The following is a 56,273-nucleotide window of genomic DNA, read 5'->3' as shown; positions in this document are numbered from 1 at the left end:
CCGCTGATGCTGCGCATCGCCGACGCGATCCGCAAAGTCAAGGGCCAGGTGCGCGTCACCGGGCACAGCGACAACCGCCCGATTGCCACGCTGCGCTTCCCGTCCAACTGGGCCTTGTCCGAAGCGCGGGCCAAGTCGGTGCTGGAGATCCTCGCGGCCAAGACCGGCCAGGGCGATCGCTTCAGTGCCGAGGGCAGAAGCGACACCGAGCCGGTGGCGACCAACGCCACCGCCGAAGGCCGAGCCCGCAATCGTCGGGTTGAAATCACCGTACTCGCGGAGGGCGTCGAGTGAAGGCGTTTTTCAGTTTCATGATTCGCTGGGTGATCCCGTTGCTGGGCCTGATCGCCCTGAGCTTGATCATCTGGTTTGTCGGGCCCCTGCTCGACGTGCTGGTGCCCGAAGGGCGGCGCTGGGCGCTGATCGTCCTGCTGTTTGCGGCCTGGCTCGCCTACCGTGTGTTCCGCATCCTCCAGGCCCGTCGCCAGGCCGCCGAAGTGATGCGCAGCCTGGCCGCGCAAACCCCGGCCGACCCCAACAGCGTCGCCACCGCCGAAGAACTCACCAGCCTGCGCCAGCGCATGGACGAAGCCCTGGCCCTGCTGAAAAAAGCCAAGCTCGGCGGGGATGAGCGGCGCAACCTCTACGAGCTGCCGTGGTACGTGATCATCGGCCCGCCGGGTTCGGGCAAGACCACCGCGCTGGTCAATTCCGGGCTGCATTTCCCGCTGGCTGCCCAATTGGGCGCCGGGGCGGTGCGGGGCGTCGGCGGCACGCGCAACTGCGACTGGTGGTTTACCGACCAGGCCGTATTGCTCGATACCGCCGGCCGCTACACCACCCAGGACAGCAACTCCCCGGTGGACAAAGCCGCCTGGCTGGGCTTCCTCGACCTGTTGAAAAAGCAGCGCTCGCGCCGCCCGATCGATGGCGCCTTTATCGCCATCAGCCTGTCGGACCTGCTGCTGGGCAGCGAAGCCGAACGCGCTGCCCACGCGGCGGCGATTCGCCTGCGTATCCAGGAGCTGTACACCCAGCTGGGCGTGCGTTTCCCGATCTACCTGATGCTGACCAAGCTCGACCTGGTGCCGGGCTTCATGGAGTTCTTCGACAACCTGAGCAAGGAAGAACGCGCCCAGGTGTGGGGCATGACCTTTGCCCTGGACGACGGCAAGCACAGCGACAGCCCCCTGGCGCACCTGCAAAGCGAATTCGCCGGCCTCGAACAGCGCCTCAACGAACGCCTGGTCGAACGCCTGCAACAGGAACGCGACCCGGCGCGGCGCGACCTGATCTACGGCTTCCCGCAGCAGTTCGGTGCATTGAAAGATTGCCTGCAAAGCTTCCTCGAAGGCGTGTTCAAACCCAACGCCTTTGAAGAGCGCGTCTTGCTGCGCGGCGTGTATTTCACCAGCGGCACCCAGGAAGGCAGCCCGATCGATCGCTTGATCGGCACCATGGCCCAGAGCATGAACCTGGACCGCCAGCACCTGGCACGCCAGAGCGGCAGCGGGCGCAGTTATTTCATCGAGAAACTGTTCAGCGCGGTCGCCTTTGCCGAGCGCGGGCTGGTGGGCGTCAACCCGCAGGTCGAGCGGCGGCGCAAATGGATCGCACGCGGCGTGCTCGCGGCCACCGTGGCGCTGGTGATCGTGGTCAGCAGCCTGTGGTGGGTCAGTTATCGCGCCAACCAGGCGTATATCGCCCAGGTCGACCAGAAGGTCGCGCCCCTGGGCCAGGCCGTACAGAACCTCAGCCCGGCACAGCGCGAAGTGCTCGCCGTGTTGCCGTTGCTCAACGCGGTGAAACACCTCGCCGGGGATTCGCCAAGTTGGTCCGAGGGCCTGGGCCTGTATCAGGGCGATATGCTCGAAGCCGAATCCGCCAGCGTCTATCGCAAGCTGTTGATCGCCGTCTTCGCGCCGCGCCTGGTGACGCGCATCGAGGAGCAACTGCACGGCGGCGGTAACTCCGACTTCCTCTACGAAGGCCTCAAGGCTTACCTGATGCTCGCCGACACCGAGCATTACGACGCGGACTTCATCAAGGCCTGGATCGCCCTCGACTGGGACCGCAACCTGCCACGCGACCTACCCGCCGATCAGCGCCAGGCGCTGGCCGAACACTTGCAGGCGTTGTTCGAACGTCACCCGCCGAGCGCACGCCTCGATGCGCGCTTGATCGACGACCTGCGTCGGCAGTTGCAACAACTGCCGGTGGCCCAGCGCGTGTATGACCGGGTCAAACGCCAGAAACTGCCCGACGGCATTCCGGACTTCCGCCTCAACGAAGCCGCCGGCCGCGACGCCGCATTGGTGTTCAGCCGCAAAAGCGGCAAGCCGTTGGGTGAGCCGCTGAGTGGTTTCTTCACCGCCAAGGGCTATCGCCAGGCGTTCCTGCTGAGCAGCCTGAACCAGACCGGCACCCTGGCCGAAGAGCAATGGGTGCTCGGCCATGAGCAGGCCGACCAGCAGAACGTGGTCAGCCTGGCCGCCGACGTGCGCCGCCTGTACTTCCAGGACTACCAGCGCCAGTGGGATGCGTTGCTTGCCGACATCGACTTTGTGCCGATCACCAGCGTGGCCCAGGCGGCGGACGTGCTGCGGGTGATTTCCGGGCCGACCTCGCCGCTGAAAAAACTGCTGGTGGCGGTGGCCAGGGAAACCGACTTGCAGGCAGAGGAACGCCAGTTGGCGGCCAAGGGCGTGCCGGTCGAAGGCGGCGTGGACAAGCTCAAGGAACGCCTGGGCAACCTGCTCGGCCAGGCGCAACCGAACGCGGATGCGCCGGCTGCTGCGGACGACCCGGTGACCGCGCACTTCGCCGAGCTCAACAGTATCGTCAGCAAGAACGAAGGCGAGCCGGCGGCCATCGACGGCCTGCTGGCGGATATGAACGCGCTGTACGTGCAAGTCAGCGCCATGGTCGGCGCCAGCGGCGATGCCTTGCTCGGTGAGGCCAAGAACCAGGCGGCAGCGGCGGCCACGCGGGTCAGCCTGAACGCCGAGCGCCAGCCGCCGCTGGTGCAGGGCATGGTCAAGTCGGTGGTCAACTCGACCACCAACAGCATGATGGGCGGCGTGCGCAACCAGCTGAACGCGGCCTGGGTCAGCGAAGTGGTGAACGTGTATCGCCAGTCCCTGGCCGGGCGTTATCCGATGTCGCCGGGCAGCGCGCGTGACGCCACCCTGGATGATTTCGGCCAGTTCTTCGGCGTGGGCGGGGTGATGGATAACTACTTCCGCAAATACCTGCAGCCCTACGTCGATACCTCCGCACAGACCTGGCGCTGGCAGCCGGGCGCGGCGCAGAAACTCGGGATTGCGCCGGGTGTGCTGCAAACCTTCCAGCGCGCGGCGACGATCCGCGATGCGTTCTTTCGCTCAGGCGGTACTCAGCCGATCGTGCGTTTCGAGCTCAAGCCGGTGGCGATGGACGCCAGCATCACCCAGTTCCTGCTCGACCTCGACGGCCAGCAATTGAGCTACGACCACGGCCCGAGCCGCCCGGTGGCGATGCAATGGCCGAACCCCGGCAGCATTGGCGTGGTGCGTATTTCGATCATGCCGCCGTCGCCCAGCGGTCGTTCCGGCGTGACCCTGGACGGCCCGTGGGCCTGGTTCCGCCTGCTGGAACAATCGGACCTCACGCCCGGCAATGCGCCGGACCGCTTCAACCTGCGCCTGCGGGTCGACGGTGCGAGCATCGCCTACGAATTGCGTGCCAACAGCGCCTTCAACCCGTTCAAGAGCCGCGTGCTCAGTGGCTTCAGCCTGCCGGAGCGGTTATGACGACGTTGGGCTTCTACGGCAAGTTGGCCAGTCGCGGCGATTTTGTCAGCCGCGCCTTGCCGCAGAGTTTTATCGGCCCGTGGGACAGCTGGCTGGCGGCGGGCCTGCTCGCCAGTCAACACAGCCTCGGCGCCGGTTGGCTCAACGTGTATCTGGTCAGCCCGCTGTGGCGCTTTGTGCTGGCGCCCGGCGTGTGCGGGCCGAACGCGGCGGCGGGCGTGGTGATGCCGAGCATCGACCGGGTCGGGCGGTATTTTCCGCTGGCCGTGGTCGCGTTGCTCGATCACGACACCAATCCGGCGTCCCTGGTGGGCGGCCCGGACCGCTGGTTTGAAGAGGCCGAAGAGCTGTTGCTCGGCACCCTGGATGCCGGTGCCACCTTCGAGAATTTCAACGCCGGCCTCGACAGCCTGGGCTTGCCGGCGACGGAACCGCGCGCGGTGGACAGCCGTTTCGCCGGGCTGCAGCGGGTAGCCGCCACGGAACCCCATGCGCGCATGACCGCACTCGCCGAACAGGCCTGCGAAGGCGCCAGCCTGTGGTGGGGGCGTGGTTCGCAGACGATTTCCCCTGGTTTATTGCGGTGTCAGGGCCTGCCCGCCACCAGCGATTTTGCGCAGTTTTTGCTCGGACAAGAAGGTGTGATGTAGATGGGGTCGACGTACAAATCCGCGAGCAAAAGCCATGTGGGCATGGTTCGCCAGGTCAATGAAGACGCGTGCCTGGACCTGCCCGAGAATCGCCTGTGGGTGGTGGCCGACGGCATGGGCGGGCACGCCGCGGGGGATTACGTCAGCAGCCTGATCGTCGACAGCCTGCGCAGTGTGCCGCTGGGACGTTCCCTCGAGGAATACTCGGCGGCCTTGCGCAACGACCTGATCCGCATCAACGCGGCCGTGCGTGAAGAAACCGCCAACCGTGGCGTGACCATGATGGGCAGCACCGTGGTGGTGTTCGCCGCACGCGGCTTGCGCGGCGTGTGCCTGTGGGCCGGCGACAGTCGCCTGTATCGCCTGCGCGACGGCGTGCTCGACGGCATTTCGCGCGACCACAGCTACGTGCAAGACCTGCAAGACAGCGGCCTGCTCAGCGAGGCCGATGCCCGTGTGCATCCGCGCGCCAACATCGTCACCCGCGCCATCGGTGTGGAAGCCCAACTGGAACTGGCGGTGGTCGACCTGCTGATCGCCCCCGGCGACAGTTACCTGCTGTGCAGCGATGGCCTGAACAAGACCGTCGAGGACCACGAGATCCGCGAGGTGCTCAGCCATGACGCCCCGGATGAAATCGTGCGCAGCCTGGTCCACCTGGGGCTGAACCGCGGCGCACCGGACAACATCACCGCCATCGTCGTGAAGGTATCGGCATGAACATCGTGATCCCGGGCTACGACATCGAAGGCGAGATCGGCGAAGGCGCCATGGCCAGCGTGTACCTGGCGACCCAGCGCTCGCTGGAGCGCAAGGTCGCGCTCAAGGTGATGGCGGCGGCGCTGGCGGCGGACCCGAGTTTCTGCGAGCGCTTCCTGCGCGAAGGCAAGACCCTGGCGCGGCTGTCGCACCCGCACACGGTGACCATCCATGACATCGGCAATGTCGGCGAGCTGTATTACATGGCCATGGAGTACCTGCCCAACGGCACGCTCAAGGAGCGCATCGCCGCCGGCCTCACTCCGGAGCAGGGCCTCACGCTGATCCGCCAGATCGCTTCGGCGCTGGGTTATGCCCATGCGCAGGGGTTGGTCCACCGCGACGTCAAGCCGGCGAACATTCTGTTCCGCGCCGACGGCACCGCCGTGCTGTCGGACTTCGGCATCGCCAAATCCCTGGACGACCGCACCCAGTTCACCCAGGCCGGTTTCGCCGTGGGCACGCCGAGCTACATGAGCCCGGAACAGGCGCGTGGCCAGGAAATCGATGGCCGCGCAGACCTGTATGCGCTGGGCGTGGTGCTCTATGAAATCCTCGTCGGCAAGCTGCCTTATAACGGCACCGACGCGCTCTCCACGGCCTTGGCCCACCTGACCGAGCCGCTGCCGGAACTGCCGCTGCATCACGGGCGTTATCAGGACGTGCTGCGCAAACTGTTGGCCAAGGACCCGAATGAGCGCTTCCCGGATGCGGCGGCGTTGCTGCTGGCGCTGGATCAACTGCCGACCGAGTCGCCGGACGCCACGCAGGTGCGGCCGTTGCCGATTCCGCTGAGTTTCGATCTGGCCGGCATTACTCCGCAATCCATCGAGATCCCGACCGACAAGCCGCAACCGGCGCGCCAGCCGGTGGTGCCGCCAACCCCACGGCACACGGTGTCCGAGCAGCGCCGCGGGCCGGTGTTGGCGTTGGCCGCCGTGGCGGTGGCGGTTGCCTTGGCCATAGGTGGCGCGGGTTACTGGTGGTTGAGCGGCAGTGATCAGCCCGCCAAGCCACCGGCTGCGACAGTGCCCAAGGTGACACCATCAGTGACGCCACCGGTGGCGGTCGCCGAAGTGGACGGCGGTCAACGGCCCTTGCTGATGGCGGGCAAGAAAACCCTGTTCCAGCGCGTGCTCAGCAAACCCGGCGCGAAACTCGCCAGCGCTGCCGGCAGCGCGCCAGACAAAGCCCTGCCGGCGTTTTCCGTGCTCTATGTGTATCAGCGCAAGGACGTCGACGGCAGCCCATGGCTACGCGTCGGCGCCGCCACCGATGGGCGCAGCGACGGTTGGTTGCCGGCCGCCCAGGTCAGCGACTGGAAGCAAAGCCTGGTGCTCAAGTTCACCGAACGCTCCGGCCGGGCGCCGGTGATGTTCCTGCGCCAATCCGGCGAAGTGGAAAAGCTGCTGGCCGACCCCGCCGCTGCCAAAGGCGTGCTGGCCAAGGCGCAGAACAACCGCGACGACAACGGTCAGGTGCTGGCCCTGGAGCCGGCCGCCAGCGCGGTGCCGCAGAACCAGTTCTACCTGCTGCCGATCTTCGATTCCAAAGAGAGCTTCGACGACAACGGCCAGCCGGTGCAGTTGCTCAACGTCGCGTCCATCGACCCTGGCAGCAGCGCGGTCACCAAGCCCGCGACCCCGCTGATCAACGCCAATGCCGATGCCTTCCGCACGGCGGTAGTGCTGGTGGTCGACACCACCGTGTCGATGCAGCCGTATATCGACCAGATCCGCGATGTGGTCCACGAGCTGCAAACCCGTATCGCCGAACGCGGCGAGTTGGACAGCGTCAGCTTCGGCCTGGTGGGTTTTCGCAACAGCATCAAGAAAACCCCGGGCCTGGAATACGTGGCCAAGACCCTGATCACCCTCGACCAGGGCCGCGACCCGCAGCGCTTCCTCGACCTGGCGCGCGGGGTCAAGGCGTCGACCGTGTCCAGTCACTCTTTCAACGAGGACGCGTTTGCCGGGGTGATGCAGGCCGTGGAGGGCATGGACTGGTCCGGCTACGGCGGCCGTATCATCCTGCTGGTCACCGACGCTGGCGCGCTGCGCAAGAACGACCCGTTCGCCGCCACCCAGATGAACGAAGCCGAAGTGCGCCAGGCGGCGCTGGGCAAGCAGATCAAGATCTACGCCCTGCACCTGCGCACCGACGCCGGCAAGAAAACCCACGCCGGCGCCGAAAGCCAGTACCGCGTCCTCACTGCCGACGCCAACCCGCAGATCGGCGACCTGTATACGAAGGTGCCGGGTGGCGATGTACGCAAGCTGGGCGAGCGCGTCGATGAGATCGGCACGGTGTTCGCCAACCTGGTGCATCAGGTACGCAATGACACGCCGCAGCCGCTGCCCTTGCTGAGCGCCGCGCCAAGCCTGGCGGATAAATCCGCCGCCATCGGCTACGCCATGCACATGGACTTCCTCGGGCGCAAAGCCGCGAGCCAGGCGCCGCAACTGGTCAGCGCCTGGACCGCCGACCGCGACCTGACCAACCCGGCGCTGCCGGCGTTCCAGGTGTGCGTGATGTTGACCAAATTGCAGCTCAACGACCTGCAGCAGTCGCTGAAACTGATCGTCGACGCCGCCCGCAAAACCCAGACCTCGCCCAAAGACTTCTTCCAGGAAATCGCCAGCGCCTCGGCCTATATGAGCCGCGACCCGCAGGCCCTGCGCAAGGGTGGCAACCTGGCCGATGGCGGCATTCTCGGCGAATACCTGGAAGGCCTGCCGTACCGCAGCAAGTCGCTGAACATGACCCAGGATCTATGGCTGTCGTTGAGCGTGGCCGAGCAGGAGGACTTTATCGACGAGCTGGATTCGAAGATCCGCCTCTATGAAACCTTCCACAATGACCTGGCCAACTGGGTCCGTTTCGGCGCTGCCGAGCCGGGCGATGCGTTGTACCGCGTCCCGTTGTCGACGCTGCCGTAATGCTGAACCTGAACGCGGTACACAAGAGCCGGGGCGTCGGCGCCCAGCGCTATAGCCTGGTGATTCCGGCGTTGCACCTGCGCGCGGGGGAGCAAGTGGCGATTGTCGGGCCGAGCGGGTGCGGCAAAAGCACCTTGCTCGACCTGCTGGCCCTGGTGCTCGCGCCGGATCAGGTGGACCGCTTCGAATTCAATCAGACCGATATCGGCGGGTTGTGGCGCGCCGATCGGCAGACCGCCCTGGCCGAGCTGCGCAGCCGGCACCTCGGTTATGTCCTGCAAACCGGCGGCTTGCTGGGCTTTCTCGATGTGCGCAGCAATATCGCCTTGTCCCGGCAACTGCTGGGGTTGAAGGACGATGGCAGCGTGGCGCGCCTGGCCGAGCAATTGGAAATCAGCGATCAACTGGCCAAGAAGCCGGCGGCGCTGTCGGTCGGCCAACGCCAGCGCGTGAGCTGCGCCCGCGCCCTGGCCCATGCGCCGCAATTGGTCTTGGCCGATGAGCCGACCGCGTCCCTCGACCCGCTTAACGCCGAACGGGTGATGCAAGCGCTGTTGGCCCGCGCTCGCGAACACCGCGCCGCTTGCGTGATCGCCACCCATGACGAACCCCTGGCTCGCGCCAGCGGCTTGCAGGTGCGCCGTATCGCTTGTCGTCGCGACACTGATGGCGGCATCACCGCCACCCTCGGGGAGGTGTGCTGATGCGCCTAGGTCTGGTGGCTTCCCTGGCTTGGCAGGATTACCGCAACGATGCGTGGCTGTCGGCCTGCGCGGTGCTGGCGCTGGTCGCCGTCGTCGCGCCGTTGCTGGTGTTGTTCGGCCTGAAGTTCGGGCTGGTCAGCAGTCTGACCGAACGCCTGGAGAACGACCCGGCCACCCGTGAAATTATTCCGTTGGGCGGTGGTCGATTCAGCCGCGCCTTTGTCGAGCAGTTGGGTCAGCGCGGCGATGTGGCGTTCGCCATCCCGCGCACGCGGCAGATCGCGGCGACCGCGCAGGTGGGCACATTGACCCTGGAAATGCTGCCGACTGCGCCGGGCGATCCACTGCTCGACGGTTTGCCGATGCCCCAGGGCCTGGCGCAGATCGTGCTGAGCCACACCGCCGCCGAGAAGCTCGCGGCGCGGCCCGGGGATTGGCTGGAGACCGGCTTTGCGCGCCAGGTCGCGGGGCGCGTCGAAACCCGGCGCACGCGTTTGCAGGTGCTCGCGGTACTGCCGCTGGAAGCCTTCGCCCGCGACGGCCTGTTTGCTGAATTGAGCCTGCTGGAAGCGGTGGAAGACTACCGCGACGGCCGTGCCGTGCCAGCGCTGGGTTGGGGCGGCGACGCGGTCGGCGCGGGCGAGCAGCGGGTGTACCCGGCGTTTCGCCTGTATGCGCGCAACCTCACCGATGTGGAGCCGCTGCGGGTGTTTTTCGCCGGGCAGAATCTGTTGGTGGCGACCCAGGCATTGAGCATCGCCCAGGTGCAGTCGTTGAGCCGCAACCTGTCGATCGTGTTCTGGATCATCGCCGGGTTGGCCTTGGCGGGGGCGTTCGCGGCGATCTTCGCCGGGGCGCTGGCCGCCGTGGCGCGCAAGCGCAGGGAGTTGTCGGTGTTGCGCCTGTTGGGCTTTTCCACCGCCGCGCTGTTGCTGTTTGTGGTGCTGCAGGCGCTCTACAGCGCCGGCTTGGCCGCTGTGTTCAGTGCGGGTCTGTATGGCCTGGCCGAGGCGGGCTTGAATCAATTATTCGTGCAGGTGCCGGGCGAACACGCCAGCCACCTGCTGGCGCGTCATTACGGCCTGGCCCTGGTGGCTGTGCTCGGCGTCAGCGCCGTGGCGGCAGCGTGTGGCGGTTGGCGCGTGGCGCGTATCCAGGCTTCTGAAGGAATCCGAGATGTATAAGTTACTGGGCGCCGCCTTGGCGCTGAGCCTCGCCTCGCTGGCGTGGGCCGATGAGGCAAGCGATAAGCTCGACAACCCCAAACCGTTGCCGGACGACGTCAGCCTGCCGCTGCCGTGCGAAGGCAACATGGTGTTCCGTTACGTCTATGTGCTGGCCCAAGGCACGTTGGACGACCGCGAGATCAGCCTCGGCTACCCCTTTGCCGAAGGCGAGGCGGGCTATCAGCAGTCGTTCATTTCCGGCTATCGCCGCGACTTCATCAACGGCCAGTTCAGCCTCAAGGACCTGCCGAAAGACTGGAACAACGTCATCACGCCCTTGATGCCGAAGACCGACGCCAAGACCCCGCTCAAGCCGATGCTCTACTTCATCGGCAAGTACGAAGTGACCGCGCGCCAATACGCTCTGGTGATGTCCCAGGCGCAATCGCTGGCCAGTGGCGAACCGGCGCCCGCGTGCGATGCGCCCAGCGGCATGGCCGGGCGTTTGCCCAAGGTCAAGCTGTCGCGCTTTGAAGCCGAACGCTTCTCGGCGGTGTACAGCGCCTGGCTGATGAAATACCACCGCGAGTTGCTGCCGGTGAGCGGGCGTGGCGCTTCGGCGGACGACGGCGGCCTGGGTTTTGTGCGCCTGCCCACCGAAGTGGAATGGGAGTTCGCCGCACGCGGGGCCCAGGCCGTGAGCCGCCAGGACTTGGAAGGGCGCCTGTTCCCGCGGCGCATCGAAGGCAGCGAAAGCGACGGCCCGCTGGCCGATTGGGCGGTGTTCAACCAAGTCGCCGGCGGCACCGGCCAGGCCGCGCGGCTGATGCCCATCGGCACCAAATTGCCCAACCCGATCGGCCTGTTCGATGTGATCGGCAACGCGGCGGAAATGGTCCAGGAATCCTTCCAGCTGGTACACGCCGGGCGTCGCCAGGGCGCCTATGGCGGCTTTGTGGTCAAGGGCGGCAATTACCTGGAGGGCGAAGGCACGCTGTTCACCGGCATGCGCCGCGAGTACCCGTTGTTCGCCACCGACGGCACCGAGCAAAGCAACGAGACCACCGGTTTTCGCGTGGCGATCGGCGCGCTGTCGGCACCGCGTTCGCGCTACAAGGAGCTGTTCGCGCAGTGGCAGAAAGAAGGCCGCCTGGCCTCGCTGACCGATGCCATCGATGACGCCCAGGACCCGACCAAGCGCCTGGACAGCATCATCGCCGCCAGCGTCGACCCACGCCTGCAAGCCGAGCTGGGGCTGGTCAACGAAGAGCTCAAGCGCAACGTCTCGCTGATCGCCCAGCAACGCGAAGAAGCGGCGGGCAACCTGATTCAGTCGGCGGCGTTGGTGGCCGAGACCATCAATAACTACAACATCCGCCTGACCAATCTGCAGAAGAGCCGCCAGCAGGCCGTGGACGCCAAGGACGAGGCCAGCGCGCAGCTGTTTGCCGCAGCCATTGCCAACGGGCGCAGCGCCCTCGACGGCGCAGTGGCGATCTATATCGACAACCTGGCCACCGGCACGCGTTACACCGATGCGGTGATCCAGGCGCAGTTTCAACGGATCAAGGAAGAGTTGGATCGCAAGCCAGTGCTCGGCAAAAGCCTGGTGACGCGCGCGACACTGTTCGTTCGCCATGTCGGCAACTACCGCAAGCAACAGCGGGCCGACCCGGCAACGATCTTGAAGGAATTGCTCGCAGCCAGTGGTCAGCGGTCTTGATCGTTGGCTATAGAGCGAGCTTGGAAGGGACTCAGGCGGCGGTGGGCCGTGCTGGGCAAGTCAAACTTAAAAGAGAACACACCTATGCTTTTTTCCCGTAAGGCGGTTTCCAAGCGTCACTTGCTGCTGATCGCAGCCGGTTTCAGCACCGTGTTGACTGGTTGCGCCACGTCGCCGACGTCCAAGGTCGCGTCGAGCACCAAGGTCGAGTATTACCCGAACTGCTACGAGCCGGTGCAGCACCTGCGCGCGACCGATTCGGACATGACCAAGTCGGTCGTCACCGGCGCGGCCATCGGCGCTGCCGGCGGTGCATTGCTCGGCGCCTTGACCGGCGACTCCGAGAAGCGCGGCCGTAACGCCGCAATCGGTGCCGCGGGCGGCGCCCTGGCTGGCGGCGCGGCGGGTTACTACACCGAGCGTCAGAAGCAGATCGCCGATGACAACCAGCGTATTGGCTCCTACGCAGCCGACGTCAATAAAAGCGCCTCCGACATCGACCGCAGCACCGCCTACGCCAAGGCCTCCCAGCAGTGCTACCAGAGCGCGTTCACCAAGCTGGTGGCCGACCGTAAAGCCAAGACCGTCAACGACACCGAAGGCCGCAAGCGCCTGGCGGAAATCGTCTCCGGCCTGAAGGAATCCAATGACCTGATCGTCGCGGTCAACGGCAAGGCCAGCGAAGACCTGAACAACTACACCCAGGCTTACGAGAAAGACCTGCAACAGGTGGGCGTGCAGCGCAACGACGTAGTCACCGTGGCGACAGCGGATGCCACTCCGGCGGTCGTACCGGCCAAGAAAGGTAAGTTGACCAGCAAAGTCGTGACCAAGCGTCCGCCGCTGCCTGTGGTGCCGAAAGAAGCGGTCGCCACCGAAAGAACCTTCCAGACTGCCCAGACCAAGCAAGATGAAAGCAAGAAGGTCGCCAGCGCCGGTAAAGCACAGATCGAAGGCACTTGCCGCGATCCGAACCTGGCCGACTGGGCGCCGGTGCCGTGCCCTAACGTATAAGCAAGTTGTTGCTATAAGCGGTAAACGCCAACCGATCTCCGGCTAAAGCGCGAGATCGGTGGCGTTCTTTCGGCAATTCGTTACACTGCTGCGGCCACTCAATAATTACACCGAGGCCGTGTGCATGAAATTTCGTCTTCTCCTCTGGGTACTGGGCCTGATGATGGGCAAAGCCAGCCGCACCAACCCTGCGTTCCAGCAGCAGTTGGGTGACAAAGACCTGGCGTTCCAGTTGCAGACCCTCGACGGCAAGGTTGCCCGTCACTTCATCGTCAAAGACCAGCGCATCACCAGCCGCTCGGGTGTCCACCCTGCGCCGGCCTTCGCCATTGCCTTTAAAGACGCCGCCTATGGCTTCGCCACGATGCAGGCGAAGAACAAGCAACTGGCGTTCATGACGGGGATTCAGGACAAGTCGATCCAGATCAAGGGCAACCCGGCGCTGGTGATCTGGTTCCAGGGCTTGACCAAGTATTTGAAGCCGAAGAAAAAGCAGTAGACCGAGGTGGATTCATCGGGGGCAAGCCCCCTCCCACACTTGACCGTGTTCGCAGATCAAAATGTGGGAGGGGGCTTGCCCCCGATAGCGATCTAACAAGCTACCGATTCAGCCCTGGCTGAACTGCGAGGCCAATTCGCGCAACAGCACCTCGGCATCCAGCACCTTGGCCACGACTTCTTCAGCCTTGTCACGGCTCAAGCCCAAACGTTCAAGCAGCTCGTCGGGGATGGTTTCGTGCGGCCCGGAGCCGATGCCCCGGCTGCGCAGCAGGCGCACGGCCAGGCATACCAGGTTGGGGTACTCGGCGTATTGGCCGTCGTAGGTTGGGTGACAAAGACCTGGCGTTCCAGTTGCAGACTCTCGACGGCAAGGTTGCCCGTCACTTCATCGTCAAAGACCAGCGCATCACCAGCCGCTCGGGTGTCCACCCTGCGCCGGCCTTCGCCATTGCCTTTAAAGACGCCGCCTATGGCTTCGCCACGATGCAGGCGAAGAGCAAGCAACTGGCGTTCATGACGGGGATTCAGGACAAGTCGATCCAGATCAAGGGCAACCCGGCGCTGGTGATCTGGTTCCAGGGCTTGACCAAGTATTTGAAGCCGAAGAAAAAGAAGTAGACCGAGGTGGATTCATCGGGGGCAAGCCCCCTCCTACACTTGACCGTGTTCGCAGATCAAAATGTGGGAGGGGGCTTGCCCCCGATAGCGATCTAACAAGCTACCGATTCAGCCCTGGCTGAACTGCGAGGCCAATTCGCGCAACAGCACCTCGGCATCCAGCACCTTGGCCACGACTTCTTCAGCCTTGTCACGGCTCAAGCCCAGGCGCTCAAGCAGCTCGTCGGGGATGGTTTCGTGCGGCCCGGAGCCGATGCCCCGGCTGCGCAGCAGGCGCACGGCCAGGCACACCAGGTTGGGGTACTCGGCGTATTGGCCGTCGTAGGACGGGTCGTGCTGGAAGCGCAGGGCGGTGGACAGTTCGTCCGGCATGTCCCAGTAGCGCATCAGCCAGGCGCCGATCTGTTCGCGGCTGATACCCAGCAAATGCTGCTCCACATAGCTGTGGCACAGGTGCGGGTTGACCTCCAGGTGTCGGCAGATCAGCGAGAAGTGCGGCGGAAACACGTGGGCCAGCAGCAGGTATCCGAAGTTGTGCAGCAGACCGGCCAGGTAGGTCAGGCCGGCTTCCGGGCGTTGCGCGCGCGGCATGGCGCGGGTCAGGCCTTCGATGACGGCGGCGGTGTAGATCGACTGGTGCCAGTACGGCGTGGCCTGGTGCGGGTGGTCCTTGGGCAGGCTCAGGGTTTTGCCCAGGGCCAGGCCCAGCGCCAGGTTGATCACCAGGTCGAAGCCCAGCACCCGCACGATGGCGTCTTCCACCGAGCGGATCTTGCCCGGCGAGGCGTAATAGGGCGAGGCGGCCCAGCTGACCACCTGGGCGGCCAGCGCCGGGTCGGTTTCGACCACGCCGGTGATGTCGTCGATGGTGGCGTTGGGGTCGACGCGCAGTTTGATGATTTTCTGCGCAGTGTCGGCCAGCGGCGGAATCTCGATGGTCGCTTCCAGGCGTTGCTGGATGCGCCGGGCCGTGAACGCCTGCATGGCCTGGGTGATTTCCTCGCGGTCATCATGGGGCCGGTCGAGGTTGGGCCGGATGTTACTCAGCGGCTCGCCGAATTGAGCGGCGCTGGCCTTGGTCAGCATGGTTTTGAAGTCGACGCTGGCGATCTCCAGCAGCAAACCGGCTTCGCCCGAGTGAACCAGCAGGCTCGACTCATCGAGCAGGCTGCCTTCATACAGGCAAGGTGAGCTGGTCAGCGCCGGCAGGCCGGGCAGCAGGCTGAGGTCGTGCTTGCCCAGCATGCGTTCGATACGTTCCGGCGACACCGATGTCAGGCGGCGGCCGGTGAGTTCGGTCAGGCGGTTGAGGTCGAGCAACTGGTTCTGCGGGAACAGCACCATGAGCGCGCCCACCGCATCTTCCAGCAGCACCGCCTGGATCTTTCGCGCAGGGTTCAGGCCCGGATGTTCGGCGACTTCCGTGTAGCTGATGGAGAGTTTCGCGAGCAGCGCCCGAATAACCGGCGGGGCGGTCAGTGGTGCGGCGGCGTGGGCAACTTCTGACATGGCCTGATCCAAATTCGTACAGTCTTTGGAGTATAACCAGCTTGATACAAATGTTGGTCGGATAAGTGAAACAGGCGTCACACTTGGCCGTATTGCTGCCCATGCCTGAGCCAGCGATCCAGCAGCGGGCTGACGTGATCCGGCCAACGCTCGAGCAGGGCCTGGGCCGCATCGCGCACTGCCGGCAGCAGGTCGGCGTCGCGCATCAGGTCGGCGACCTTGAATTGCAGCAGGCCGGTCTGGCGGGTGCCGAGCATCTCGCCGGGGCCGCGCAGTTCGAGGTCTTTTTCGGCGATGACAAAACCGTCGTTGGTTTCACGCATGATGCCCAGGCGTTGACGGCCGATCTGCGACAGCGGCGGATGATACAGCAGCACGCAGTGGCTGGCCGCGCTGCCCCGGCCGACGCGGCCACGTAGCTGGTGCAGTTGCGCCAGGCCCAGGCGCTCGGGGTTTTCGATGATCATCAGGCTGGCGTTGGGCACGTCCACCCCGACCTCGATCACCGTGGTGGCCACCAGCAGTTGCAGGTCGCCGGCCTTGAATTGCGCCATCACCGCGGCTTTTTCCGCCGGTTTCATGCGCCCGTGGATCAGCCCGACCTTGAGTTCGCCCAAGGCGCTGGTGAGGTCTTCGTAAGTGGTTTCGGCGGCCTGGCAGGTCAGCTCTTCGGACTCTTCGATCAGCGTGCATACCCAATACGCCTGGCGGCCTTCGGCGCAGGCGCCGCGCACGCGCTCGATGACTTCCACGCGCCGGGAGTCGGTGACCAGCACGGTATTGACCGGGGTGCGGCCGGGCGGCAGTTCGTCGAGGATCGAGGTGTCGAGGTCGGCGTAGGCGCTCATGGCCAGGGTGCGTGGGATCGGCGTGGCGGTCATGATCAATTGGTGCGGGCTCATGCGCCCGCCCGCGCCTTTCTGGCGTAGGGCCAGGCGCTGTTGCACGCCGAAGCGATGCTGTTCGTCGATGATCACCAGCGCAAGGTTCTTGAACTGCACTTCGTCCTGGAACAGCGCATGGGTGCCGACCACCATCGGTGCGCCGCTGGCGATCTGCTCCAGCGCGGTTGTGCGGTTTTTGCCTTTGAGTTTGCCCGCCAGCCACGCCACTTCCAGGCCCAGCGGTTCGAGCCAGCGCTTGAAGGTGATGAAGTGCTGCTCCGCGAGAATCTCAGTGGGCGCCATCAACGCCACCTGGTAACCGGCTTCGAGTGCCTGCAGGGCGGCGAGGGCGGCGACCACGGTCTTGCCCGCGCCGACGTCGCCCTGGATCAGGCGCAGCATGGGTTCGGGCTGGCTGAGGTCGTAGGCGATTTCATTGCCCACGCGCTGTTGGGCACCGGTCGGCGCAAAGCCGAGGTTCGCCAAGTACTGCGCGGGCAGGCGCGTGGCCTTGGGCATCGCCGGGGCGCGCAGGGAGCGCATGCTCTCGCGCAGGCGTTGCTGGGACAGTTGGTGGGTCAGCAGTTCTTCGAAGGCCAGGCGGTGCTGCGCCCAGTGATGACCGAGGGCCAGTTCGTCCACGTCCGCGTCGGCCGGTGGGTGATGCAGGTAGCGGATCGCATCGTCCAGCGGCGCCAGTTGATAGTCGCGGGCCAGCTCCACGGGCAGCCAGTCGGGCAGGCTTTTCGGGCCGAGCATCGTCAGGGTCTGCTGGCACAGTTGGCGCAGGCGTTGTTGGGTGAGGCCTTCGGTCAGCGGGTAGATCGGCGTCAGGGTGGTGTCGACCGGCGGCGGCTCGTCGCCCGTAATGGCGCGGTATTCCGGATGGTAGATCTCCAGGCCCGAGGCGCCGGGGCGTGCTTCGCCGTAACAGCGCACGCGGGTGCCGCGCTTGAGGCCTTCCTTCTGCGCGTTGCTGAAATGGTAGAAGCGCAGGCTCAGGCCGCCGGTGCCATCCTGCAGGCGCACCACCAGGCTGCGGCGCTTGCCCATCACCACGTCGGCGCCGCTGACGGTGCCTTCGATCACCGCGTCCTGCCCAGGGCGCAAATGACCGATGGGCACCACGCGGGTGCGGTCCTGATAGCGCAGAGGCAGGTGGAACAGCACGTCCTGAAGGTTCTCCAGGCCGACCTTGGCCAACTTCTCAGCCATGGCTTCGCCGACACCCTTGAGTGCCGTCACCGACACCTGCGACAGCTCAGTCATACAGTGGCTCAGCTCGCAGCAGGCGGTTTGGCCACCGAACACAGGCGGATCGAGTCGGCCAGGATCTCAATGGCTTTGGGCCGCGGGAAGCTGGCGCGCCAGGCGATCGCCACGGTGCGGAACGGCACCGGCGGCGTGAGCGGGCGCACGGCGATCACGCCCGGGGCGTAGTGATGGCTGTCCACCGCCGACAGCGGCAGGATCGAAATGCCCAGGCCGGAGGCGACCATGTGGCGAATGGTTTCCAGGGAGCTGGATTCCACGGTGGTGTGTTTGGCGCCGTCGTGGCCCTTGGTCAGGGTCGGGCAGGCTTCCAGCACCTGGTCGCGGAAGCAATGGCCTTCACCGAGCAGCAGCAGGCTCTTGTCGTTGAGCAGGCCGGCGTCGATGCTGTCTTTCTGCGTCCACGGGTGCGAGGCCGGCATCAGCACGTAGAACGGCTCGTCGTAGAGCGGCAGGGTCAGCACGTCGGCCTCGTTGAACGGCAGGGCGATGATGATCGCGTCCAACTCGCCGTTGCGCAGTTTGTCGCGCAGCACGTGGGTGAAGTTTTCTTCGATATACAGCGGCATCTGCGGCGCGACGCGGTGCAGTTGCGGAATCAGGTGCGGGAACAGGTACGGGCCGACGGTGTAGATGGCGCCGACTTTCAGCGGCGCGGTCAGCTGGTTTTTGCCGGCCTGGGCCAGTTCGCGAATGCTTTGGGCTTGCTCCAGGACCTTTTGGGCCTGGGCAACGATGCCTTCACCGACCGGGGTCAGGCGCACGGCGCTTTTGCTGCGCTCGAAAATCAGCACACCGAGTTCGTCTTCAAGCTTTTTCACGCCCACCGACAGCGTCGGCTGGCTGACGTGGCAACGCTCGGCCGCGTGGCCGAAGTGTTGTTCTTGGGCGAGGGTCACGATGTAGCGTAATTCTGTAAGAGTCATAGCGGGCGTCCATGAGGTTGCGAGCCAAGCATACCGGCTGCAATCGATAGACACACGTTATCAGAACTTTGATAAGGATTGAGCGGGGAATGTGCGAGATTTTGCTGAAGCGATAAAACCCGATGTGGGAAGGGGCTTGCTCCCGATAGCGATGGGTCAGTCGAGGACGTGTCGACTGATGTACCGTCATCGGGAGCAAGCCCCCTCTCACATAGCCCTGCGCGTGCCTTTAGCGGCGACGCTTCTCGATGTTGTAAACGAACGGCGCGACGATCTCGATGCTGCCGCTTTTCACCATGTCGGCCGGTGGCTTGGGCAATGGCTGGGCGCGACGGATCATGTCCAGGGTGGCGCGGTCCAGGTCGGCGTTGCCGGAGCGGCCCACCAACTCGTAGGACAGCACATTGCCTTCGGCATCGACCACGAAGCGCAAGCGATTCATGCCTTCCTTGCCACTGTTCTGCGCGCTTTGCGGGTACTTTTTGTACTTCTGCAAGTGCGCCAGCAGGGCGCCTTCCCAGGAGGCTTTGGCGGCGACCTGTTGCGGCGACGGGCCCGGTGCGGGCTGCGCTGATTTCTCCGCCGGTGTATTGGTCGGCGGCGTGTCGCTTGGTGGCGTCTCGGAAGGTTTCTCCTTGGGCGGCTCGGGCTTTTTCTCCTCCGGTTTGGGCGGCTGGGGTTTCGGCTTGGGCTTGACCGGCTTGGGCACCTGGATCGTCGGCTTGGGCGCTTCGGCCAGTTTCGGCAGCGGCAGCTCTTCCACCGGGGCGGGCGGCTGCGGCGGCGTGACCACCTTGGGCGGTGCCGGCGGCGGCGGGGCGGGCATCGGCGCCAGGTCGATGACCATGGCCGCCGGTGGCAGCTGGACCGTGCGCGGCGCCGACCAGTGGAGCGCGATGGCAATCGCGATGGCATGCACGCCCAGCACGACGGCGAGGCTGGTGCCATAACGCGTCAGTTTGTGGCGCGTCGTGATCATTTTTTGGCTGCCGTCTCAAGTCCGACCAGGCCGACCTTGAGGTAGCCGGCTGCCCGCAGGGCATCCATCACGCTCATCAGGTCGCCGTAGTCCACGCCTTTGTCGGCCTGGAAGAAGATCGTCGTGTCTTTCTTGCCTTGGGTCTTGGCGTCGAGCGCCGGCCCCAGGGTTTCGGCTTTGACTTCTTCTTCGCCCAGGAACAGGCGCTGGTCCGCCTTGACGCTGAGGAAAATCGGCTTCTCCGGCCGCGGCGCGGGTTTGGCGCTGGACGCGGGCAGGTCGACCTTGATATCCACGGTGGCCAAGGGGGCCGCCACCATGAAGATGATCAGCAGCACCAGCATCACGTCGATAAACGGCGTGACGTTGATTTCGTGGTTCTCGACGAGTTCGTCGTCGCCTTGATTCAAATGCAGGCCCATGGCCGATTACCCCACTTTCACCATGTGCGGTTGCGAGCTGCGCTCGGAAGGCAGGTGATCGAGGTCGCGGCTGACCAGCAGCAGGACTTCTGCCGACGCGTCCGATACCTGGGCCTTGTAGCCGGCAATCGAACGGGCGAAGACGTTGTAGATCACCACCGCGGGAATCGCGGCAACCAGGCCCAGGGCGGTCGCCAGCAAGGCTTCGGCGATGCCGGGAGCGACGACGGCGAGGTTGGTGGTCTGGGTTTTGGCGATGCCGATGAAGCTGTTCATGATGCCCCACACGGTGCCGAACAGACCGACGAACGGCGCGGTGGAACCGATGGTCGCCAGCACGCCGGTGCCGTTGCTCATGTTACGACCGCAGGCTGCCACCAGGCGCTCGAGACGGAACGCCACGCGCTCCTTGATGCCCTCTTTTTCGCGGGTGTTGGCCGACAGGCGCATTTCTTCCAGCGCGTCGTGTACCAGCGTATTGGCCAGGGTGCCCTTCTTGGTCGCCGTTTCGCTGGCTTCCTTGAGGGTGGTGGCCTTTTTCAGGTGGACGATCTCGCTGCGCAGGCGGCGCTTGGCGCCCAGCAGTTCGAAGCCTTTGGCGATCCAGATGGTCCAAGTGATGATCGAGGCGATGGCCAGGCCGATCATCACGGCTTTTACCACCACGTCAGCGTTTTGGTACATGCCCCATGGCGACAGGTCGTGGGCCATGCCAAGGGTGTTGTTTTCTTCCAGCACCACGCCGGGTTCGTCGGCGGTGGCCGGCGCTGCAGCCTGGGCTGGGTCTGTGGCGGCCGGCACCGCAGGGGCGGCGGTGGCATTCTGTTCAGCGGCAGCAGGAGCCGCCGGCGCGGTGGCATCAGCGAATGCGGCGGTCGGTGCCAGCAGTACGCTGAACAGCAGCGCAGCAATCGCACGCCAGGCGCGGGATGGACTGTGAAGTTTGGTTGGCGAAGCGGGGTGTGTATTACGTGTCATGCTGGCCGGACCTGAGAGAAAAAAATGAGTGATCGTCCTTCCAGACCCTGCGAGGTCGAGGACAAATGGGTCGTTATTATTGCAAGTAATTCTTGTTAACAGAAGTAATACAGTAACTTTATTTGTCCTTTTTCTGGCCGCTGGTCTCCTGCGACGGCTAATCTAGACCTTTCAGTACGGAGTTTTGTGATGTCTGCGCCTTCTGTTGTGATTGCCGGTTGTGGCGATGTGGGGAGTCGGCTGGCCAGCCAATTGCTCGCCTCGGAATGGGAGGTTCATGGCCTGCGGCGCGATATTTCGCGCCTGCCCGATGGCGTGATCGGCATTGCCGGTGACCTGTTCAATAAGGATTGCCCTGACACCTGGCCGATCGGCGGGGTGGATTACCTGGTGTATTGCGCGGCGGCGACGGATCACGACGAAGCCGGTTATCGCGCCGCTTATGTGCAAGGGTTGCAGCATGTGTTGGAGTGGTTGAAGGATTACGGCCAGGAGCCCAAGCATCTGCTGTTTGTGTCCAGCAGCAGTGTGTATGGGCAGCAGCAGGGCGAATGGGTCGACGAAACGTCCGAGACCCAGGCAAAAGGCTATTCCGGGCAGGTGATGCTGGAAGCCGAGCAAATCGCGCTGAACAGCGGCATTGCGGCGAGCATCGTGCGCTTGACCGGGATTTACGGGCCGGGCCGCGAGTGGCTGCTGACGCAGGTGCGCCAGGGTTATCGCGTGGCGATCGATCCGCCTTTATATGGCAACCGGATCCACGTCGATGATGCGGCTGGCCTGCTGGCGTTTTTGTTGCGGCATGTGGAGCAGGGCGGTTCGCTGGATCGCATCTATATCGGTGTCGATGACGCACCGGCGCCGTTGGCCGAGGTGGTGGCCTGGTTGCGTGAGTATCTGGGAGTGACGCAATGGTCCGATGACGCCAGTGTGCGCCGCGCCGGGAGCAAGCAATGCAGCAACGCCCGGGCCAAGGCGTTGGGCTGGGTGCCGACGTATCCGAGTTATCGCGAAGGCTACGCGGCCATCCTGAAGGGCTGAGCCGCGGTCAGAAAAGGTGGGAGGGGGTTTGCTTTGTCAGCCACGGTTGTAGTGGCTGATGCACCGCGATCGGGAGCAAGTCGAATCCTCGCAGCGCCCCTCCCACATTCAGGTCTGTGGGATGACGGTTATTGTTTTTCAAGCAGCCACTGGCGTGGCCCCGGTGTAAACGAGGGCACTTCGTCGGCCTGCGAGGTATTGATCGCCTGGAAGATTTCCAGCTGCTTGCCCTTGCGTGCAAAGATCCACGCATTGCCCACGCCGTTGCGTTGCAACCACATGCTGTCGTAGCCGCCGCTCATGGAGGCGCAATCACCCGCCAGGCATAACGAATATCGATCGGCGCCCGGCAGGCCGGCCACTTGGCCGTTGGCCTGGAACTGCACGGTGGCGCCTTCGCCATTGCCGTTGGCGATTTTCCAGTCGCCGCCCATATAAGCGGCGTACAGCGCGCGCTCGAAGTTGGCGCCCAATGGCGCGCCTTCCGGTGCAGGTTCCTTGGCGCGGGCAAACAGCTGTTCGGGCTCGTTGTCGTTGGCCACTTGCAGCAGTTGCCGACCTTTGCGCTTGAGATCGGTGGCGGCGCTGCCGTAGAAGTCGACGCTCCAGGCACCGGGCTTCTCACCGAGCAACTTGCCTTCCGCTACTTCAAAACCGTTGTAGTAGCGGGCCTGCAGGGCCTTGGTGTTGACGTCCCACTCGAGGTTCGGGCCAAAGCTCTGCAGTGCTTCACGCAAAGGGCCGCCCTTGGCTGCCGCGTCGATGGCAACCTGGTTGATCCAGGTGCCGCTCACATCCAGGTCGGCGGGGTTGCTGGCACAGCCGCCGAGCAACAGGGCGAGCAACGAAGAGGCTACAAGCGCTTTGCGCATCATGAAATCCTTTTAAAACGAAGTCGGCGCAGCCTATGGAGGCTGCGCCGGGTGTTTTACTCGATGACCAGAATCGCGTCCATCTCAACCTGTGCGCCCTTTGGCAGGGCAGCAACGCCGATAGCGGCGCGGGCTGGGTAAGGCTGTTCGAAGTACTTGCCCATGATCTCGTTGACCTTGGCGAAGTGGCTCAGGTCGGTGAGGAAGATGTTCAGCTTGACGATGTCCTTGAACGAACCGCCGGCGGCTTCGGCGACCGACTTGAGGTTTTCGAAGACCTGTACGGTTTGTGCTTCGAAGCCTTCAACCAGTTCCATGGTCTTTGGGTCCAGTGGGATCTGGCCGGACATGTAGACGGTGTTGCCCGCCTTGATCGCCTGGGAGTAGGTGCCGATGGCGGCTGGGGCTTTGTCGCTGGTGATAACAGTCTTGGTCATGAATGACTCCTTGTAAGAGGTGGGCTATGCACGCATGCGGGTGATGCGGATTACACCGGTCAAGGCGCGCAGTTTCTTGATCACGCGGGCCAGGTGTACGCGGTCGTGTACGCTGACCACCAGTTGGACCACGCTGATGCGACCATCGCGCTCGTCCATGCTGATTTTCTCGATATTGCCGTCGGCCGCGTTGACGCTGCTGGCCAGCAGGGCGATCAGGCCGCGCTGGTGCTCCAGCTCGACCCGCAGCTCGACGTTGAATTCGCCGGTGACATCCTTGGCCCACGAGAGCTGGATGCATTTTTCCGGGTTGTGGCGGATTTCGCTGATATTGCGGCAGTTGTCCAGGTGGACCACCATGCCTTTGCCCGCCGACAGGTGCCCGACAATCGGGTCGCCCGGGATCGGCGTGCAGCACTTGGCGTAGCTGAGCACCAGGCCCTCGGTGCCGCGAATCGCCAGCGGACCTTCCGGGCTTGGCAATTGCTCGCCTTCGCCGAGCAGGCGACGGGCGACCACATAGGCCATGCGGTTGCCCAGGCCGATGTCTTCCAGCAGGTCTTCGATGGTTTCCTGGCGATACTCGCTGAGCATCGCTTGCACGCGCTCGCCGGGGATTTTCTCGAGGGCGCTGTCGAAGCCGTTGAGCACCTTGTTCAGCAAGCGTTCGCCCAGGCTGATGGACTCGGAGCGGCGCTGCAGTTTCAGGGCGTGGCGAATATGGGTGCGCGCCTTGCCGGTGACCACGAAGTTGAGCCACGCCGGGTTCGGCCGGGCGCCCGGTGCGCTGACGATCTCCACGGTGGAGCCGCTTTGCAGCGGTTCCGACAGCGGGGCCAGGCGCCGGTTGATGCGGCAAGCGATGCAGCTGTTGCCGACATCGGTGTGTACGGCGTAGGCAAAGTCGACGGCCGTGGAGCCTTTGGGCAGCTCCATGATCCGGCCCTTGGGCGTGAACACGTAGACCTCGTCCGGGAACAGGTCGATCTTCACGCTCTCGATGAATTCCAGGGAGTTGCCCGCACGTTGCTGCATTTCCAGCACGCCTTTGACCCACTGGCGCGCGCGGGCGTGGGTGCCTTTGGGCTGCTCGTCGCCGCTGGATTTGTACAGCCAATGGGCGGCGATGCCGTTGTTGGCCATCTCTTCCATTTCCCGGGTGCGGATCTGGATCTCGATCGGCACCCCATGCATACCGAACAGCGTGGTATGCAGCGACTGATAGCCGTTGGCCTTGGGAATGGCGATGTAGTCCTTGAAGCGGCCCGGCAGGGGTTTGTACAAATTATGTACAGCGCCCAATACGCGGTAGCAGGTGTCGACCTTGTCGACGATGATCCGGAACGCATACACGTCCATGATCTCGTTGAAGGCCCGGCGCTTGCCGCGCATCTTCTTGTAGATGCCGTAGATGTGCTTCTGCCGCCCGCTGACCTCGCCCTCGATCTCGTCGATCGCCAGGCAATGGCTCAGCGACTCTTCGATCTTGTTGACGATTTCCTTGCGGTTGCCCCGGGCGCGCTTGACTGCCTGGTAGATGCGCGCCGAACGCATCGGGTGCATGGCCTTGAAGCCGAGGTCTTCGAATTCGATACGAATGGCGTGCATGCCCAGCCGGTTGGCGATGGGCGCGTAGATTTCCAGGGTTTCCTTGGCGATGCGCCGGCGTTTTTCGCCGGACAGCACTTCCAGTGTCCGCATGTTGTGCAGCCGGTCGGCCAGCTTGACCAGGATCACGCGGATATCCCGGGCCATGGCCATTGCCATCTTCTGGAAGTTTTCCGCCTGGGCTTCGGCCTTGGTCTCGAAGTTCATCTGGGTCAGTTTGCTGACCCCATCGACCAGTTCGGCCACGGTTTCGCCAAATTGCGCGCTGAGCGCTTCCTTGGCGATGCCGGTGTCTTCGATCACGTCATGCAGCATCGCGGCCATCAGGCTCTGATGGTCCATGTGCATGTCGGCGAGAATATTGGCCACCGCAAGAGGATGGGTGACATACGCCTCGCCGCTGCGGCGGCGTTGGCCGTCGTGGGCTTGTTCGGCGTAGAAATACGCTCGGCGGACCAGGTTGACCTGGTCTGGGCCGAGGTAGGTCGATAAGCGATCGGCGAGGGCGTCTATGCTCGGCAAAGGATGGACTCCTGCCGCGTGCGTTGACACCGCGCCGTGCTACGTCGACCAGGCATAGGCTTAGACGGCCTCGTTGGACTCGTCCTCGAACGCTGCAAACAGCGGTTCGTCTTCAACGATCTCGGCGTTGGCGATGAACTCGTAGCTCATCAGGCCTTCAGCGATTTCGCGCAGAGCGACAACGGTAGGCTTGTCGTTTTCCCACTGGACCAAGGGCTCTTTGCCGCCAGTGGCCAGTTGACGGGCACGCTTGGTAGAGAGCATGACCAGCTCAAAGCGGTTATCCACGTGTTCTAGGCAGTCTTCAACGGTTACGCGGGCCATGGTATTCCTCGGAGCGAATGCAAGATGCGCGCTGCCCGGTTGGGCGAGCGGACTAAACAGTTTAAAAAATCACCAGCGTTTAGGGAAGCGCTGATTTTTCCCAGGCTCTCGCAAAACCGCTGCAAGTGCCAATGTAAGGCCCTCGCAGCGGTTTTGGGAAGAGCTGATCAACCGAGCAGTTCGGCCAATAACTTGCCGAAACGCTGTTGTTGGCGTTTTTGCTGGAGCTGATTGGCGCGGAAAATCGCCTTCAAATCGTCCAGGGCGTGGGCAAAATCGTCATTGATGATCAGGTAATCGTAGTCGACGTAGTGGCTCATTTCGCTGACGGCTTCACGCATGCGGCCTTCGATGATCGCGTCGCTGTCCTGGCCGCGGTTGGTCAGGCGCTGGTGCAAGGCTTCCAGGGACGGCGGCAGGATGAAGATCGACCGCGCCTTGGGCATCAGCTGGCGCACTTGCTCGGCGCCCTGCCAGTCGATTTCCAGGATCAGGTCGTGGCCTTCGTCCAGGGTCTGTTGCAGGTGGCTTTGCGAGGTGCCGTAGAGGTTGCCGAACACTTCGGCGCGCTCAAGGAAGGCGCCGTGCTCGATCATCTTGACGAACTCGGTGCGCTCGACGAAGTGGTAGTGAACGCCGTTCACCTCGCCCGGGCGCATGGCGCGGGTGGTGTGGGACACCGAGATGCGGATCTGTTCGTCAGCGTCGGTCAGGGCCTTGACCAGGCTGCTCTTGCCCGCGCCCGAGGGGGCGGAAATGATGTAAAGGGTGCCGGTGCTGTGGGTCATGGAAGTTGCCTTACTCAATATTCTGTACTTGTTCGCGCATTTGCTCGATCAACACTTTGAGGTTGACCGCCGCCGTGGTGCTGCGCGGATCGAACGCCTTGGAGCCCAGTGTATTGGCTTCGCGGTTGAGTTCCTGCATCAGGAAATCCAGGCGCCGACCGGCGGCGCCGCCGGACTTGAGCACGCGGCGTACTTCAAGGATGTGGGTGCTCAGGCGATCGAGCTCTTCGGCGACGTCGCTCTTCTGCGCCAACAGGACCATTTCCTGCTCCAGGCGTACCGGATCGAGGTCGGCCTTCATGTCGGCGAAGCGGTCGAGGACCTTCTGGCGCTGGGTCGCGAGCATCTGCGGCACCAGCTCGCGCAAGGTGACCACGTCGGCTTCGATCGCGCTCAGGCGCTCGCTGATCAGGCGGGCCAGCTCGGCGCCTTCGCGCTCGCGGCCGGCCTTGAGTTCCTTCAAACCCTGGGTGAACAAGGCGAGGGCTTCGGCGTTGAGGGCTTGCGGGTCGCTGGCGTCGGCCACCAGCACGCCGGGCCAGGCCAGCACCTCCAGCGGGTTCAGCGCGGCCGGCTGCTTGATCAGGCCGGCGATGGTTTCGGCGGCGGCGACCAGTTGCGCGGCGCGCTCGCGGTCGACCTGCAGCGGTTTGCCGGTGGTTTCCTCGGTAAAGCGCAGGGTGCATTCCAGCTTGCCGCGGGAAATGCCCTGGCGCAGCGCTTCACGTACCGCGCCTTCGAGGTCGCGGAACGATTCCGGCAGGCGCAGGTGCGGCTCCAGGTAGCGGCTGTTGACCGAGCGCAGTTCCCAGCTCAGGGTGCCTTGCGCGCCGGCTTTTTCGACGCGGGCGAAGGCGGTCATGCTGTGCACCATGGAGGTACCTCGCGTTGCAGTCCCGCGATGGCGGGCTGATGGGTAAATTGAAGCCGACAGGCTGCGAAGGCGCAGGAGTGTAGCGCAGTGGGGCGATTGGCCCCAAACCCTGGCACTGACAAAGCACCGCCAGTCGACGATTCGTAACCGAATTTTTTAGACGTGCCCCGAATCGGCTCGCGGCTCTATAATGCTCGGCAGTTTTTCGTCCTCCGTACAGGTATCCCCTATGAAACGTCCAAGTGGTCGCGCTGCCGATCAGCTCCGCTCGATCCGCATCACCCGCAACTACACCAAACACGCCGAGGGATCTGTACTGGTCGAGTTTGGCGATACCAAGGTGATCTGCACCGTCAGCGTCGAAAACGGCGTGCCGCGTTTCCTCAAGGGCCAGGGCCAGGGTTGGTTGACCGCCGAATACGGCATGCTGCCGCGCGCCACCGGCGAGCGTAACCAGCGTGAAGCCAGCCGTGGCAAGCAAGGCGGCCGTACCCTGGAAATCCAGCGCCTGATCGGCCGTTCGCTGCGTGCCGCCCTGGACATGTCCAAGCTGGGCGACGTGACCCTGTACGTCGACTGCGACGTGATCCAGGCCGACGGCGGCACGCGCACTGCCTCCATCACCGGTGCCATGGTTGCGCTGGTCGACGCGTTGAAAGTGATCAAGAAGCGTGGCGGCCTGAAAGCCGGCGACCCGCTCAAGCAGATGATCGCCGCTGTGTCGGTGGGCATGTACCAGGGCGAGCCAGTGCTGGACCTGGATTACCTGGAAGACTCGGCCGCCGAGACCGACCTGAACGTGGTGATGACCAGCACCGGTGGTTTCATCGAAGTGCAGGGCACCGCCGAAGGTGCGCCATTCCAGCCGTCTGAGCTGAATGCCATGCTGGCGCTGGCGCAGAAAGGCATGACCGAGATTTTCGAGCTGCAGAACGCCGCGCTGGCCGACTGAACCGGCTTCAAGGAGAAACGCCATGAGTGACAGTCAATTGCCGGTTCCGGCACCGTCCAAGGAAGTCCGCCAATGGGCGATGTTGTGTCACTTCGCGGCGTTTCTGGGCCTGGTGTTCCCTTTCGGCAGCCTGTTGGGGCCGCTGATCCTGTGGCAGATCAAGAAGGACATGGACCCGCTGATCGATGATCAGGGCAAGGAAGCCCTGAATTTTCAGATCACCGTGGCCATTGCCTGGCTGGTCTGCATGGTGCTGGGGTTCGTGGTGATCGGCTTCCTGTTGATGTTGATCCTGGTGGTCGCGGCGCTGGTGCTGACGATCATTGGCGGGATCAAGGCCAACAACGGCACGGCCTACCGCTACCCATGGACCTGGCGGCTGATCAAGTAGCCAGGCGCGCACAAAAAAACCGACAGCGATGTCGGTTTTTTTTGTGCCTGGGCAAAGACCTCAGATGGTCAGTGTCCAGTCATAGTCCACGATCAGCGGCGCGTGCTGCGAGAAGCGCGGCTGGCGTGGCAGGCGTGCGCTGCGCACAAAACGACGCAGGCCCGGGGTCAGCAGCTGGTAGTCGAAACGCCAGCCCAGGTTGAGCATCTCAGCCTGTTCGTTGTCTGGCCACCAGCTGTACTGGTCGCCTTCGCGGCTGACTTCGCGCAGGGCATCGACATAGCCCATGTTGCCGACAATCTCGTCCATCCAGGCCCGTTCCGGCGCCAGGAAACCCGGGGATTGCTGGCTGTCGCGCCAGTTCTTGATATCCAGCTTCTGTTGCGCCACGTACAGCGAGCCACAATAAATGTACTCGCGACGTTTGCGTCGCTGTTTATCCAGATAACGGGCGAAGTCGTCCATTAGCTTGAACTTCTGGTTCAAGTCTTCATCGCCGTTCTGCCCCGAAGGAAGCAGCAAGGTCGCGATGCTGACCTTGTCGAAATCGGCTTGCAGGTAGCGCCCGTAGCGGTCGGCTGTCTCGAAGCCGAGGCCGCTGATGACCGCCTTGGGTTGCAACCGCGAGTACAAAGCCACGCCACCTTGGGTGGGCACTTCGGCATCGCAGGCATAAAGGAAGTAGCCATCCAGTTGGAAGGCTGGATCGTCCAGTTCAAAGGCGGAGGCGCGGGTGTCCTGCAGGCAGATGACGTCGGCATTCTGGGCTTGCAGCCAACTGAGCAAACCACGCTCGACTGCAGCCTGAATACCATTAACGTTCACACTGATGATCCGCATAAATGGCCCCAAAAATCGCGTGCGTGTATGATACACGCCGTCTACCTAATTAGCTAAATCCGTGGTATCTGAGGCTTTTTTCATGCAGGCGTATCAACGCGATTTCATTCGTTTTGCCATCGATCGCGGGGTTTTGCGCTTCGGTGAGTTCACCCTCAAGTCCGGGCGCACCAGCCCGTATTTCTTCAATGCCGGCTTGTTCAACTCGGGTTCGGCCCTGGCTCAGCTGGGGCGTTTCTACGCGGCTGCCATCGTTGAAAGCGGTATTTCCTTCGACGTTCTGTTCGGTCCGGCCTACAAGGGCATCCCCCTGGCCGCCGCGACGGCCGTGGCGTTGGCCGAACACCATGGGCGCGATCTGCCGTGGTGCTTCAACCGCAAGGAAGCCAAGGCCCATGGCGAAGGCGGCAGCCTGGTGGGCGCTCCGCTCACCGGCAACGTGCTGATCATCGACGACGTGATCACCGCCGGCACCGCCATCCGTGAAGTGATGCAGATCATCGCCTCCCAGGAGGGTGCCAAGGCCGCAGGCGTGCTGATCGCCTTGAACCGCCAGGAGCGTGGCAATGGTGAGTTGTCGGCGATCCAGGAAGTGGAGCGCGATTTCGGCATCCCGGTGGTGAGCATCGTGTCGTTGAACCAGGTGTTGCAGTTCCTGGAAGATGATCCGCAGCTCAAGCAGCACTTGCCGGCAGTACGGGCGTACCGCGAGCAATTCGGCGTCCAGTAAACGCCGCACAACAAAAAGCCCCACCCCCTGTAGGAGCGAGCTTGCTCGCGAAGAACGCCAACGATGACGCGTTTATTCTGGATGAACGCGGCGTCTTTACGTTTTTCGCGAGCAAGCTCGCTCCTACAGGGGGTGGGGCTTTTTGTGTTTAAGGACGCTTGCGGTTGCTGATCAGCGTACCCACACCGGTGTCGGTGAAGATTTCCAGCAGGATCGCATTCGGCACGCGGCCATCAAGGATCAGCGAGCTGCCGACGCCGCCCTGTACCGCTTCCAGCGCACAACGGATCTTCGGCAGCATGCCGCCGTAGATGGTGCCGTCGGCGATCAGCTCGTCCACTTGTTGGGTGGTCAGGCCGGTCAGCACCTTGCCTTGCTTGTCCATCAGGCCGGCGATGTTGGTCAGCAGCATCAGCTTTTCAGCCTTCAGCGCTTCGGCCACTTTGCCTGCAACCAGGTCGGCGTTGATGTTGTAGGACTCGCCGTTGGCGCCCACGCCGATCGGCGCGATGACCGGGATGAAATCACCTTTGACCAGCAGGTTCAGCAAGTCGGTGTTGATACCGATCACTTCGCCCACCTGGCCGATGTCGATGATTTCTGGCTGGGTCATTTCCGGCGTCTGACGGGTTACGGTCAGTTTTTTCGCGCGGATCAGCTCCGCGTCCTTGCCGGTCAGGCCAATCGCGCTGCCGCCGTGGCGGTTGATCAGGTTGACGATGTCTTTGTTCACCTGGCCGCCGAGGACCATCTCCACCACGTCCATGGTCTGCGCGTCAGTGACTCGCATGCCATCGATGAAGTGGCTTTCGATCGACAGGCGCTTGAGCAGGTCGCCGATCTGCGGGCCGCCGCCGTGGACCACCACCGGGTTGATCCCCACGGCTTTCATCAACACGATATCGCGGGCAAAGCCGGTTTTCAGCTCGTCGCTTTCCATGGCATTGCCGCCGTATTTGATCACCAGCGTCTTGCCGACGTAGCGTCGAATGTAGGGCAACGCTTCGGACAGGACCTTGGCGGTGTTGGCAGCGGCTTCGCGTTCGAGGGTCATTCAGGGCTCCGGTGCAAAAAAATCAGAACGGTAATTGGAGATCAGGGGCAACACGTTTCAACTGGACGTGGAACACGTCCTTGATGCGCTGCAACTCAGCCTCGGTATCCGCCTCGAAACGCAGCACCAGCACCGGTGTGGTGTTGGACGCGCGAACCAGGCCCCAGCCTTTGGCGTAATCGACTCGCACACCATCAATGGAGGTCAGGTTGGCGCCTTCGCCCCATTGCGCATCGTGCAATGCGTCAATGATGCTGAATTTGCTCTCTTCGGTCACATGGATATTGATCTCTGGCGTAGAAATATCATTCGGGAAGGTCTGAAACAGCTCCTGTGCCGTGGATTTTTCCTTGCTGAGGATCTCCAGCAGACGAGCGGCGCTGTAAATGCCGTCGTCAAACCCGAACCAACGCTCCTTGAAGAACACGTGGCCGCTCATTTCGCCGGCCAGCAGCGCGCCGGTTTCCTTCATTTTCTTTTTGATCAACGAGTGACCGGTCTTCCACATCAGCGGGCGACCGCCATATTCCTTGATCAGCGGCGTCAGGCGACGGGTGCATTTTACGTCGAAGATGATTTCGGCATTCGGGTTGCGCGCCACCACATCACGGGCGAACAGCATCAGCAGGCGGTCGGCGAACACGTTTTCGCCGGTGTTGGTCACCACGCCCACGCGGTCACCGTCGCCGTCAAAGGCCAGGCCGACGTCGGCCCCGGTTTCCTTGACCTTGGCGATCAGGTCCACCAGGTTTTCAGGCTTGCCCGGGTCTGGATGGTGGTTGGGGAAGTTGCCGTCGACGTCGCAGAACAACGGCACCACTTCGCAGTTCAGGGCTTCGAGCAGTTGCGGGGCGATCACGCCGGCCGCGCCGTTGCCGCAGTCCACCACCACTTTCAGGCGGCGCGCGAGTTTGACGTCGCCGGTGATTTCGTCGGAGTAGCGCTGAAGAATGTCGACCTTGGTGATGCTGCCTTTGCCGCTGGTCAGGTCGTTGGTTTTCAAGCGTGTGTGCAGGGCCTGGATCTGTTCGTTGGCCAGGGTGTCGCCGGCGATGACGATCTTGAAGCCGTTGTAGTCCGACGGGTTGTGGCTGCCGGTGAGCATCACCCCGGATTTGCCGGCCAGCACGTTGGCGGCGTAGTACAGCGCCGGGGTCGGCACCAGGCCGACGTCGCTGACATGGCAACCGCTGTCGGCCAGGCCCTGGATCAATTGCTCCACCAGCTCGGGACCGGACAGGCGACCGTCACGGCCGACCGAAACGTTCGGTTCGTCCTGGGCCAGGCTTTGGGCGCCGATGGCGCGGCCAATCCAGTAGGCGGTTTCGGCGGTCAGGGTCTTGGGCACCACGCCACGGATGTCATAGGCGCGGAAGATGCTGTCGGGGAAGGTCGGGGCTACTCGGGCGGCGGTACTCATCGCGGGGGGAAACTCCATCTGAAAGAGACAAGGCTGGCCTTAATGTGGCTGACCGGCAGGCTTAAACTGAAGGGTATGACGGCGTTTTCGGTGCAGAGTTCGTGGTGCAAAAAGGCCATCGGAGCATCCGCTCCGCGCTTATGTTTGCGTAATGCATTGATTTTACTTGGAAAATGTCGCTCGTCAGGTCCGCGCATTCTTCATCCTGAAAGGCCATGCGGTGGCATCTAACCGGGCCGGACGGTAGCGTCCGCCCCGGTTTGGTGTGGTCAGTGACTGCCGGAATGCCCAAAACCGCCTGCGCCGCGTTGGGTTGCGTCGAATTCCTGTACCAGTTCGAAGTGCGCCTGCACCACCGGCACCAGCACCAGCTGCGCGATGCGCTCGCCGACGACGATGTTGAAGGCGGTCTGGCCGCGGTTCCAGCACGACACCATCAGCTCGCCCTGGTAGTCCGAGTCGATCAGGCCGACCAGGTTGCCCAGCACGATGCCGTGCTTATGGCCGAGGCCCGAGCGCGGCAGAATCAGCGCCGCCAGGCCCGGGTCGCCGACATAGATCGACAGGCCGGTCGGAATCAGCAGGGTCTGGCCCGGTTCGAGGACGGTGTCTTCCTTGAGCATGGCGCGCAGGTCCAGGCCGGCGGAGCCCGGTGTGGCATAGGCCGGCAGGGGGAAGTCGGTGCCGATGCGGGGGTCGAGGATCTTGGCTTGCAAAGCGTGCATGTAAATTAAACCTGGTTCAGCCGTTGGGCGATAAAAGAGATCAGTTGGCGGGCAATCTTGCCCTTGCTGGTCTGGGCGAAAAGGGTGGCGTGCAGGTCGCGATCGATCACGCTGCAGGCGTTTTCCTCACTGTTGAAGCCGATGCTTGGGTTGGCGACATCATTGGCAACGATCAGGTCGAGGTTTTTGTCTTTCAATTTGCGTGCGGCGTAGTCCAGCAGGTGCTCGGTCTCGGCGGCGAAACCGACGCTGAACGGACGGTCCGGGCGGCTGGCGATGGTGGCCAGGATGTCCGGGTTACGCACCATTTGCAGGAGCAGGCCGTCGCCGCTGGTAGGGTCTTTCTTGAGCTTTTGCGGGGCGACGACTTCCGGGCGGTAATCCGCAACCGCTGCCGAGGCGATAAACAGGTCGCAGGGAATGGCCGCCTCACAGGCCGCCAACATGTCCCGGGCGCTGACCACGTCGATCCGGGTGACACGATCGGGCGTCGGCAAATGCACCGGGCCGGTGATGAGGGTCACGCGCGCGCCTGCCTCGACCGCCGCTTCAGCCAGGGCAAAGCCCATTTTTCCTGAGCTATGGTTGGTGATGTAGCGCACCGGGTCGATGTTTTCCTGGGTCGGGCCGGCGGTGATCAACACGTGCTTGCCAGTCAGGGCCAGGTGCTGGAAGCACTCGGCGGCGCACAGTGCCAGGTCGGTGGCTTCGAGCATGCGGCCCATGCCGACGTCGCCGCAGGCCTGGCTGCCGGAGGCCGGGCCGAACACCTTGAGGCCACGGCTTTGCAGGAGCTGCGTGTTGGCTTGGGTGGCCGGGTCGCGCCACATGGCCTGGTTCATGGCCGGGGCGATGGCGACAGTGGCGTCGGTGGCCAGGACCAGCGTTGTCAGCAAGTCATCGGCGATGCCTTGCGCCAGGCGGGCGATCAGGTCGGCGGTGGCCGGGGCGATCAGCACCAGGTCGGCCCATTTGGCCAGTTCGATATGGCCCATGGCGGCTTCGGCGGCCGGGTCCAGCAGGTCCAGGTGAACCGGGTGGCCGGACAAGGCCTGCATGGTCAGCGGGGTGATGAACTCGCTGCCGCCGCGGGTCATGACCACGCGCACTTCGGCGCCCTGGTCGAGAAGCCTGCGAACCAGCTCTGCGCTCTTGTAGGCGGCAATGCCGCCGCCGACGCCGAGAACGATGCGTTTCCGATACAGACGCTGCATTGGTTTGCCTTTCCAGTTCAGTGAAGCCAGTTCAGTGACGCCTGCGATGCCCCCTCCCCAGGTGAAATCGCATGCAAAAAAGAGGGCCTACGATAACACAGCGTCCGCCAGGCAACAGCGGCGCACATGCACAGGGAGGCGGGATGAGTATTCGTGATTGGCCGGTGGCCGAGCGGCCGCGGGAGAAGCTTTTGGAATGGGGGGCCGCAACGCTGTCCGACGCCGAACTGTTGGCTATCTTCCTGCGCACCGGTGTGGCCGGGCGGAGCGCGGTGGACCTGGCGCGGCATCTGTTGGCGCAGTTCGGTGGCCTGCGCCCGCTGCTGGAGGCCAGCCAGATGCTGTTCAGCCAGCAGTTGGGGCTGGGGCCGGCGAAGTTTGCCCAACTGCAGGCGGTGCTGGAAATGTCCCGGCGCCACTTGGCCGAACAACTGCGCAGTGACTCGGTGCTGGAAAGCCCGGTCGCTGTGCGTGACTACCTCAAGGCGCTGTTGCGCCATGAGCCTCACGAGATTTTCGGCTGCCTGTTTCTCGATTCAAAGCATCGGGTGCTGGGGTTCGAGGCGTTGTTCCAGGGCACCATCGACGCCACCGTGGTTTACCCGCGGCAAGTGGTCAAGCGCGCCCTGGCGTATAACGCGGCGGCGTTGATCCTGTGCCACAACCATCCCTCGGGGAGTGTGGAGCCGAGTGCGGCTGATCGAAAATTGACCAAAATTCTGCAAAAAGCCTTGGAAGTGGTGGATGTACGGGTGCTGGATCACATCATCGTGGGCGATGGTGATCCATTGTCGATGGCGGAATACGGGTGGATGTAGGAGGGGCAGCAGTTGCAAGGTTGCAGCTGCAAGCCTCAAGGGGGCTTGCAGCTTGCAGCTCAGGGCTTGACGCTGACTTTCGAAAAGTCCTGCCGCCCAAACGGGCTCACCTGGTACCCCTCGACATTCTTGCGGGTCAGGGCGAACGCCATCGGGTGCGCCAGCGGCAGCCACAGGGCCTGCTGTTGGATCTGCGCCTGGGCCTGTTGATACAGCTTGCTGCGCACCCCTTGCTCGCTGGTGGTCTTGCCGGCGCTGATGAGCTTGTCCAGGGCCGGGTCGCAATAGCGGGCGAAGTTGGTGCCGGATTTCACTGCCGCGCAGGAGAACTGCGGAGTCAGGAAGTTATCCGGGTCGCCGTTGTCGCCGGCCCAGCCCATGAACAGCAGGTCGTGTTCGCCGGCCTTGGCGCGGCGGATCAGCTCGCCCCATTCGATCACGCGGATCTCGGCCTGGATGCCGACCTCGGCCAGGTCCGCCTGCAGCAGTTGCGCGCCGAGGTTGGGGTTGGGGTTCAGCAGGCTGCCGGTGGGGCGTGTCCAGATCGTGGTCTTGAAGCCGTCCTTGAGCCCGGCGCGCTCCAGCAGCAGCTTGGCCTTGGCGATGTCCTGTGGATAACCCGGCAACTCCTTGGCATAGCTCCACGTGTTGGGCGGGTAGGGGCCGTTGGCGGCTTCGGCGGTGCCTTCGAACACGGCTTTGAGGTAGCTGTCCTTGTCGAAGGCCAGGTTGATCGCCTGGCGCACTTCGGGCTTGTCCAGCGGTGGGTGCTGGCTGTTGATCGCGACGAATGCAGTCATGAATGCTGCGGTTTTTTCTATTTTGAGTGCGGGATCTTTCTCGGCTTCGCCCACATCCAGGGGTTTGGGCGACAGTGCGATCTGGCATTCGTCGCGGTGCAGTTTCTGCAGGCGCACGTTCGCATCCGGGGTGATGGCGAAGATCAAGTTATCCACAGCCGGTTTGCCGGCGAAATAATCCGGGTTGGCTTTGTAGCGCACCACGGCGTCTTTCTGGAATCGCGTGAAGATGAACGGGCCGGTGCCGATGGGCTGGCTGTTGAGCTTCTCCGGGGTGCCGGCCTTGAGCAGCTTGTCGGCGTACTCGGCCGGGTAGATCGAGGCAAAACCCATGCTCAACGCGGCGAGGAAGGTCGAGTCGGGGTGATCGAGGGTGAAGCGCACGGTCAGCGGGTCAAGGGCGTCGATCTTCTTGATCAGTGCGGGCAATTGCAGCGACTGGGCATGGGGGAAGCCGCTCTGGGCGATCTTGTGCCATGGGTTGGCCGGATCGAGCATGCGCTCGAAGCTGAAGCGGACATCCTCGGCGGTCAGGGTGCGGCTCGGGGTGAAATAGTCGGTGCGGTGGAATTTTACGTTGGGGTGCAACTGGAAGGTGTAGGTCAGGCCGTCCGGCGACACTTCCCAGCTGTCCGCCAGGCTTGGCACCAGCTTGCCGCTGGCTGCGTCATAGTTCACCAGGCTGTTCATCAGCACGTCGGCCGAGGCGTTGGTGGTGGTCAGCGAGTTGTACTGCACTACGTCAAACCCTTCGGGACTGGCTTCGGTACACACGCTCAGATTGGTGGCCGCCAAGGCCTGCGGCGCGATAAACAGAGGGGCTAGCAAAAGCGGTAGGGCAGCGAGGCGCATGTTCGGTTTCCTGTGCAGATCGAAGGCCCATCTGCGAGTGCAGTCTGGAAAAGTCCTACCGTAGTGGTCTGATTGATAAATGACTAGTCCATTTTTGCCTGTGCTTTTGGCTCAAATGCTGTTTTGATGGCGCCTCAGCGCGTTTCGCCTTGTACTTTTTGGTACTTGCGGGCGTTGTAAATCATTCTGTGCGACGAGCGGTCGGCTATTGCAGCGGCCCCTCCTGGCAACGGTTCGGCCATCTGTCGCCGAGATTTACGCCGGTAAAAACACACGGGCTGTTGTTGCACTTGGGTCTTTCTGGTATAAAGCAGCGCTCTTTTCTAGGGGCCCGGTTCCTTCGCTTGTAGGTGTAGCCGGTAAGACCCTAAAGAAACGCGGCGCCTGGCGCCAAATGACTGAGAGATTAAGCGGCCAACCCATGCCGGGTTGGGCATGTGGTTTTAGAGGGCTGAGGCATGTCGAGAGTCTGTCAAGTTACCGGTAAGGGTCCGGTGACTGGGAATAACATTTCCCACGCAAATAACAAAACCCGTCGTCGTTTCCTGCCGAACCTGCAGCATCACCGCTTCTGGGTTGAAGAAGAGAAACGTTTTGTGCGTCTGCGCGTATCTGCCAAAGGCATGCGCATTATCGACAAGCGTGGCATCACTGTCGTGCTGGCCGAAATCCGCGCCGCTGGCAAGATCTAAGGAGCTCTATCATGCGTGAATTGATTCGAATGATCTCTAGCGCCGGTACTGGTCACTTCTACACTACCGACAAGAACAAGCGTACTACCCCGGACAAGCTCGAAAAGAAAATGTTCGACCCGCGCGTTCGCAAGCACGTGATCTACAAAGAAGGCAAAATCAAGTAATTGATTTTCTTCCTTGTGAAAAAAAGCCCGTTTCTCACGATTCGGGCTTTTTTTTGCGCAGGATTTGCTGATCAGGCCTTCTGTTCGAACACCACATAGATCTTGCGGCAGGGCTCGAGCACTTCCCAGGTGCCGCTGAAGCCGGCCGGGATCACGAAGCGGTCGCCGGCGCGCAAGGTCTTGGCGTTGCCCTCGGCATCGCGCAGTACGGAAACCCCCTGCACAATCTCGCAGTACTCATGTTCGGTGTAGTTGACCTTCCACTGCCCGACGTCGCCTTCCCAGACGCCGGCGCTCATCTGGCCGCACGGGCTGTTGTAGTGGTTGTAGATCGTTTGCTCGGGATTGCCCTTGAGGATTTTTTCCGGGGCAGGGAGGTAGCGATCGGGGGCGGTGTTGGCTTGGCTGAAGTCGACGATGTCCTGGATGCTCATGTGCGTGTCCCGTCTGGCCTGCGGTTGGAGAGCCCAAAGTCTATGTTTATTAAAATGAACATCGCAAGGGCGTTTACCGGCGTTATGTCAAATATATTGATACATCCCCAGCCGCTGGTTTAGGGTGGCAGTTGCCTTGAGCCGAACAACTGGCTGGCGGGGCAAGCATTCTTTGAGGCTGCCGGGGTACATCGCCTGGCCCTTGTATTCAATAAGAGGAGGACACTCGCATGACCACCCTGACCCGTGCCGACTGGGAGCAACGCGCCAAGGATCTGAAGATCGAAGGCCGCGCCTATATCAATGGCGAGTACACCGCCGCCGTTTCCGGCGACACGTTCGAATGCATCAGTCCCGTCGATGGCCGCCTGCTGACCAGCGTTGCCAGCTGTGACGTCGCCGACGCCCAGCGCGCCGTGGAAAATGCCCGCGCCACGTTCAATTCCGGTGTCTGGTCGCGCCTGGCGCCGGCCAAGCGCAAGGCCACCATGATCCGTTTCGCCGCGTTGCTCAAGGCCAATGCCGAAGAGCTGGCGCTGCTGGAAACCCTGGACATGGGCAAGCCGATCAGCGACGCCCTGAATATCGACGTACCCGGCGCGGCGAATGCCCTGAGCTGGAGCGGCGAGGCCATCGACAAGATTTACGATGAAGTCGCTTCCACCCCTCACGATCAGCTGGGTCTGGTGACCCGTGAGCCGGTCGGAGTGGTTGCCGCCATCGTGCCGTGGAATTTCCCGCTGATGATGGCTTGCTGGAAACTCGGGCCGGCGCTGTCGACCGGTAACTCCGTGATCCTCAAACCGTCTGAAAAATCCCCGCTGACCGCCATCCGCATCGCGGCCCTGGCCGTTGAGGCCGGTATTCCAAAAGGCGTGTTCAACGTGCTGCCGGGCTACGGCCACACCGTGGGTAACGCGCTCGCGCTGCACATGGATGTCGACACCCTGGTGTTCACTGGCTCCACCAAAATCGCCAAACAGCTGTTGATCCGCTCCGGCGAATCGAACATGAAACGTGTATGGCTGGAAGCGGGCGGCAAGAGCCCGAACATCGTGTTCGCCGATGCTCCGGATCTGCAAGCCGCCGCCGAATCCGCCGCCGGCGCGATTGCCTTCAACCAGGGCGAGGTCTGCACCGCCGGTTCGCGTCTGCTGGTGGAGCGCTCCATCAAGGATAAATTCCTACCGCTGGTGATCGCCGCGCTGAAGGGCTGGAAGCCAGGCAACCCGCTGGACCCGGCCACGAACGTCGGCGCGCTGGTGGACACTCAACAGATGAACACCGTGCTGTCCTACATCGAAGCCGGTCATGCCGACGGTGCCAAATTGGTGGCGGGCGGCAAGCGCACGCTGGAAGAGACCGGCGGCACTTACGTCGAGCCGACGATTTTCGACGGAGTGACCAACGCGATGAAGATCGCCCGCGAAGAAATCTTCGGCCCGGTCCTCTCGGTGCTCACTTTTGACAGCGCCGAAGAAGCCGTCGCCATCGCCAACGACACCCAATACGGCCTGGCCGCGGCGGTGTGGACGGCGGATATCTCCAAGGCGCACCTCACCGCCAAGGCACTGCGCGCCGGTAGCGTGTGGGTCAACCAGTACGACGGCGGTGACATGACCGCGCCGTTTGGTGGCTTCAAGCAGTCGGGCAACGGTCGCGACAAGTCGCTGCATGCGTTCGACAAGTACACCGAGCTGAAGGCGACCTGGATCAAGCTCTAAGCAACACCGCAGGTCCCCTGTAGGAGCGAGCTTGCTCGCGAAGAACTCAAAGACGCCGCGTTCAACCAGACAGCACGCGTTATCGTTGGCGTTTTTCGCGAGCAAGCGCGCTCCTACAGTTCGTTTGCAGCCCTGAAAAAACTATCCACAGGAGCGTGGAAATGCGTTGGGCGACTTATTTCGCCGTGCTGGCCTCGGTGCTCAGCGTTGGTCTGGCGTTGGGCGTCAGCATGCCGCTGGTGTCCCTGCGTCTGGAAGGCTGGGGCTACGGCAGCTTCGCCATTGGAGTGATGGCTGCGATGCCGGCCTTCGGCGTGCTGTTGGGGGCGAAGGTTTCCAGTCGGCTGGCGTCCTGGCTGGGCACTGCGCATCTGATGCGCCTGTGCCTGTGGGCGGGGGCGGTGTCCATCGGTCTGTTGGCGATCCTGCCGAGCTACCCGGTGTGGCTGGTGCTGCGGCTGATGATCGGGGTGATCCTGACCATCGTGTTCATTCTTGGCGAAAGCTGGATCAACCAGTTGGTGGTGGAGCAATGGCGCGGCCGGCTGGTGGCGCTGTATGGCTGCACCTATGCGCTGAGCCAGCTGTCGGGGCCGCTGCTGTTGGGCGTGCTGGGCACCGATCATGACTATGGGTTCTGGGTGGGCGTGGGCCTGTTGACGCTGGCGCCGTTGCTGTTGCTGGGGCGTTCCGGGGCGCCGACCGCCGAGTCCTTCAGCGTGACGTTTGCCGAGCTGTGGCGCTTCTGTCGGAGCCTGCCGGCGATTGCCTGGGCGGTGGCGTTATTCGCGGCGTTCGAGGCGATGATCCTGACGCTGCTGCCGGTGTATTGCCTGCAGCAAGGCTTCACGGCCGAGATCGCCCTGGCGATGGTCAGCACGGTGGTGGTGGGCGATGCGTTGCTGCAGCTGCCCATCGGCGCACTGGCCGACTACCTGCCGCGGCGCACGCTGTTCTTGAGCTGCGCGCTGCTGTTGCTGGGGGCGAGCCTGGCAGTCCCGTTGTTGATGCACACGCTGCTGATCTGGCCGGTGTGGGTGCTGTTCGGCGCGAGTGCGGGTGGTTTGTTCACCTTGTCGTTGATCCTGATCGGCGAGCGTTACCGCGACGATGCGCTGGTGCGCGCCAATGCCCACGTGGCGCAGCTCTGGGGCATCGGTTGCCTGATCGGGCCGCTGGTGGCCGGTGCGGGCAGCCAGTGGATCAGCGGGCATGCATTGCCGTGGCTGATGGCGGCCGGGGCGCTGGGGTTGGTGGTGCTGTTGTTGCGCCAGGGGGCGTTTGGCGCCGCGCAGCCCGCTTAGGCGCGAGGGGATGAAGGCGTTAGCGATGACGGGTACGGTCTGGTTAAGTGTGGTGTTCTTGCGTTCTTCGCGAGCAAGCTCGCTCCTACAGCATGCGTTCCAGGCCGACGGAGGTGGCGAACCAGGCATTGAAGTGGCGCCACCAGCTGCCCGGCTCGCGGGTCAGGGTGTGCGGTTGCCCGTTATCCTCGGTGGTCCACACCACCTGGCCATCCTGTAATTTCGCCTCGTAGCTCAATGCTGGCGCCATGCCTTGCAGCGCCAGATTGCGCAGGTGTTCGGCCAGCTCAGGGCTGTCCACCAGCACGCCGACTTCGGTATTCCACAGCACCGAACGCGGGTCGAAGTTGAACGAGCCGATAAACGATTTCTGCCGATCAAAAATCATCGCCTTGCTGTGCAGGCTGGAGTCCGAGCCGAGGAACAGGCCGCGACGAAACAGGTGGGGCCCGCTGCCTGTGCGGGGTGCGCCGGGTTGGCGGCGCAACTCATAGAGTTTCACGCCGTGCTCCAGCAGCGCCTTGCGATAGGGCGCGTAGCCGCCGTGTACGGCCGGCACGTCGGTGGCTTCGAGGGAGTTGGTCAGCAGGCTCACCGAGACGCCCGCGTCCGCGCGACCGGTCAGGTACACCAGGCCCGGCTGCCCCGGCACGAAATACGCCGAAATCATCATCAACTCATGGTTGACGCCTTCGAGTTCCGGTTCCAGTTGGGTGGTCAGCAGCAGGCGCGGGTCCGGATCATTCTTGGCGAGTACCTTGCTCGGGGCGTCCCACAACGCCTGGTTCCAGGCCCAGATCAGCTCGCGCCGCCAGATGTCCAGGCGCGGTTCGGTCTTGTAGGTGCGCAGGCGGTTGTACAAGGCGTGGTTCTGTTGGCGCGACTGGGCCAGGGATTCTTCCAGGCGTAGGCGTGCGCTGGTCAGGTCGCCTTTGGACGGCAGGTTGGAGATGAATTCATTGATGGGCTTGCTCAGGGCGCTGTTCCAATACTGGTCGAAACTGTGGCCGAGTTGCTCGGCCACCGGGCCCACGCTGAGCATGTCGATGTCGGTGAAATTAAGGTTGGGTTCGGCGTCGAAATACTCGTCGCCCAGGTTGCGCCCGCCGACGATGGCCGCGCTGTTGTCCGCCAGCCACAGTTTGTTGTGCATGCGTCGATGTTGCAGCGACAGGTTGAGCAGGCGCCCCATGGCGCGCGTCACGCCGGTGCTGCGCCCCAGGTGCAGCGGGTTGAACAGGCGAATCTGGATGTTGGGGTGGGCGGCGAGGGTGGCGATGACCTGATCGAGGCCGTCGCTGGTGGTGTCGTCCAGCAGGATACGCACACGCACGCCACGGTCGGCGGCCTTGAGCAGTTCATCCACGAGCAGGCGGGTGCTGATGCCGTCGTGGACGATGTAGTACTGCAGGTCGAGGCTGGTCTGGGCGTTGCGGATCAGTTCGGCGCGGGCCATGAACGCCTCGCTGCTGTTGGGCAGCAGGCGAAAGCCGGAGCGGCCCTGATGCGGCGCGGCCTGGGCCTGGATCGAACGGCCGAACGACGACTGCGTCGCCGGCAGGGCATCGCTGGGGATGCGCGGCACATTCACCGTGGCGCAGCCGCCCAGGGCCAGGGCGCCCAACAGGAAAAACGCTAAAAGCCGTCGAGTCATCAAGGGCACCGTTTCCAGATCAGGGCGGTTGTCGACATAGGACGGCTATTTTCCCGGAAAGGTCAGTCGGCGGCCTCGGCCAGCATCTTGCTCGCGACGGCGCCGACTTTGCGCACCGCTTCTTCAATCTGCGGCGTAGGTTTGGCAGCGTAGTTCATGCGCAGGCAATTCCTGTACTTGCCGGACGCGGAAAAGATACTGCCCACGGCGATTTGTACGCCTTGTTCCACCAACACCCGGTTGAGCTTGAGGGTGTCGAAACCTTCCGGCAGCTCGATCCACAGCATGAAGCTGCCTTGAGGTCGGCTGGCGCGGGTGCCGGCGGGGAAATAACGGCTGACCCAGTCGAGCATCATGTCGCGATTACGTTGGTATTGAGTACGCATCCGCCGCAAATGCGGTTCGAAATGGCCTCCCTTGAGAAATTCGGCGATGGCGATCTGCGGCTGGGTCGCGGTGGAGCCGGTGCTGATGTATTTCATGTGCAACACCCGCTCCAGGTAGCGGCCCGGCGCGACCCAGCCAATCCGCAGGCCTGGCGCCAGGGTTTTCGAGAACGAGCTGCAGAGCAACACGCGGCCATCTTCGTCGAAGGATTTGATGGTGCGCGGGCGCGGGTAGCTGTAGGCCAGTTCGCCATACACATCGTCTTCGATGATCGCCACGTCAAAGCGCTGGGCCAGGGTCAACAGCGCCCGCTTGCGTGCCTCCGGCATGATGTAGCCCAAAGGATTGTTGCAGTTGGGGGTCAGTTGAATGACTTTGATCGGCCACTGTTCCAGCGCCAGTTCCAGGGCTTCGAGGCTGATGCCGGTGAGCGGGTCCGTGGGGATTTCCAGGGCTTTCATGCCCAGGCCCTTGAGGGTCTGCATGGCGCCGTGGAAGCTCGGCGAGTCCACCGCAACGATATCCCCCGGCTCGCAGATGGAGCGGATGCTGGCAGACAGCGCCTCATGGCAGCCGGTGGTGATCACGATGTCTTCGGCGGTCAACTGGCAGCCGGAATCCAATGACAGTCGGGCGATTTGTTCGCGCAACTCCATACAGCCGAGGATATTGTCGTAATACAGCCCCGGCAGGTCCTGGCGCCGGCTGACGCGGGCCAGGCTGCGCAGCAGCGGCTTGAGGGTGGGCGACAACACATCCGGCATGCCGCGGCCCAGCTGTACGACATCTTTACGCGGTACCGCGCGGATCAACTCGAGCACTTGGTCCCACTGGGAAATTTCCACCGGGCGCTGGGCCGGGCGGCCGACTTCGGGCAAGGCCGGCAGCTCACGGCCGACGGGCACGAAGTAACCGGACTTGGGCTTCGGCATCGCCAGGCCGTTGTCTTCCAGCATGCGATACGCTTGCTGCACGGTGCTCAAACTGACCCCGTGCTCGACACTCAAGGCCCTTACGGAAGGCAGCCGGTCACCGGGGCGGTAGAAGCCCTGTTCGATGCGGGTGCCCAACAATTCGGCGAGGTTGACGTAAAGGGTCACGGTGATCACTCCCAGGGGACCAGTACAGATTCTGGGAAAATACAGGATTCAGCCACTCGTGGGCAGTATCTGTATGGATTTAATAAAAATTGGTTGAATCTGTAATGGTTTTGTCCACTCGCTCATTCTAGTCACTCATGGCAACCAGCAAATGAGGACGACAAAATGAACGGCATGAGCGATGTGCGGCTGACGTTACACGGCCAGGAACTCGAAGCGGGGCAGGCGCGGGCGATGTCGGCCCCGACCCGCAACCGCTGGAGCCTGTTCTGGCACCGTCGCCACACGCGCAAGGTGCTGCTGGAGCTGACTGCCGAGCAACTGCGGGATATCGGGTTGACCGCCGAGCAGGCGCGCCAGGAAGGCTTGAAGCCGTTCTGGCGCAGTTGAGTCACACCAGTTCTTTCAACCGGTGCCAGAGCATCCCCAGCGCCAACAGCGGCGAGCGCAAGTGCTTGCCGCCGGGGAAGGTGATGTGCGGCACCTGGGCGAACAGATCGAAACGTCCCTGCTGCTGGCCGCTGATGGCTTCGCCCAGCAGCTTGCCCGCCAGGTGTGTCGCGTTGAGGCCATGACCGGCGTAGGCCTGGGCGTAATACACGTTGGGTTGATCTGCCAATCGGCCGATCTGCGGCAAGCGGTTGGCACCGATGCCGATCATGCCGCCCCATTGATAGTCGATCTTCACGTCGGCCAGTTGGGGGAACACCTGCACCATCTTCGGCCGCATGTAGGCGCCGATGTCCTTGGGGTCGCGCCCGGAATAGTGGCAGGCGCCGCCGAACAGCAGACGACGGTCGGCAGACAGTCGGAAGTAGTCCACCGTCACCCGCTGATCACACACCGCCATGTTTTGCGGCAGCAATTGGGCCGCCTGGGCGGCGCTTAACGGCTCGGTGGCGATGATATAGCTGCCGGCCGGCAGCACTTTGCCGCTCAGCAGTGGGTTGAGCCCCTTCAGATAGGCGTTGCAGGCCAGCACCAGGGTCTTGGCGCGCACATTGCCGCGGGCGGTGTGTACGTTGACCTCGGGGCCGTAGTCGATGCGCGTCACTTCGGAGTGTTCGAACAGTTGCACGCCGAGTTTTTGGGCGGCAGCTGCCTCGCCGAGGGCCAGGTTCAGCGGGTGCAGATGGCCCGAGCCCATGTCGATCATGCCGCCCACGTAGCGCTCGGAACCGATCACGCTGCCCATTTCGCTGGCTTGCAGCAGGCGTACTTCGTGGCGATAGCCCAGGCTGCGCAATTCTTCGGCGTCTTCGGCGAGGCCGAGCAGGTCGCGGGGTTTGTTGGCCAGGTCGCAGTAGCCCCAGGTCAGGTCGCAGGCGATCTGGAAACGCTCGACGCGCTCGCGCACGATTTCTACCGCCTCCAGGCCCATCAGTTTCATCTGGCGCACGCCGTCGGTGCCGATCACGTTGGTGAATTGCTCCAGGCCATGGCCAACGCCGCGGATCAACTGGCCGCCATTGCGCCCGCTGGCGCCCCAGGCGATCTTGCGCGCTTCCAGCAGCACCACGCTGAACCCGCGTTCGGCCAGTTCCAGCGCGGTGTTGAGCCCGGAAAAACCGCCGCCGATCACGCACACGTCGGCCACCGTTTCGCCGGCCAACGCCGGATAGTCGGGTTGCGGCAGGCTGCTGGCGGCGTAGTAGGAAGCGGTGTGCCGGGCGCTGGCAGTCATGGGAACATCCCCGTTTGGAAAATTTGACGCAGGATACAGCGGTCGGACGAAGCTGTCTCACCGCGAGGTTTTGCGGCAGAATCCACGCCTATTCGCCGTTCGGTACGTGTTTCGATGAGTTGCAACAGTCAGAAAATCAGCGCATTGCGCCGACAGATTCCCTCGTTCGAGTGCGTCCCCGGTTGCCACGATTGCTGTGGGCCGGTGACGACTTCCCCCGAGGAAATGTCGCGCCTGCCGCGTAAGACCGCTGCCGAACAGGAAGCTGCCATGGACGAGTTGAACTGCGTACACCTGGGGCCCAATGGCTGCACGGTGTATGACGAGCGCCCGCTGATCTGTAGGCTTTTCGGCACCACAAAGACCTTGCCGTGCCCCAATGGACGGCGGCCGGTGGAGCTGATTCACCCGCGGGTGGAGAAGCAGATCCACGAATACATGGCGAGTACCCGGCAGGTGCTGGTCTAAATGTGGGAGTAAGCAAGCCCCCTCCCACATTGACCCGGTTGTGTCAGTCAGTCGGGGATGGGCAGATTGAGGCTCTCTTTCACCTCTTCCATCACGATATAGCTCTTGGACTCCCGCACATGGGGCAGTTTGAGCAGGATGTCGCCGAGCAGTTTGCGGTACGAGGCCATCTCGGAGATCCGCGCTTTCACCAGGTAGTCGAAGTCCCCCGAGACCAAGTGGCACTCCAGCACATGGGGCAATTTCAGCACGGCGCGGCGGAATTCTTCAAAGGTGTCGCCGGATTTGTAGTCGAGGCTGATCTCGACAAATACCAGCAAACTCGCCTTCAAATGCTGGGGGTTGAGGCGTGCGTTGTAGCCCATGATGATCCCTTCACGCTCAAGGCGGCGCACGCGCTCGGTGCAGGGGGTGGTCGATAGTCCGACCTTTTCCCCCAGCTCCGTGAACGAAATGCGCCCGTCGGCTTGTAGGATGCGCAAGATGTTCCGGTCGATCTTGTCCAGCTCCCGTTTGGTCTGGGTGTTGGTACGCATAGGGGATACGCCTCTGTGAAAAGGGTTGTTGCCAAGAATTGTCGCCAAATATAGGCATTTATATAGTGAAATGCACTGGTGATTGCTTTTTATACTGCTCACATCATTGCTCGAACAACACACGTCGGCGGTCAAGCCGCGATGAGGATATAAAAATGCGCGTTCTGGTCTTGGGTAGCGGCGTCATTGGTGTGACCAGTGCCTACTATTTGGCGCGAGCCGGTTTTGAGGTGGTCGTGGTCGACCGCCAGCCAGCCGCGGCCATGGAAACCAGTTTCGCCAACGCCGGCCAGGTCTCTCCAGGCTACGCCTCGCCATGGGCCGCGCCGGGTGTGCCGCTCAAGGCCATCAAGTGGCTGCTGCAACGCCACGCGCCGCTGGCGATCAAGGCCACCGCCGATATCAACCAATACCTGTGGATGGCGCAGATGCTGCGCAACTGCACCGCCAGCCGGTATGCGGTGAACAAGGAGCGCATGGTCCGCCTGTCCGAGTACAGCCGCGATTGCCTCGACGAACTGCGCGCTGAAACCGGCATTGCCTACGAAGGCCGCAGCCTCGGTACGACCCAACTGTTCCGCACCCAGGCGCAGCTCGATGGCGCTGCCAAAGATATCGCCGTGTTGAAAGAGTCCGGCGTGCCGTTCGAATTGCTTGACCGTGCCGGCATCGCCCGCGTCGAACCGGCCCTGGCCAGTGTCACCGACATCCTCGCCGGTGCCCTGCGCCTGCCGAACGACCAGACCGGCGACTGCCAGATGTTCACCACGCGCCTGGCCGACATGTGCAAGCAGTTGGGCGTGGAGTTCCGTTTCGAACAGGACATCCAGCGCCTCGACCACGCCGGTGATCGCATCAACGGTGTGTGGATCGACGGCAAGCTGGAAACCGCCGACCGCTACGTCCTGGCCCTCGGCAGTTATTCGCCGCAGTTGCTCAAGCCGCTGGGGATCAAGGCGCCGGTGTACCCGCTCAAGGGCTACTCGCTGACCGTGCCGATCACCAACCCGGCGATGGCGCCGACGTCGACCATTCTCGACGAGACCTACAAGGTCGCGATCACCCGTTTCGACAACCGCATCCGTGTCGGCGGCATGGCTGAAATCGCCGGTTTTGACCTGTCGCTGAACCCACGTCGGCGTGAAACCCTGGAGATGATCGTCAACGACCTTTATCCTCAGGGCGGCAATCTGACCGAAGCGATCTTTTGGACCGGCCTGCGTCCGACCACACCGGACGGTACGCCGATTGTCGGTGCCACCCCGTTCAAGAATCTGTTCCTGAACACCGGCCACGGCACCCTCGGTTGGACCATGGCGTGCGGCTCCGGTCGTTTGCTGGCTGACCTGATGGCCAAGAAAACGCCGCAGATCAGTGCCGAAGGCCTCGATATTTCCCGTTATGGCAACCACCAGGAGTCTGCAAAACATGTCAATCCAGCGCCAGCTCACCAATGAGCGCATGAGCCAGATCGTTGCCCACGGCGGCACCGTGTACCTGGCAGGGCAAGTCGGCGACGACCTGAGTGCCGGGATTGAACAACAGACCCGTGAAACCCTGGCCAATATCGAGCGCTTGCTGGACTTGGCCGGCACTGACAAAAGCAAGCTGCTGTCGGTGACGATCTACCTCAAAGACATCGACGCCGACTTCGCCGGCATGAACGCGGTGTGGGACGCATGGCTGCCCAAAGGCGTCGCTCCGGCCCGCGCCACGGTTGAAGCGAAACTGTGCGAGCCACAAATCCTGGTGGAGCTGTCCGTCGTGGCCGCCCTGCCTTAAGCAACGATCCCTCTCCCGGTACCGATGCGGTTGGTCGGTGCCGGTTTTTTTTCACTCTGCCGCCTAGAAGCCTGCCGCCATGCGTCCTGCCCGTGCCCTGATCGACCTCCAAGCCCTGCGCCACAATTACCAATTGGCCCGTGAAGTCACGGGGGCCAAGGCCCTCGCTGTGATCAAGGCCGATGCCTACGGCCATGGCGCGGTGCGCGTGGCCCAGGCGCTGGAAGCCGAGGCCGATGGTTTTGCCGTGGCCTGTATCGAGGAAGCACTGGAGCTGCGGGCTGCCGGTATCCGCGCGCCGGTATTGCTGCTGGAAGGGTTTTTCGAAGCCGACGAGCTGCCGCTGATCGTCGAGCATGATTTCTGGTGCGTGGTGCATTCGCTGTGGCAACTGGAGGCCATCGAGCAGGCGGCCTTGCGCAAGCCCCTCACCGTGTGGCTCAAACTGGACTCGGGCATGCACCGCGTCGGCCTGCACCCCAAGGACTACCACGAGGCGTACCAGCGCCTGCTCGCCAGCGGTAAGGTGGCGAAGATCGTATTGATGAGCCACTTCGCTCGCGCCGATGAGCTCGATTGCGTGCGCAGCAATGAACAAGTGGCGGTGTTCGAAGCGGCGCGCCAGGGGCTGTCGGCCGAGGTCAGCCTGCGCAATTCGCCGGCGGTGATGGGCTGGCCGAAGGTGCCCAGCGACTGGGTACGCCCCGGCATCATGTTGTACGGCACGACGCCGTTTGGTGAAGACCAGGCCACCGCCGCGCGCTTGCAGCCGGTAATGACCCTGGAATCGAAAGTCATCTGCGTGCGCGAACTGCCGGCCGGCGAGCCGGTGGGCTACGGTGCCAAATTCATCACGCCGAAACCGATGCGGGTCGGCGTGGTTGCCATGGGCTATGCCGACGGTTATCCACGTCACGCCCCCACCGGCACGCCGGTGCTGGTGGCGGGGCAGCGCAGCCAATTGCTCGGCCGGGTGTCCATGGACATGCTGTGCGTCGACCTCACCGACGTGCCCCAGGCCGGCCTCGGTTCCACCGTGGAGCTGTGGGGCAAGAACATCCTCGCCAGTGACGTCGCGGCCGCCGCCGAGACCATCCCCTACCAGATCTTCTGCAACCTGCGCCGCGTGCCAAGGCTCTATTCCGGGGCTTGATCGGCCTCTACGAACGGTGCAGGGGAGGATTTAGGCCCAAGTGTTGTAAATACTGAACGCTGTCGCCATGATAACGCTCAATTACAACAAAGCCTGAATCCTAGGAGGCTCCCGCATTGGACGTCGGCGAACGACTGCAATCCATCCGTAAACTGAAGGGTCTTTCCCAGCGCGAGCTCGCCAAGCGTGCGGGTGTCACCAACAGCACCATTTCGATGATCGAAAAAAACAGTGTCAGCCCTTCCATCAGTTCCTTGCGCAAGGTGCTGGGCGGCATTCCCATGTCGATGGTCGAGTTCTTTTCCGAGGAAATCCTCCAGGAAATACCGACCCAGGTCGTCTATAAAGCCAACGAGCTGATTGATATCTCCGACGGCGCCGTCACCATGAAACTGGTGGGTCGCGCACATCCGAGCCGGGCGATCACGTTTCTCAACGAAATTTACCCGCCTGGCGCCGATACTGGCGAAGAAATGCTCACCCACGAAGGCGAAGAAACCGGGATTCTGGTGGAAGGTCGCCTGGAATTGGTCGTCGGTCTTGAAACTTTTGTGCTCGAAGCTGGCGATAGCTACTACTTTGAAAGCACCAAGCCCCATCGTTTTCGTAATCCGTTCGATGTGCCGGCGCGACTAATCAGCGCAGCCACGCCCGCGAACTTTTGACAGAAGAGGCGTCCTGCCAGCATTGCAGAGACTCCCGCAGCGTATTCCGTGAGACTGAATCTCCCTTTGCTTAATAGGGTTGTTTCAGCCAGACGGGCTAACCGTTATACTTTCGCCGCCTGCGAAACCGTGGCCGCAGGCGTGAATAGCCACCATTGAGGGTGAACGCGTGAACCTAATTATGAAAATGCTGGCTGCACCAGCAACCGTACTGGCCCTATGGGCTGTCAGCGCTCAAGCTGCGACCAATGATGACATTGCCAAGCGCTTGGAGCCTGTTGGCCAAGTGTGTGTGCAGGGGCAGGAGTGCAAGGGGATGGAAGTCGCCGCAACAGCGGGCGGCGGCGGCGGTGCGAAAACACCGGATGAGATCATTGCCAAGCACTGCAATGCATGCCACGGAACCGGCCTGTTGGGTGCTCCGAAAATCGGCGACACCGCCGCCTGGAAAGACCGCGCCGACCACCAGGGCGGCCTCGACGGCATCCTGGCCAAGGCGATCACGGGTATCAATGCCATGCCGCCAAAAGGCACCTGTGCTGATTGCACGGATGCTGATCTGAAAGGTGCGATCAAGAAGATGTCCGGGTTGTAATCCAGCGATCTTCGTCAAAAATGCCGCTTACGAGCGGCTTTTTTGTGCCTGCGATCGAGGGTTGAGGCTGTTCTTTGCAACCAAGACGGGCCACTCTCTATCCAACCCCTAATCATCAAATGTTCAGGAGGGTCGGATGGTGCAGTTATGTTCAATCGAGCAAGCCGTTGACGACGTACTCGCGCGCTTGCCAGCGCATATCCACATGGGCCTGCCCCTGGGCCTGGGCAAGCCCAATCTGTTCGTCAACGCGCTGTACCGACGTATCGCCAAGCTGCCGGAGCGGGCGCTGACGATTTACACCGCCTTGAGCCTGGGTCGCCCGGCGTTGGGCGATGGCTTGCAGAAGCGCTTCCTGGAACCGTTTACCGAGCGGGTGTTTGGCGATTATCCCGAGCTGGATTATCTCGCCGATCTGCACAAGGACAGCCTGCCGGCGAATATCCACGTCCAGCAATTTTTCATGCAGCCCGGCAGCCTGCTTCATAGCCAATCCGCGCAACAGGACTACGTCAGCAGCAACTACAGCCATGCCGCGCGCGATATCTACGCCGCCGGCCTGAACCTGGTGGCGCAGTTGGTGGCCAGCAGCGCCGAGCACCCCGACCGGCTGAGCCTGAGCTGCAACCCCGATGTCACCCTCGACCTGCTGCCGATGATCGCCAAGCGTCGCGCCGCTGGGGAAACCGTGCTGATGGTCGGCCAGGTCCACACCGATTTGCCCTACATGCCTGGGGATTCGGAGTTGGGCATGGATGCGTTCGACTACCTGCTCGATGAAAAGGACAGCAGCACGCTGTTCTCCACACCGAATATGCCGGTGGGTTTCCAGGACCATTTTATCGGCCTGCATGCCAGCACCCTGGTGCGCGATGGCGGCACCTTGCAGATCGGTATCGGTTCGATGGGCGATGCGCTGACCGCCGCCTTGCTTGCGCGCCAGGCCGATAACGAAGCCTATCGGCTGCTGCTGACCGACCTCGATGTGTACCGCTGGGCGGCGCTGATCAGCCGTGAAGGGGGCGTCGAGCCGTTTGCCAAAGGCCTTTATGGTTGCAGCGAAATGTTCGTCAACGGCCTGCTGGTGCTGGCGGATGCGGGGATTGTGCGGCGCAAGGTCTACCCGGATGTGGCGACGCAGGAACAGGCAAATGCCGGCCTGCTCGATGATGCGGCCCAGCCCGACGGCATTTCGATCCATGGCGGTTTTTTCGTTGGCCCGCGTAGTTTTTACCAACGCTTGCAGGACATGACCCTCGCCAAGCGTCAGGCGTTCAACATGACGCGCATCAGCTACATCAACGAGCTGTACGGGCAGGAGGAACTCAAGCGTTTGCAGCGTCTGGATGCGCGGTTCATCAACAGCGCGATCGTGGTGACCTTGCTCGGCGCCGGGGTTGCCGACCAACTGGAAGGTGGCCACGTGCTCAGTGGCGTGGGCGGGCAGTACAATTTTGTTGCCCAGGCCCACGCGCTCGAAGGCGCGCGCGCGATCCTGATGTTGCGCAGCTGGCGCGAGGCGGCGGGGGAGGTCAGTTCCAATATCATGTGGGAATACGGCCATTGCACGATCCCACGGCACCTGCGGGACATTGTCATCACCGAATACGGAATTGCCGACTTGCGCGGTCAGACCGATGCCAAGGTAATTGAGGCGTTGCTCAACATCACCGACTCCAGGTTCCAGGGCGACTTGATCGAGCAGGCGCAAGAGGCCGGCAAGCTACCCCGGGATTTCCAGCTGGACCCGCGCTTTACCGACAACACTCCGCAGCGGCTCCAGAGCCTTCAGGCCCGGCATCGCCGGTTGTTTCCGGAGTATCCGCTGGGCACCGACTTCACGGATGTCGAACGGGACCTGTTGCGGGGGTTGAACTGGCTCAAGAGCAAATTCAAGCTGAGCGAGATTTTCGACCTGGGCAAGGCGGCGCTGGATGCGCCGGAGCCGGAGGCGTTTCCCGAGCATCTGAAGCGGATGGGGTTGGACCAACCGGAAGGGCTAAAAGAGGACGTGTATCAGCGGCTGTTGCTCGCCGGCCTCCAGGCCACCGCGCACTAAATGTAGGAGGGGGCTTGCCCCCGATAGCGGTGTATCAGTCACACAAATGTGTTGGCTGAGCCACTGCTATCGGGGGCAAGTCGAATCGTCGCACCGCCCCTCCCACATGTTTAACCGGGTTCCGTCAGCGATTACTCGATGAAGGTGACGACACCACCGCTCAGCGACTTCACGCGCGCCAGCGATTCAACCCGATAACCCTGCGCATCCAGCTCGGCACGCCCGCCCTGGAACGACTTCTCGATCACGATCCCCAGGCCGGCAACGGTGGCACCGGCCTGCTTGATGATCGAGATCAGCGCCTGGGACGCCTTCCCGTTGGCCAGGAAGTCATCGATGATCAGCACGCGGTCGCTGCTGGTCAGGTGGCGCGGCGAGATCGCTACGGTGCTTTCGACTTTCTTGGTGAAGGAATACACCGTTGCCGACAGCAGGTTTTCGGTCAGGGTCAGGGACTGTTGCTTACGGGCGAAGATCACCGGCACGCCGAGGTTCAGGCCGGTCATGATTGCCGGGGCGATCCCCGAGGCTTCGATGGTGACGATCTTGGTGATCCCCGAATCCTTGAACAGCGCGGCGAATTCGTCGCCGATCAGTTTCATCAGTGCCGGGTCGATCTGATGGTTCAGAAAGGCGTCGACTTTGAGTACCTGATCGGAAAGCACGACGCCTTCTTCGCGAATTTTCTTGTGCAGTGCTTCCACGGAACGCTTCCTCTAATGGCGCACGGTGCGCCGAAAGTAGATTAAAAAATAGTCGATTCTAGCGCTTTAACATCGCGCGAATATCCGCCAGGGCGGTGTTGCCGCGAACGGCCTTGACCTCGGTCGGGGTGTCATCGTTGCCTTCCCAGGCCAGGTCGTCCGGCGGCAGTTCGTCGAGGAATCGGCTGGGGGCGCAATCGATGATTTCGCCGTATTGCTTGCGCTTGGCGGCAAAGGTGAAGGCCAATGTCTGGCGTGCGCGGGTAATGCCCACGTAGGCCAGGCGCCGTTCTTCCTCGATGGTGTCGGCTTCGATGCTGGAGCGGTGCGGGAGGATTTCCTCTTCCATGCCCATGATGAACACGTAGGGAAATTCCAGGCCCTTGGACGCATGCAAGGTCATCATCTGTACACCTTCGGCGCCGTCTTCCTCTTCTTGCTGGCGCTCGAGCATGTCGCGCAGCACCAGCTTGCCGATGGCGTCTTCGACGGTCATTTCGCCGTCTTCGTCTTTTTCCAGGGTGTTCTTCAACGCTTCGATCAGGAACCAGACGTTACCCATGCGGTAGTCCGCGGCCTTGTCGCTGGAGCTGTTGGTGCGCAGCCAGTTTTCATAGTCGATGTCCATGACCATGCTGCGCAGGGCGCTGATCGGGTCTTCACCGGCGCATTGCTCGCGCACTTTGTCCATGAAGCGCTTGAAGCGCGACAGGCGATCGGTGAAGCGCGTGTCCAGGTGTTCGCCCAGGCCGATTTCGTCGGTGGCGGCGTACATCGAGATCTTGCGTTCGGTGGCGTAGTTGCCGAGTTTTTCCAGGGTGGTCGAACCGATTTCCCGACGCGGTACGTTGATCACGCGCAGGAAGGCGTTGTCGTCGTCCGGGTTGACGATCAGGCGGAAGTAGGCCATCAGGTCTTTGACTTCCTGGCGTCCGAAAAAGCTGTTGCCGCCGGACAGACGATACGGCACCTGATGGTGCTGCAGTTTCAGCTCGATCAGCTTGGCCTGGTAGTTGCCGCGATAGAGGATCGCGAAGTCGCTGTAGGGCCGGTCGGTGCGCAAGTGCAGGCTGAGGATTTCCACGGCCACGCGCTCGGCTTCGGCGTCTTCGTTGCGGCAGCGGATCACGCGGATCTCGTCGCCATGGCCCATCTCGCTCCACAGTTGTTTTTCAAACTCGTGGGGGTTGTTCGAGATCAGCACGTTGGCGCAGCGCAGGATGCGGCTGGTGGAGCGGTAGTTCTGTTCCAGCATCACCACTTTCAGGGACGGATAGTCGTCCTTGAGCAGCATCAGGTTTTCCGGGCGGGCGCCGCGCCAGGCGTAGATCGACTGGTCATCGTCGCCCACCACGGTGAACTGGTTGCGCTTGCCGATCAGCAACTTCACCAGCAGGTACTGGCTGGCGTTGGTGTCCTGGTATTCGTCCACCAGCAGGTAACGTACCTTGTTCTGCCACTTCTCGAGGATGTCGGCGTGTTCCTGGAACAGCTTTACCGGCAGCAGGATCAGGTCGTCGAAGTCCACCGCGTTGAACGCCTTGAGCGTGCGCTGGTAGTGGGTGTAGACGATGGCGGCGGTCTGTTCCTTGGGGTTGCGCGCGTTTTCCAGGGCTTCGGGCGGCAGGACCAGGTCGTTTTTCCAGGCGCCGATCATGTTCTTGATCTCGTCGACGCCGTCGTCGCCCGCGTATTCCTTCTGCATGATGTCGGTCATCAGGGCTTTGACGTCGGTCTCGTCGAAGATCGAGAAACCCGGCTTGTAGCCCAGCCGCACATGCTCCTTGCGGATGATGTTCAGCCCCAGGTTGTGGAACGTACACACCGTGAGGCCGCGGCCTTCGCCACCCTTGAGCAGGGTGCCGACCCGCTCTTTCATTTCCCGCGCCGCCTTGTTGGTAAAGGTCATGGCGACGATGTACTGGGCGCGGATGCCGCAGTTCTGGATCAGGTGCGCGATCTTGCGGGTGATCACGCTGGTCTTGCCGGAGCCAGCACCGGCGAGCACCAATAGAGGGCCGCCGACGTAGTTCACGGCTTCTTGCTGCCGGGGATTGAGTCGGGACAT

51 protein-coding genes and 3 pseudogenes (1 of these 54 running past the window's edge) are annotated in these 56,273 nt (G+C 62.8%); 28 read left to right on the top strand and 26 right to left on the bottom strand.

From position 1 onward, the window contains the following. The 10 genes from LQ249_RS00270 to LQ249_RS00225 all read left to right on the top strand — a co-directional run. Nucleotides 1-294, top strand: partial view of a DotU family type VI secretion system protein gene (locus LQ249_RS00270; protein ID WP_017849973.1) — the 3' portion only. The gene continues 996 nt to the left of window position 1, outside the view; only the last 294 of its 1,290 coding nucleotides appear in the window; its start codon lies off the left edge, out of view; the stop codon is at nt 292-294. After that, a complete protein-coding gene (gene tssM, locus LQ249_RS00265; RefSeq protein ID WP_201021651.1) occupies nt 291-3,791 on the top strand; it encodes a type VI secretion system membrane subunit TssM in 3,501 nt (1,166 codons plus the stop codon). The genes LQ249_RS00270 and tssM overlap by 4 nt, the downstream gene beginning before the upstream one ends. Then, a complete protein-coding gene (gene tagF / locus LQ249_RS00260) occupies nt 3,788-4,441 on the top strand; it encodes a type VI secretion system-associated protein TagF (protein WP_046488982.1) in 654 nt (217 codons plus the stop codon). The genes tssM and tagF overlap by 4 nt, the downstream gene beginning before the upstream one ends. Then, a complete protein-coding gene (locus LQ249_RS00255) occupies nt 4,442-5,161 on the top strand; it encodes a PP2C family protein-serine/threonine phosphatase (RefSeq protein WP_046381636.1) in 720 nt (239 codons plus the stop codon). It abuts the gene before it with no gap. After that, on the top strand, nt 5,158-8,139 hold the full coding sequence (locus LQ249_RS00250; RefSeq protein ID WP_232566099.1) for a serine/threonine-protein kinase: 2,982 nt from the start codon (nt 5,158-5,160) through the stop codon (nt 8,137-8,139). Before LQ249_RS00255 ends, LQ249_RS00250 begins: the two co-directional genes overlap by 4 nt. Further along, on the top strand, nt 8,139-8,843 hold the full coding sequence (locus LQ249_RS00245) for an ABC transporter ATP-binding protein (RefSeq protein WP_046381638.1): 705 nt from the start codon (nt 8,139-8,141) through the stop codon (nt 8,841-8,843). The genes LQ249_RS00250 and LQ249_RS00245 overlap by 1 nt, the downstream gene beginning before the upstream one ends. Further along, the gene (locus LQ249_RS00240) at nt 8,843-10,027 is read left to right on the top strand and encodes an ABC transporter permease (RefSeq protein ID WP_232566098.1); all 1,185 of its coding nucleotides are present in this window, start codon (nt 8,843-8,845) and stop codon (nt 10,025-10,027) included. Before LQ249_RS00245 ends, LQ249_RS00240 begins: the two co-directional genes overlap by 1 nt. Further along, nucleotides 10,020-11,732, top strand: a complete 1,713-nt coding sequence (locus LQ249_RS00235; protein WP_057004018.1) for a formylglycine-generating enzyme family protein — start codon at nt 10,020-10,022, stop codon at nt 11,730-11,732. Before LQ249_RS00240 ends, LQ249_RS00235 begins: the two co-directional genes overlap by 8 nt. Before the next feature lie 84 nt (nt 11,733-11,816). Then, nucleotides 11,817-12,746 (top strand): type VI secretion system-associated lipoprotein TagQ, encoded by a 930-nt coding sequence (gene tagQ, locus LQ249_RS00230; protein ID WP_046381641.1) that lies wholly within the window; start codon nt 11,817-11,819, stop codon nt 12,744-12,746. Nucleotides 12,747-12,870: 124 nt separating this feature from the next. Beyond that, on the top strand, nt 12,871-13,245 hold the full coding sequence (locus LQ249_RS00225; RefSeq protein ID WP_046385148.1) for a hypothetical protein: 375 nt from the start codon (nt 12,871-12,873) through the stop codon (nt 13,243-13,245). 108 nt (nt 13,246-13,353) lie between these two features. Here LQ249_RS00225 and LQ249_RS00220 read toward each other — a convergent pair. Further along, nucleotides 13,354-13,575, bottom strand: a pseudogene (locus tag LQ249_RS00220) (histidine kinase); the annotation flags it as partial. On the opposite strand from LQ249_RS00220, the pseudogene LQ249_RS00215 reads away from it, so the two are divergent. Next, nucleotides 13,563-13,865 (top strand): annotated as a pseudogene (locus LQ249_RS00215) (helicase); the annotation flags it as partial. The pseudogenes LQ249_RS00220 and LQ249_RS00215 sit on opposite strands and share 13 nt — an antisense overlap. Nucleotides 13,866-13,973: 108 nt before the next feature. On the opposite strand, the gene LQ249_RS00210 reads toward LQ249_RS00215, so the two are convergent. The 6 genes from LQ249_RS00210 to exbB all read right to left on the bottom strand — a co-directional run bounded on the left by LQ249_RS00210 (nt 13,974) and on the right by exbB (nt 20,835). Further along, nucleotides 13,974-15,374, bottom strand: a complete 1,401-nt coding sequence (locus LQ249_RS00210; RefSeq protein ID WP_057004017.1) for an aminoacyl-tRNA deacylase and HDOD domain-containing protein — start codon at nt 15,372-15,374, stop codon at nt 13,974-13,976. Nucleotides 15,375-15,451: 77 nt separating this feature from the next. Continuing rightward, nucleotides 15,452-17,527, bottom strand: coding sequence for an ATP-dependent DNA helicase RecG (gene recG / locus LQ249_RS00205; RefSeq protein ID WP_017846067.1), 2,076 nt, complete (start codon nt 17,525-17,527; stop codon nt 15,452-15,454). Between the two features lie 8 nt (nt 17,528-17,535). Then, entirely contained in the window at nt 17,536-18,456 is a 921-nt protein-coding gene (locus LQ249_RS00200) for a hydrogen peroxide-inducible genes activator (RefSeq protein ID WP_046381642.1), read from the bottom strand. A 229-nt stretch (nt 18,457-18,685) separates the two neighbouring features. Further along, nucleotides 18,686-19,435 (bottom strand): TonB family protein, encoded by a 750-nt coding sequence (locus tag LQ249_RS00195; protein WP_017846065.1) that lies wholly within the window; start codon nt 19,433-19,435, stop codon nt 18,686-18,688. Then, nucleotides 19,432-19,857: a TonB system transport protein ExbD gene (exbD, locus tag LQ249_RS00190; RefSeq protein WP_017846064.1), complete on the bottom strand. Its 426-nt coding sequence runs from the start codon at nt 19,855-19,857 to the stop codon at nt 19,432-19,434. The genes LQ249_RS00195 and exbD overlap by 4 nt, the downstream gene beginning before the upstream one ends. A 6-nt stretch (nt 19,858-19,863) precedes the next feature. After that, complete coding sequence (exbB, locus tag LQ249_RS00185; protein WP_046381643.1) at nt 19,864-20,835, bottom strand: tonB-system energizer ExbB; 972 nt, start codon at nt 20,833-20,835, stop codon at nt 19,864-19,866. Between the two features lie 189 nt (nt 20,836-21,024). On the opposite strand from exbB, the gene LQ249_RS00180 reads away from it, so the two are divergent. Further along, nucleotides 21,025-21,876, top strand: a complete 852-nt coding sequence (locus LQ249_RS00180; protein ID WP_046381644.1) for an SDR family oxidoreductase — start codon at nt 21,025-21,027, stop codon at nt 21,874-21,876. Between the two features lie 128 nt (nt 21,877-22,004). Here the strand turns inward: LQ249_RS00180 and LQ249_RS00175 are convergent, their stop codons facing one another. The 6 genes from LQ249_RS00175 to LQ249_RS00150 all read right to left on the bottom strand — a co-directional run bounded on the left by LQ249_RS00175 (nt 22,005) and on the right by LQ249_RS00150 (nt 27,301). Next, a complete protein-coding gene (locus LQ249_RS00175; protein WP_017846061.1) occupies nt 22,005-22,748 on the bottom strand; it encodes a hypothetical protein in 744 nt (247 codons plus the stop codon). Between the two features lie 56 nt (nt 22,749-22,804). Further along, a complete protein-coding gene (locus LQ249_RS00170) occupies nt 22,805-23,185 on the bottom strand; it encodes a RidA family protein (RefSeq protein ID WP_003176922.1) in 381 nt (126 codons plus the stop codon). Nucleotides 23,186-23,209: 24 nt separating this feature from the next. Continuing rightward, the gene (gene spoT / locus LQ249_RS00165) at nt 23,210-25,315 is read right to left on the bottom strand and encodes a bifunctional GTP diphosphokinase/guanosine-3',5'-bis pyrophosphate 3'-pyrophosphohydrolase (RefSeq protein WP_017846060.1); all 2,106 of its coding nucleotides are present in this window, start codon (nt 25,313-25,315) and stop codon (nt 23,210-23,212) included. A gap of 60 nt (nt 25,316-25,375) precedes the next feature. Further along, entirely contained in the window at nt 25,376-25,639 is a 264-nt protein-coding gene (gene rpoZ / locus LQ249_RS00160) for a DNA-directed RNA polymerase subunit omega (protein ID WP_003176920.1), read from the bottom strand. Between the two features lie 167 nt (nt 25,640-25,806). After that, nucleotides 25,807-26,427: a guanylate kinase gene (gene gmk, locus LQ249_RS00155; protein WP_017846059.1), complete on the bottom strand. Its 621-nt coding sequence runs from the start codon at nt 26,425-26,427 to the stop codon at nt 25,807-25,809. Nucleotides 26,428-26,437: 10 nt separating this feature from the next. Continuing rightward, a complete protein-coding gene (locus LQ249_RS00150) occupies nt 26,438-27,301 on the bottom strand; it encodes a YicC/YloC family endoribonuclease (protein ID WP_017846058.1) in 864 nt (287 codons plus the stop codon). 229 nt (nt 27,302-27,530) lie between these two features. On the opposite strand from LQ249_RS00150, the gene rph reads away from it, so the two are divergent. Both rph and LQ249_RS00140 read left to right on the top strand, forming a co-directional pair. Beyond that, nucleotides 27,531-28,253, top strand: a complete 723-nt coding sequence (gene rph / locus LQ249_RS00145) for a ribonuclease PH (RefSeq protein ID WP_046381645.1) — start codon at nt 27,531-27,533, stop codon at nt 28,251-28,253. Nucleotides 28,254-28,275: 22 nt separating this feature from the next. Beyond that, nucleotides 28,276-28,644, top strand: coding sequence for a DUF4870 domain-containing protein (locus LQ249_RS00140; RefSeq protein WP_017846057.1), 369 nt, complete (start codon nt 28,276-28,278; stop codon nt 28,642-28,644). A 60-nt stretch (nt 28,645-28,704) separates the two neighbouring features. Here LQ249_RS00140 and LQ249_RS00135 read toward each other — a convergent pair whose 3' ends face one another. After that, nucleotides 28,705-29,484: an exodeoxyribonuclease III gene (locus LQ249_RS00135; RefSeq protein ID WP_003195493.1), complete on the bottom strand. Its 780-nt coding sequence runs from the start codon at nt 29,482-29,484 to the stop codon at nt 28,705-28,707. A gap of 82 nt (nt 29,485-29,566) precedes the next feature. Here LQ249_RS00135 and pyrE point away from each other — a divergent pair, with 82 nt between their 5' ends. Beyond that, a complete protein-coding gene (pyrE, locus tag LQ249_RS00130) occupies nt 29,567-30,214 on the top strand; it encodes an orotate phosphoribosyltransferase (RefSeq protein WP_017846056.1) in 648 nt (215 codons plus the stop codon). A 148-nt stretch (nt 30,215-30,362) separates the two neighbouring features. On the opposite strand, the gene argB is transcribed toward pyrE, so the two are convergent. From argB to coaBC, 4 genes and pseudogenes are all read right to left on the bottom strand, one after another. Further along, complete coding sequence (gene argB / locus LQ249_RS00125) at nt 30,363-31,268, bottom strand: acetylglutamate kinase (protein WP_017846055.1); 906 nt, start codon at nt 31,266-31,268, stop codon at nt 30,363-30,365. Between the two features lie 22 nt (nt 31,269-31,290). Further along, a pseudogene (locus LQ249_RS00120) lies at nt 31,291-32,715 on the bottom strand (phosphomannomutase/phosphoglucomutase); the annotation flags it as partial. A 242-nt stretch (nt 32,716-32,957) separates the two neighbouring features. Continuing rightward, nucleotides 32,958-33,413 carry a dUTP diphosphatase gene (gene dut / locus LQ249_RS00115; protein ID WP_017846053.1) on the bottom strand — a complete coding sequence of 152 codons (456 nt, stop codon included), beginning with the start codon at nt 33,411-33,413 and terminating at the stop codon, nt 32,958-32,960. Nucleotides 33,414-33,418: 5 nt separating this feature from the next. Further along, nucleotides 33,419-34,627 carry a bifunctional phosphopantothenoylcysteine decarboxylase/phosphopantothenate--cysteine ligase CoaBC gene (gene coaBC, locus LQ249_RS00110; RefSeq protein WP_017846052.1) on the bottom strand — a complete coding sequence of 403 codons (1,209 nt, stop codon included), beginning with the start codon at nt 34,625-34,627 and terminating at the stop codon, nt 33,419-33,421. Between the two features lie 143 nt (nt 34,628-34,770). On the opposite strand from coaBC, the gene radC reads away from it, so the two are divergent. Continuing rightward, a complete protein-coding gene (radC, locus tag LQ249_RS00105) occupies nt 34,771-35,445 on the top strand; it encodes a RadC family protein (protein WP_232566097.1) in 675 nt (224 codons plus the stop codon). A 59-nt stretch (nt 35,446-35,504) separates the two neighbouring features. Here the strand turns inward: radC and LQ249_RS00100 are convergent, their stop codons facing one another. After that, nucleotides 35,505-37,097, bottom strand: a complete 1,593-nt coding sequence (locus tag LQ249_RS00100) for an ABC transporter substrate-binding protein (RefSeq protein WP_046381647.1) — start codon at nt 37,095-37,097, stop codon at nt 35,505-35,507. Nucleotides 37,098-37,555: 458 nt separating this feature from the next. Here LQ249_RS00100 and rpmB point away from each other — a divergent pair, with 458 nt between their 5' ends. Continuing rightward, nucleotides 37,556-37,789, top strand: coding sequence for a 50S ribosomal protein L28 (gene rpmB, locus LQ249_RS00095; protein WP_003176907.1), 234 nt, complete (start codon nt 37,556-37,558; stop codon nt 37,787-37,789). An 11-nt stretch (nt 37,790-37,800) separates the two neighbouring features. After that, a complete protein-coding gene (gene rpmG, locus LQ249_RS00090) occupies nt 37,801-37,956 on the top strand; it encodes a 50S ribosomal protein L33 (protein ID WP_003176906.1) in 156 nt (51 codons plus the stop codon). 71 nt (nt 37,957-38,027) lie between these two features. Here rpmG and LQ249_RS00085 read toward each other — a convergent pair whose 3' ends face one another. Continuing rightward, a complete protein-coding gene (locus LQ249_RS00085) occupies nt 38,028-38,390 on the bottom strand; it encodes a cupin domain-containing protein (protein ID WP_046381648.1) in 363 nt (120 codons plus the stop codon). Nucleotides 38,391-38,620: 230 nt separating this feature from the next. On the opposite strand from LQ249_RS00085, the gene LQ249_RS00080 reads away from it, so the two are divergent. Further along, nucleotides 38,621-40,114 carry an aldehyde dehydrogenase gene (locus LQ249_RS00080; RefSeq protein WP_046381649.1) on the top strand — a complete coding sequence of 498 codons (1,494 nt, stop codon included), beginning with the start codon at nt 38,621-38,623 and terminating at the stop codon, nt 40,112-40,114. A 161-nt stretch (nt 40,115-40,275) separates the two neighbouring features. Then, nucleotides 40,276-41,418 carry an MFS transporter gene (locus LQ249_RS00075; RefSeq protein WP_057004015.1) on the top strand — a complete coding sequence of 381 codons (1,143 nt, stop codon included), beginning with the start codon at nt 40,276-40,278 and terminating at the stop codon, nt 41,416-41,418. Between the two features lie 85 nt (nt 41,419-41,503). Here LQ249_RS00075 and LQ249_RS00070 read toward each other — a convergent pair whose 3' ends face one another. Together LQ249_RS00070 and LQ249_RS00065 are read right to left on the bottom strand one after the other, a co-directional pair. Continuing rightward, nucleotides 41,504-43,072: a phospholipase D family protein gene (locus LQ249_RS00070; RefSeq protein WP_169881725.1), complete on the bottom strand. Its 1,569-nt coding sequence runs from the start codon at nt 43,070-43,072 to the stop codon at nt 41,504-41,506. 62 nt (nt 43,073-43,134) lie between these two features. Continuing rightward, a complete protein-coding gene (locus LQ249_RS00065) occupies nt 43,135-44,559 on the bottom strand; it encodes an aminotransferase-like domain-containing protein (protein WP_046385149.1) in 1,425 nt (474 codons plus the stop codon). Nucleotides 44,560-44,724: 165 nt separating this feature from the next. Here LQ249_RS00065 and LQ249_RS00060 point away from each other — a divergent pair, with 165 nt between their 5' ends. Next, on the top strand, nt 44,725-44,949 hold the full coding sequence (locus tag LQ249_RS00060; RefSeq protein ID WP_017846042.1) for a DUF1127 domain-containing protein: 225 nt from the start codon (nt 44,725-44,727) through the stop codon (nt 44,947-44,949). A 1-nt stretch (nt 44,950) separates the two neighbouring features. Here LQ249_RS00060 and LQ249_RS00055 read toward each other — a convergent pair whose 3' ends face one another. Continuing rightward, nucleotides 44,951-46,243, bottom strand: a complete 1,293-nt coding sequence (locus LQ249_RS00055; RefSeq protein WP_046381651.1) for an NAD(P)/FAD-dependent oxidoreductase — start codon at nt 46,241-46,243, stop codon at nt 44,951-44,953. Between the two features lie 114 nt (nt 46,244-46,357). Here LQ249_RS00055 and LQ249_RS00050 point away from each other — a divergent pair, with 114 nt between their 5' ends. After that, nucleotides 46,358-46,711 (top strand): YkgJ family cysteine cluster protein, encoded by a 354-nt coding sequence (locus LQ249_RS00050; RefSeq protein ID WP_017135860.1) that lies wholly within the window; start codon nt 46,358-46,360, stop codon nt 46,709-46,711. Nucleotides 46,712-46,758: 47 nt separating this feature from the next. Here the strand turns inward: LQ249_RS00050 and LQ249_RS00045 are convergent, their stop codons facing one another. Further along, a complete protein-coding gene (locus LQ249_RS00045; RefSeq protein WP_017846039.1) occupies nt 46,759-47,247 on the bottom strand; it encodes an Lrp/AsnC ligand binding domain-containing protein in 489 nt (162 codons plus the stop codon). A gap of 155 nt (nt 47,248-47,402) precedes the next feature. On the opposite strand from LQ249_RS00045, the gene dadA reads away from it, so the two are divergent. The 6 genes from dadA (at nt 47,403) to LQ249_RS00015 (ending at nt 53,501) form a co-directional block, all read left to right on the top strand. Next, nucleotides 47,403-48,704, top strand: a complete 1,302-nt coding sequence (gene dadA / locus LQ249_RS00040; RefSeq protein WP_017846038.1) for a D-amino acid dehydrogenase — start codon at nt 47,403-47,405, stop codon at nt 48,702-48,704. After that, a complete protein-coding gene (locus tag LQ249_RS00035; RefSeq protein ID WP_017846037.1) occupies nt 48,676-49,029 on the top strand; it encodes a RidA family protein in 354 nt (117 codons plus the stop codon). The genes dadA and LQ249_RS00035 overlap by 29 nt, the downstream gene beginning before the upstream one ends. A gap of 79 nt (nt 49,030-49,108) precedes the next feature. Continuing rightward, nucleotides 49,109-50,182: an alanine racemase gene (gene alr / locus LQ249_RS00030; RefSeq protein ID WP_046381652.1), complete on the top strand. Its 1,074-nt coding sequence runs from the start codon at nt 49,109-49,111 to the stop codon at nt 50,180-50,182. Nucleotides 50,183-50,298: 116 nt separating this feature from the next. Further along, a complete protein-coding gene (locus tag LQ249_RS00025; protein WP_046381653.1) occupies nt 50,299-50,847 on the top strand; it encodes a cupin domain-containing protein in 549 nt (182 codons plus the stop codon). 181 nt (nt 50,848-51,028) lie between these two features. Continuing rightward, a complete protein-coding gene (locus LQ249_RS00020) occupies nt 51,029-51,442 on the top strand; it encodes a c-type cytochrome (protein WP_026139909.1) in 414 nt (137 codons plus the stop codon). Between the two features lie 136 nt (nt 51,443-51,578). Then, nucleotides 51,579-53,501 carry an acetyl-CoA hydrolase/transferase C-terminal domain-containing protein gene (locus tag LQ249_RS00015; RefSeq protein ID WP_232566096.1) on the top strand — a complete coding sequence of 641 codons (1,923 nt, stop codon included), beginning with the start codon at nt 51,579-51,581 and terminating at the stop codon, nt 53,499-53,501. 131 nt (nt 53,502-53,632) lie between these two features. Here LQ249_RS00015 and LQ249_RS00010 read toward each other — a convergent pair whose 3' ends face one another. Both LQ249_RS00010 and rep read right to left on the bottom strand, forming a co-directional pair. Then, the gene (locus tag LQ249_RS00010) at nt 53,633-54,205 is read right to left on the bottom strand and encodes a xanthine phosphoribosyltransferase (RefSeq protein ID WP_017846032.1); all 573 of its coding nucleotides are present in this window, start codon (nt 54,203-54,205) and stop codon (nt 53,633-53,635) included. 58 nt (nt 54,206-54,263) lie between these two features. Further along, on the bottom strand, nt 54,264-56,273 hold the full coding sequence (gene rep / locus LQ249_RS00005; protein WP_046381655.1) for a DNA helicase Rep: 2,010 nt from the start codon (nt 56,271-56,273) through the stop codon (nt 54,264-54,266).

It is taken from the genome of Pseudomonas sp. 7-41 (assembly GCF_021233075.1).
In the GTDB taxonomy this organism is placed as follows: domain Bacteria; phylum Pseudomonadota; class Gammaproteobacteria; order Pseudomonadales; family Pseudomonadaceae; genus Aquipseudomonas; species Aquipseudomonas veronii.
Note: the sequence above shows the minus strand (reverse complement) of the source record. Positions and strands in the feature narration are given on the sequence as shown.

Coding starts and splice junctions, on each gene's coding strand:
- tagF (WP_046488982.1), top strand. CDS start 3,788: ATGACGACGTTGGGCTTCTACGGCAAGTTGGCCAGTCGCGGCGATTTT.
- LQ249_RS00255 (WP_046381636.1), top strand. CDS start 4,442: ATGGGGTCGACGTACAAATCCGCGAGCAAAAGCCATGTGGGCATGGTT.
- LQ249_RS00250 (WP_232566099.1), top strand. CDS start 5,158: ATGAACATCGTGATCCCGGGCTACGACATCGAAGGCGAGATCGGCGAA.
- LQ249_RS00245 (WP_046381638.1), top strand. CDS start 8,139: ATGCTGAACCTGAACGCGGTACACAAGAGCCGGGGCGTCGGCGCCCAG.
- LQ249_RS00240 (WP_232566098.1), top strand. CDS start 8,843: ATGCGCCTAGGTCTGGTGGCTTCCCTGGCTTGGCAGGATTACCGCAAC.
- LQ249_RS00235 (WP_057004018.1), top strand. CDS start 10,020: ATGTATAAGTTACTGGGCGCCGCCTTGGCGCTGAGCCTCGCCTCGCTG.
- tagQ (WP_046381641.1), top strand. CDS start 11,817: ATGCTTTTTTCCCGTAAGGCGGTTTCCAAGCGTCACTTGCTGCTGATC.
- LQ249_RS00225 (WP_046385148.1), top strand. CDS start 12,871: ATGAAATTTCGTCTTCTCCTCTGGGTACTGGGCCTGATGATGGGCAAA.
- LQ249_RS00210 (WP_057004017.1), bottom strand. CDS start 15,374: ATGTCAGAAGTTGCCCACGCCGCCGCACCACTGACCGCCCCGCCGGTT.
- recG (WP_017846067.1), bottom strand. CDS start 17,527: ATGACTGAGCTGTCGCAGGTGTCGGTGACGGCACTCAAGGGTGTCGGC.
- LQ249_RS00200 (WP_046381642.1), bottom strand. CDS start 18,456: ATGACTCTTACAGAATTACGCTACATCGTGACCCTCGCCCAAGAACAA.
- LQ249_RS00195 (WP_017846065.1), bottom strand. CDS start 19,435: ATGATCACGACGCGCCACAAACTGACGCGTTATGGCACCAGCCTCGCC.
- exbD (WP_017846064.1), bottom strand. CDS start 19,857: ATGGGCCTGCATTTGAATCAAGGCGACGACGAACTCGTCGAGAACCAC.
- exbB (WP_046381643.1), bottom strand. CDS start 20,835: ATGACACGTAATACACACCCCGCTTCGCCAACCAAACTTCACAGTCCA.
- LQ249_RS00180 (WP_046381644.1), top strand. CDS start 21,025: ATGTCTGCGCCTTCTGTTGTGATTGCCGGTTGTGGCGATGTGGGGAGT.
- LQ249_RS00175 (WP_017846061.1), bottom strand. CDS start 22,748: ATGCGCAAAGCGCTTGTAGCCTCTTCGTTGCTCGCCCTGTTGCTCGGC.
- LQ249_RS00170 (WP_003176922.1), bottom strand. CDS start 23,185: ATGACCAAGACTGTTATCACCAGCGACAAAGCCCCAGCCGCCATCGGC.
- rpoZ (WP_003176920.1), bottom strand. CDS start 25,639: ATGGCCCGCGTAACCGTTGAAGACTGCCTAGAACACGTGGATAACCGC.
- gmk (WP_017846059.1), bottom strand. CDS start 26,427: ATGACCCACAGCACCGGCACCCTTTACATCATTTCCGCCCCCTCGGGC.
- LQ249_RS00150 (WP_017846058.1), bottom strand. CDS start 27,301: ATGGTGCACAGCATGACCGCCTTCGCCCGCGTCGAAAAAGCCGGCGCG.
- rph (WP_046381645.1), top strand. CDS start 27,531: ATGAAACGTCCAAGTGGTCGCGCTGCCGATCAGCTCCGCTCGATCCGC.
- LQ249_RS00140 (WP_017846057.1), top strand. CDS start 28,276: ATGAGTGACAGTCAATTGCCGGTTCCGGCACCGTCCAAGGAAGTCCGC.
- LQ249_RS00135 (WP_003195493.1), bottom strand. CDS start 29,484: ATGCGGATCATCAGTGTGAACGTTAATGGTATTCAGGCTGCAGTCGAG.
- pyrE (WP_017846056.1), top strand. CDS start 29,567: ATGCAGGCGTATCAACGCGATTTCATTCGTTTTGCCATCGATCGCGGG.
- argB (WP_017846055.1), bottom strand. CDS start 31,268: ATGACCCTCGAACGCGAAGCCGCTGCCAACACCGCCAAGGTCCTGTCC.
- dut (WP_017846053.1), bottom strand. CDS start 33,413: ATGCACGCTTTGCAAGCCAAGATCCTCGACCCCCGCATCGGCACCGAC.
- coaBC (WP_017846052.1), bottom strand. CDS start 34,627: ATGCAGCGTCTGTATCGGAAACGCATCGTTCTCGGCGTCGGCGGCGGC.
- radC (WP_232566097.1), top strand. CDS start 34,771: ATGAGTATTCGTGATTGGCCGGTGGCCGAGCGGCCGCGGGAGAAGCTT.
- LQ249_RS00100 (WP_046381647.1), bottom strand. CDS start 37,097: ATGCGCCTCGCTGCCCTACCGCTTTTGCTAGCCCCTCTGTTTATCGCG.
- rpmB (WP_003176907.1), top strand. CDS start 37,556: ATGTCGAGAGTCTGTCAAGTTACCGGTAAGGGTCCGGTGACTGGGAAT.
- rpmG (WP_003176906.1), top strand. CDS start 37,801: ATGCGTGAATTGATTCGAATGATCTCTAGCGCCGGTACTGGTCACTTC.
- LQ249_RS00085 (WP_046381648.1), bottom strand. CDS start 38,390: ATGAGCATCCAGGACATCGTCGACTTCAGCCAAGCCAACACCGCCCCC.
- LQ249_RS00080 (WP_046381649.1), top strand. CDS start 38,621: ATGACCACCCTGACCCGTGCCGACTGGGAGCAACGCGCCAAGGATCTG.
- LQ249_RS00075 (WP_057004015.1), top strand. CDS start 40,276: ATGCGTTGGGCGACTTATTTCGCCGTGCTGGCCTCGGTGCTCAGCGTT.
- LQ249_RS00070 (WP_169881725.1), bottom strand. CDS start 43,072: ATGACTCGACGGCTTTTAGCGTTTTTCCTGTTGGGCGCCCTGGCCCTG.
- LQ249_RS00060 (WP_017846042.1), top strand. CDS start 44,725: ATGAACGGCATGAGCGATGTGCGGCTGACGTTACACGGCCAGGAACTC.
- LQ249_RS00055 (WP_046381651.1), bottom strand. CDS start 46,243: ATGACTGCCAGCGCCCGGCACACCGCTTCCTACTACGCCGCCAGCAGC.
- LQ249_RS00050 (WP_017135860.1), top strand. CDS start 46,358: ATGAGTTGCAACAGTCAGAAAATCAGCGCATTGCGCCGACAGATTCCC.
- LQ249_RS00045 (WP_017846039.1), bottom strand. CDS start 47,247: ATGCGTACCAACACCCAGACCAAACGGGAGCTGGACAAGATCGACCGG.
- dadA (WP_017846038.1), top strand. CDS start 47,403: ATGCGCGTTCTGGTCTTGGGTAGCGGCGTCATTGGTGTGACCAGTGCC.
- LQ249_RS00035 (WP_017846037.1), top strand. CDS start 48,676: ATGTCAATCCAGCGCCAGCTCACCAATGAGCGCATGAGCCAGATCGTT.
- alr (WP_046381652.1), top strand. CDS start 49,109: ATGCGTCCTGCCCGTGCCCTGATCGACCTCCAAGCCCTGCGCCACAAT.
- LQ249_RS00020 (WP_026139909.1), top strand. CDS start 51,029: ATGAAAATGCTGGCTGCACCAGCAACCGTACTGGCCCTATGGGCTGTC.
- LQ249_RS00015 (WP_232566096.1), top strand. CDS start 51,579: ATGGTGCAGTTATGTTCAATCGAGCAAGCCGTTGACGACGTACTCGCG.
- rep (WP_046381655.1), bottom strand. CDS start 56,273: ATGTCCCGACTCAATCCCCGGCAGCAAGAAGCCGTGAACTACGTCGGC.